The organism is Cryptosporangium sp. NPDC051539 (genome assembly GCF_044454545.1).
Lineage (GTDB): Bacteria > Actinomycetota > Actinomycetes > Mycobacteriales > Cryptosporangiaceae > Cryptosporangium.
The window spans coordinates 454714-507639 of sequence record NZ_JBITDV010000006.1; the positions used below are offsets into that span (position 1 = coordinate 454714).

A 52926-nucleotide genomic window follows, 5' to 3' on the forward strand; every position below is an offset into this window, starting at 1 on the left:
GGGACCGACAGCGTGCAGTCGGAGAGCGCGGCCCGGCGTCCGTAGCGTTTGCCGAGGCCGTCGGCGGAGAGGACGGGAGTGGGTTCCATGGTTTCGAGCCTCGGGCCGGGCGCCTCCGGGCCGCGCCGGTCGGAAGACGGGTTCGGCCAGTACTTCTGACCGGTTCGGGACGGCGTGCGGATTTCGTAGCCTGCTCGGGTGTGGACGCGACTTCTGTTCGGCGCGGTGTGCGGCGCCGGTGTGGTGCTCACCGCGGTGGCGATCCGGGTGAGCTGGGGCGGGGCCTACTGGGTGCCGGGGGCGGTGAGCGGCGTGCTGGTGACCGCCTGCGCACTGGCGCGGCATCGCCGGCTGGTGCCCGCGTCGGTGGCGGCCCTGGTCGTGGCGGGCGCGGCGACCGGTGCCGGAGCGGTGTTCGGGTGGCCCGACGAACCGAGCCCGGTGGCGGCCCTCGCCCTGGCCGTGTTGATCGCGACGTCCGTGCGCGGGAGCGGAGGCGGTGGCGGGCAGGCCGGAGCCGGCCGGTTCGTCGGCGTCCCGGTGGCGGCCGGGGGGATCGCGGTGGCGGTGGCGAGCATGGCGGTCAGTGGGCTGGCGCCGGTGCCGGTGGGGAACGCGGTGCTGGCCGTCGCGGCCGTCGCGGCCGGGCTGGGGGCCCGGGTGGTGGACGAACGGCGGCGGGCGGCCCGTGACCTGGTGCGGCGGGAGGAACGGCTGGAACTGGCCCGCGAGCTGCACGACGTCGTCGCGCACCACGTGACCGGGATCGTGGTGCAGGCGCAGGCGGCCCGGCTGGCGGCCCGCCGCGACACCGCGCTGGCACCGCTCGGTGCGCCGCTGGCCGGAATCGAATCGGCCGGGACCGAGGCGCTCGCGGCCATGCGGCGGGTGGTGGGGGTGCTGCGCGACACCGGCGACGCCGCACCCCGGACCGCCGAGGAACTACCCGCGCTCCTCGACCGCTTCGCCGGGCGCGGCGGCCCGGTGCTGCACCGGGACGTGACGCTCGGCGAGTGGCCGCCGGAGGTCACGAGCACCGTGTACCGGGTGGTCCAGGAGGCGCTCACGAACGTGTCGCGGCACGCGCCGTCCGCCGGGTCGGTGTCGGTGATCGTCGCCGAGGCCCGGGACGGACTCACGGTCGAGGTCACCGACGACGCGCCCCCGCCCGGGCGGGCCGGCCGCTCCGGCTACGGCCTGATCGGCATGCGCGAACGGGTGGAGTCCCTGGGCGGGACGCTGCGGGCCGGCCCGCGCGACGGCCGCGGCTGGTCCGTCCGCGCCGAGCTGCCCCGATGACGATCCGGGTACTGATCGCCGACGACCAGGCGATGGTGCGCAGCGGGCTGCGGATGATCCTGGAGGACCAGGACGATCTCGAGGTGGTCGCCGAGGCCGCCGACGGGGCCGAGGCGGTCGCGCTGGCCCGGCAGCACCGGCCGGACGTCTGCCTGGTCGACATCCGGATGCCCCGGCTCGACGGTCTCGAGGTCACCCGGGTGCTGGCCGGGCCGCACGTGCCCGACCCCCTCCGGGTCGTCGTCGTCACGACGTTCGACACCGACGAGTACGTCTACGGCGCGCTCCGTTCGGGCGCGGTCGGCTTCCTGCTCAAGGACGCCGGCCCGGCGCTGCTGGTCGAGGCGGTGCGGGCCGCGGACGCCGGTGACGCGCTGGTGTCCCCGAGCGTGACGGTCCGGCTGCTCCGGGCGTTCCGCGCGCCGTCAAAAATAACAAGCCCAGACCGGCCTCTCACCGACCGCGAACTCGACGTCGTCCGAGCCGTCGCCCGCGGCCGCACCAACCGCGAGATCGCCGCCGATCTGTTCATCTCGCTCAGCACGGTCAAAGGACACGTCTCCGGTATCCAGACCAAGCTCGATGTCCGCAACCGCGTCCAGATCGCCGCCTGGGCCTGGGAGAACCAGGTGGTCAGCTAGGGGAAGTGCCCACGGCGAAGCCGAACAGGTCGTGCACACCCTCGTCGGTGCCGATCGCCGGGCGGAGGCGCGGGTTGCTCCGATAGGTGCGCACGCTGCGGGCCAGGAACTCCGGATCGACGAGGACCGCACCCAGGCGCAGCCGGTACCAGGCCTGGCCGGGCGCCGGCGGCCGCCCGCGGACGTCGGTCGGCCACGAGCGGCCCAGCCCCTGGCTGCCGGCGCGGGCCTGCAGCCAGAGCGCATCCGGCCGGGTCTCCGGCCCGGCCGGCCCGCCCGGCGCGAACGCGTCCCAGGGAACGAGCCGGGTCCGGAGCCCGGTCACGACCACGCCGTCGGTGGTGAGCCGCAGCGGGGGAGGGGAGAGCGACACCACGAGCGCGGACGCCACCAGGAGCACGGCCAGCACGATCTGGACGACCGCGTCCGCGACCGGCGTCGCCCCGATCGGGACCACCGCTCCGGCGACCTCGAAGAGCACGACGACCAGCGGCCCGGCGATCCTCGGCGTCAGCGGTGCGGCGAACGCCGGCTGCTCGTCGTAGCGTCCGAGCGCGAAGCCGGGGCGGGGGCGGCGGCACGCCCGCCGGAACACTGCCGAGTGCACGGCGGGCAGCGCCAGCAGCGGCGCCACGAACACCACCAGGAACAGCGCGGTGTCGAGGACCGCGGACTGCTCGCCCCGCGGCCAGTCGTCGAACACGAACGGCACGAGTACGGCGTAGCCGAACCCGGCGAGGCCCAGGGCCACGGCGAGTACGCGGCTGCGCCGGACGAGCCGGGCCAGCACCTCCGGCGCCACGTCGGTCATGGCACGAACGGTAATTCCGGGCCGCAACCGGAGCACGGGATCCCCGCTGGTCGTGCCGCCGTTCCGGCTACGGTGTCAGCCAGTCGTCCCGGGAGGTCTTGGTGTCTGTTCTGTCCGATTTGGTGGCTGCACTGGGTTCGGCCGACGTCGAGGTGGTCGACCTGACCGCCCCGCTCAGCCCGTCGACGCCGGTCCTGCAGTTGCCGCCGCCGTTCGCCAACACGATCCCGCTCAGCCTGGAGACGGTGAGCGCGTTCGACGACGCCGGTCCGGCCTGGAAGTGGAACAACATCCACACCGGTGAGCACACCGGTACCCACCTGGACGCGCCCGCGCATTGGATCTCGGCGCGCGACGGCGAGACCGTCGACGTCATCCCGCCGTCGAAGCTGATCGGACCGGTCGTCGTCGTCGACGTCCGGGCGGGGGTGGCCGCCGACCCCGATTTCCTGCTCGAGCCCGAGCACCTGCTGGCCTGGGAGGCCGACCACGGCCGCATCCCGGACGGCGCCTGGCTGCTGCTGGCGACCGGCTGGAGCGTCCGGCAGGAGGACGCGGCCGCGTTCCTCAACGCCGACGAGAACGGTCCGCACACCCCGGGGCCGTCGGCGAAGGCCGCCCAGTGGCTGGCGTCCGAGCGGACGATCGCCGGGTTCGGCGTCGAGACCGTCGGCATCGACGCCGGCGCCGCCGGGGGCTTCGAACCGCCGTTCCCGGCGCACTACTTCTTGCTCGAGGCCGGTACGTACGGCCTGACCCAGCTGCGCAACCTGGAGCGGCTGCCCGCGACCGGTGCGGTGCTGGTCGTCAGCCCGTTGCCGATCGTCGGGGGGACCGGCAGCCCGAGCCGGGTGTTCGCGCTGGTCGAGCGGTGACGACCGTGGCCGGGGTCGTCGGCACCCTGGTCGGGCGCCTCGGCGCGCGCTACGCCTTCGGCGTCGTCGGCAGCGGCAACTTCCACGTCACGAACGCGCTGCGGGCGGCCGGGGTCGAGTTCGTCGCGACCCGCCACGAGGGTGGCGCGACCACGATGGCGGACGCCTACGCGCGCACCAGCGGCGGCGTCGGAGTGGTGTCGCTGCACCAGGGTTGCGGGCTGACGAACGCGATGACCGGCCTCACCGAGGCCGCGAAGTCGCGCACGCCGCTGCTCGTGCTCACCGCCGACACCGCGGCCTCGTCGGTGCGGTCGAACTTCCGCATCGACCAGGACGCGCTGGTGGCGAGCGTCGGCGCCGTGCCGGACCGCGTGTACGGCGCCTCGACCGTCGTCGACGACGTCCGGAGGGCCTGGCGCACGGCCCGCGACGGCCGGCGGGCCGTCGTCCTGAACCTGCCGTTGGACGTGCAGGCGCAGGAGGCGGCACCCGGCGACGTGGTGATCCCGGCACCGCCGGAGCCGGTGCGGCCCGGGGTTGCCGCCGTGGACGCGCTGGCCGCGGCGCTCGCCGCCGCGGAACGGCCGGTGTTCCTCGGCGGGCGCGGAGCCCGGGGCCACGGGCCGGTGCTGCGGGAGCTCGCCGGGCGGACGGGTGCGCTCGTCGCGACCTCCGCGGTGGCGAAGGGTCTGTTCGCGGGTGATCCGTTCGACCTGGGGATTTCCGGCGGGTTCTCGGCCCCGGTCACCGCGGACCTGATCCGGGGTGCTGACCTGCTGGTCGGCTGGGGTTGCTCGCTGACCATGTGGACGATGCGCCACGGCCGCCTCATCGGCGACGGCACGCGTCTGGTGCAGGTCGATTCCGAGTCGGACGCGCTGGGAGCGAACCGCCCGATCGACCTCGGCGTGCACGGCGACGTCGGGGCGACGGCGCGGGACGTGCTCCCGCTCGTGGAGTCGCAGCCGGGTTACCGCACCGCCGAGGTGGCGGCGCGGCTGGCCGGCGGGCCGGGCTGGGGACCGTTCGATCTGTCGACGGCCGACCGGATCGACCCGCGGGAGCTGTCGGTCGCACTGGACGGGCTGCTGCCGGCCGAGCGCACCGTCGCGGTGGACTCGGGCAACTTCATGGGCTACCCGGCGGCGTTCCTCTCGGTCCCGGACGAGGCCGGGTTCTGCTTCACGCAGGCGTTCCAGTCGATCGGGCTGGGGCTGGCGACCGCGGTGGGTGCGGCGCTGGCCCGGCCGGACCGGCTGACCGTGCTCGGGACCGGCGACGGCGGGCTGCTGATGTCGGCCGTGGAACTCGACACCGTGGCCCGGCTGGGGCTGCCGCTGCTGATCGTGGTCTACGACGACGCCGCGTACGGGGCCGAGATCCACCACTTCGGACCGTCGGCGGACCTGGCCACGGTGACGTTCCCGGACACCGACATCGCGGCGATCGCCCGCGGGTACGGCCTGCAGGGCGCGACCGTGCGCACGCGCGCCGACCTCGCGGTCCTGGACACCTGGGACCGGAGGTCGGCGCTGCTGCTGGACGCGAAGGTCGCGAACGACGGCGGTTCGTGGTGGCTCGCGGAGGCGTTCCGCGGGCACTAACGGAAGTCGGCTCCGGGGCGGATCGCCAGCAGGGTGCGGGCGGCGCGTTTCTCGGAGAGCGGGAACTTCTCCATGACGGAGAGTGCGATCGTCCGGTCCCGGCCGAACGACGTGGTCAGGACCCAGCGGCCCGGGTAGCCCTCCCCGTAGCGGCGCACTTCGTGGCCGTCGACCTGGAACGAGGTGAATGTCTTCGGGTTCGCCCCGAGGCCCGTGACGGCGTACTGGTCGGCGCCGACCAGCACGGCGATCGGCGCGCTGGTGAGGTCCCACTGCGTCGCGCCGTAAGGCCGGTTGACGGGCGCGGGCGCACTCACGGCGTAGACGAGCAGCGCCGAGGCGGTGCCGGCGACCTCGTGGTCCGGGGCGAGGGCGCCGATCGTCAGGTTCGCCGGGAGGGCCGGGAAGCGGAGCAGGTCGGTCACCGGCGACGGGCGGTCGGCCAGGCCGGTCGCGATCACTTGCAGGTCGTCCATGGTGATCTTCGGATCGAGGGTCTCGTGGTCGCGGTCGTAGGCCTCGATCCGGACCCACTGCCGAGGCTTGCGCTGATACGTGACCTCGAAGTAGGCGCCGAGGTAGGACTGGTGGGATGCGTCCGGCCAGCCCGGGTGGTAGGGGACCGTCGCGAGCGAGGCCTTCGTACCGGCGATCTCGATCGTGGAGAAATTCGCGTACTTCTGCCACGCGCCGTCCCGCGCCGTGAGCTCTTCGGTACTGACCTGGACCTCGATCGTGGCAGGGGGGCTGGGCCGGGTCGCGGTGAGCGTCCAGCTGAAGGGCGAGTCGAGCGTGACGGTCGGCGGGCCGAATCCGTCCGGGAGACGGCCGAGGCTGATCGGCGAGGCCGGCGCCGTGAGCCCGGTCACCGGGGTGGCGCTCGCGGTGACGGGCGAGGGCGGACGATCGGCCGGGACCAGGTGGTCGTCGGGGCCATGGACGCTCCAGGTGGCGGTGCCCGCGGCGAGCAGCGCGACCGCCAGTGCGGAGCCGGTCACGACCCGGCGGCGGGTGCGGCGGCGGCGAATCGTGCGCCGGACGCCGCTCAGGAGGTCGTACCTCTCCGGTACGGCGTCGGCGCGTTCGGTCAGCATCAGGCGGACGCTGTTCTCGATCTCGTTCATCGGGCCTCCCCTCGGACCAGCTGGGCCGACGTGCGGAGTGCGGCCAGGCCGCGGCTGGCGTGGCTGCGGACGGTGGCGACCGAACAGCCGACCAGACGCGCGATCTCGGTGTCGTCGAGATCCTCGTAGAAGCGCAGGACGAGGACGGCGCGCTGCTGGCGCGGGAGCGTGGAGAGCGCGTGCCAGAGCTCGGTGCGGTCGGCGTGCTGTTCGGCGTGGTCGACGGTCGGGCGCTCGGGCGCGGACGCGATCGGCGTCTCGCCGGAGGACCGCCGGCGTCGCCAGGACAGGTACTGGTGCAGGATCGCTTTCTGTACGTAGGCCGTCGGGCGCCCGGCGTCGTCGAGGTGTGACCAGCGCCGGTGCACCTTGGCCAGCGCTTCTTGCAGCATGTCTTCGGCGAGGTGGTAATCGCCGGTGAGTAGGTAGGCGAAGCGCAACAGCGCCGTGCCGCGGGCCGCGACGTAATCGTCGAAGCTCGCCGTGGTCGGTGTGGTCGGCACCCGTGGTCCTCTCGTCCGCCGTCGAAATGTAGACGCGGCGAGAGACGCTCGGTGTGGAGGTGCTCAGCGAACCAAGTCGTAGATCGTGATGTCGTTGTTGGCGGACGCGGCCAGGCGCTTGCCGTCGGGGCTGAACGCGAGCGCGAAGCGGGAGCCGTACTGCACGAAGCTGGGCAGCGTGCGGTCGGCGCCGGTGGCGACGTCCCAGAGGTGGATTCCGTCGAGCGCGGCGGCGGCGAGGACCTTGCCGTCCGGGCTGAACGTGACCGTGTTCACGTCGGGCAGGCCGGCGCGGATCAGGCCGCGGGTCCCGGCGTCGCGGAGCTGGACCTGCTTCTCGTCGGTGGCGGCGAACAGTTTGCCGTCGGGGCTGAACGCGACCGAGCGGACCGAGTCGCCGAATCCTCCGACCGGTGCGCCGACGCGCTTGCCGGAGACCGCGTCCCAGATCTGGACGGTGCGGCCGCCGTCGCCGGTGACCAGACGGCCGTCGCTGCCGAACGAGAGCGAGTAGACCGGCTTGCCGGGGGAGACGCTGAGCTGCCGGATCGGGTCGGCCGGACGGTTGGCGTTGACGAGCCGGACGTTGCCGCTCCCGGCGGCGGCCGCGAGCATCGAGCCGTCCGGGCTGAACGCGAGGTCGTAGACGCCGTAGGTGTCGGGGCCGGGTGAGGATTCGACCGGGCCTTCGGTCTGGGTGTCCCAGAACTGCTCGCCGGAGTCGCGCCCCTCGGTGACGAAGCGGGAGCCGTCGACCGTGAACGTGACGGCCTGGAGGTACTTGCTGCCGCCGGGGACGATCGGCGCGCCGATCGGGGCGCCGGACTCCGCGTCCCAGAGGCGGGCGGTGCCGTCGTGGCCGACCGAGGCCAGGCGCTTGCCGTCGGGGCTGAACGCGAGGTCGAAGACGACGTCGGCGTGGCCGGGGAGCGTGAGCAGGGTCTTGGCGTCGGTGGCGGGAGTGAGGGGCTGGCGGGGCGGCAGGGTGATCGTGGGGGTGGGAGAGGCGGACTCGGTCGCGGCGGCGGCCGTCCACTTGCCGGTGCCGTCGTCCTCGGGCCAGGCGAGCCAGACCAGATAGCCGACGCCGGCGAGGAGCACGACGGTGGCGGCCGAGAGCGCGGCGACGAGCCGGCCCCGGTTGCCCCGTGGCTGGCCCGGGGCGGGGCGCTGAGGGAGGTAGGGCGCGCCCGGACCGGCCGAGCCGGAACCGAAGGGGACGGGACCGACCGGGACGGGGCGGGGTGGGACGGGGCGGTAGCCCGGGGGTGGAACCGGCCGCACTGCTGGCATCGATGACGGCATCGACGGCGGCACCGGCGGCTGCGTCGGTGGTGGGGGCGCGGCCGGCGGGGGGACCACGGGGTAGGAGCCGGTGGCGTGACCGCGGGGTGGGACGTAGAGGCCGTACTCGCCAACGGACGAGATCGGCCGGCTCGCCCCCGGCGGTGTTCCCTCGCCGACCGGCGCGGGGCTGCCCGGGGCGGGCGTGCTCGGCGCGGGGCTGCTCGGCGCGGGCGTGTTCGGGGCGGGTCGGGTGGCAGCGCGGAGGAGGGTGGCGCTCACCCGGAGCGGGGCGTCGGACCGCTCCAGCCAATCCGGGCCGAAATCCGCGGTCGCCGCGCGGGCCAGCGCGACCGCGAACTCGTGCGCCGTCGGGTACCGGTCGTCCGGGGATTTCGCCAGCGTCCGCAGCACGACCCCCGCCACCTCCGGCGCCACCCCGTCCAGCGGCTCCGGCCGCACGTCCAGCTGGTGGTGGATCAGCGCAGGCGTCGACAGGTGCTCCGGAAACGGCGTCCGGCCCGCCAGCAGCCGGTACAGCGTGGTGCCGGTGGCGTACAGGTCGGTCGCCGGCACCGGCCGCTGCCCCGTGATCTGCTCCGGCGCCATGTACTGCGGCGTCCCCACCAGCCCGGACGTCGCCGACGCGGTCTCCTGGAACACCTTCGCGACCCCGAAGTCGCTCACCTTCAACAGCCCGTCGCCGGTGAACAGGATGTTGCTCGGCTTCACGTCCCGATGGATCACGCCCCGCTCGTGCACGGCGGTCAACGCGTCCGCGATCGCCAGCGCCCACGCGCACGCCCGCTCGGGCGCCGGATGCTCGCCGAGGCGGTCGGCCAGACTCCCGCCGGCCAGGTACTCCATCACGACGAGCTGCACCGACTCGTGCTCGGCGAACTCCAGCACCCGGACCAGATGCGGATGGTCCAGCTCGGTCATGATCTGGGCCTCGGCGAGGAACCGCCGGGCGACGTCCCCGGACGGGTCGTCGGTCAGCACGATCGCCTTCACCGCGCGCTGCGCGTTCAGCCGCCGATGCCGCGCCGAGTAGACCACGCCGTGCGCGCCCTGCCCGATCTGTTCCCCGATGTCGTAGCCGGGCAACGCGTCCGCGATCTGCGAGCGATCGATCATCACCAGCACGCACGTCCTTAGTAGAGACGCTCCACGACGCACGTCACTGTTTCAGGGCGCAGCACGATTCGTCACCCCTGAAGGGCAAGTCCCTCCACCGGTCCGGACAGCGCCGCCTTGTAGACGCGGCTCACCTCGTCGGCCAGCACCTCGGTCTCGCCCCGCTCGACCGCGGCGATCGTGTCCCTGGCGACGTCCAGCGGGTCGTTCTTGGGAACGTCGAGCGCGCGGGTCATGTCGGTGTCGGTGTACCCGAGGTGGACGCCGACCACCTGCGTGTTCTGCCTGGCCAGCTCCAGGCGCAGCGTGTTCGTCACGGACCAGAGCGCCGCCTTCGAGCCGCCGTACACGCCCGCGCCGGCGACCCACGACAGCACCGAGGCGACGTTCACCAGTGCCCCGCCGCCGTTCCGGGCCAGGATCGGCGCGACGGCCTGGGAGACCGCGACGACCCCGAACACGTTGGTCGCGAACACTTCTTCGAGATCGTTACGGGAGGCGCCGAGCAGCGGGCCCCGGACAGTCGTCCCGGCGTTGTTGATCACCAGGGTGACGTCGCCGACCTGTGCGGCCACCGCGGCTACCGAGGCCGGATCGGTCACGTCGAGGGGGAGCGGAACGATCCGCGGGTCCTCCGACTCGACCGGTTTGCGAGCGGTCGCGTAGACCTTCGCCGCTCCGGCCGCCAGCAATTCCTCGACGAAGGCCTTGCCCAGCCCGCGTTGCCCACCGGTCACCAGCGCCACGGCGCCCTTGATTGTCGTCATGACGTAAGCGTATGCACTTTGCTTCTGTCGACACCAGAGTGAGTTGGATCATCCAACTTACCGGAATAAACCTGGCCGCCCCCGGGCGCTCGTCCGGAGCGGTTCTGCGGGCCTCGGGTGGCCGTCAGCGGACGAACCCCTGGATCAGCGCGGCCAGCTCCTGCGGCCGGTCGCTCTGTACGGCGTGACCCGCTCCGTCGACGGTCTCCACCCGCATCGACGGCAACCGCCGCCGGGCCTCGGCCAGGTCGGGCCCGGACACGAACTCAGACTCCGCCCCCGTCACCAGCAGCACCCGCATCGTCAGCGAGGCCAGGTCTTCCCAGAGCAGCCCGACCGAGTCCGTGATGCCCGTGCGGGGCTGGTCGTAGCGCCAGGTCCAGCGTCCGTCGGGCAGCTGTCTGGTGTTGTGGACGACGCCCCGCCGCACGGCCGTGGCCGGGCGACGAGGGGAGGCGGCCACGGCGGCCGCCACCATGGCGTCCCGATCGGAGAACGTGCGGGGACCGTGGGTCAGGGCCACCGCTCCCTGCTGCCGGTCGTCCATCCGGGCCGCGACCTCGGGCGAGCCCGGGGTGACGTCGACCAGGACCGCACGCCGGACCAGGTCGGGCCGGGTCGCCGCGAGGCGGATCGTGGTCAGCCCGCCGAGAGACATCCCGACCACCGCGGCCGCGTCCGGTGCGAGCCGCTCGACGACCGTCGCGACCGCCTGCGCGTTGCGCACCGGGCCGTAGTCGTGATCGTCGCGCCAGTACGAGTGGCCGTGGCCGGGCAGGTCGACCGCGATGGCCGGGCGGTCGAGGCAGAGCGCGACCAGGTCCCAGGTGCGGGCGTTCTGGCCACCGCCGTGCAGGAACACCAGTTCCGGCGGGCCGGTGCCCCAGGTGACGACGCTCGTCATCCAGCCGGGTGACACTTCGACCGGACGGCGACGTATCGGGGGTATTCGATCGTGCGGGAGACCGAGTTCGTCGGCGACCTCGGTCAGAGACGCGAATTCGTCCACCCGTCGAGGATATTCACCCGGAGCACCGTCGGCGGGGGCTCCGGTCGGCGAGGGCTCGGGTCGGCGGGGGCTCGGGGCGGCGGGTGCCGAAGGTCGGCGGGGGGCCGAAGGTCGGCGTCTCCGGGGTGGCGGCTCAGGCCGACACGATCGAGAACTCGACGACGGCGAGCTCGTGCCGGGCGTCACCGTCGAGAAGGACCGCGGTGAGCCGGTGCAGGCCCCACTCGACGAACCGGAGGTCTTCCAGCTCGAGGACGCGCGGCTCGTGGATCGGCGTGCCGGGGATCTGGTGAATGGTGTTCGCGACGAAGTCGTGGTCGACGTTGCCGACCGGCTTCGTCGGGCCTTCGACCTCGATGCGCAGGACCCTGGTGCGGTCGACCTCGTCCGGCTCGACGCCGAGGATGATCGCGAACGTGACGTCGGCGGTCGCGGGCAGGGATGGCAATTTGGCCCACTCCCAGCCGGCGCCCTCCACGTACAGGAGCCCCGCCTTCACGTGGGCCGAATGCGCGACCATCGCCGCCACTGCTCGCATCGACTGTCCCTTCGATTCCTGAATCGTTGTTCACAGTTTCGCAGGTCAGCACCGGGCGGCAGTACGGTGGCCAGGTGAATCCGTACGGCCTGGTGGGTGAATGGACGCTCGCCCGCCGGGTGGCCGACCGCCGGAGCGGGGGGTACGGGAGGGTCTCCGGGGCCCTGATCGTCAGCGCGGAGGCCGAGGGCCTGGTGCTCGCGGAGAGCGGGACGCTGCTCTGGGACGGGAACCGGCTGCCGGTGAGCCGGGTCTCGCGGCTGCGTTCGATCGACGGCGAGTGGTGGATGCTGTTCGAGGACGGCCGGTTGTTCCATCGGTGGACGCCGGGGGTGCCGGTCGTGCACCCGTGCGGCGCCGATCTGTACGACGGGATCGTCGACGTCGACCGGGACGGCACCCGGATGCGGACGCTGTGGGACGTCCACGGACCGTCGAAAGAGCAGCGTCTGATCACCCGGTTCACCCGCGTCTGACGCCGCACGGGCCGGTCCGGACGGAGGCGAGGGCGGGCCGCCGTGGGGTCGCTGTGTGCGGCCCTTCCGGCAGTGCGCGGCCTGGGCATCGAATCCGCGACGACCTAGCGTCGCGACGGCGCCGTCGTCAGGTCGAGTCGCATGCGCAGGCCCGTGCCCAGTGCGGTGGAAATTCTGCCGGTCTCGAGGAACCCCACGGCTCGGTAGAAATCCAGGGCGTGGGGATTGCCGGTCACCGACAGGTACCGGTCGTCCGGGTCGCAGCCGGTCCGGATCAGATCCGCGACCAGGGCCCGGGCAATACCTTCCCGGCGCCGATCGGGGTCGACGAACAGGTCTTCCAGTTCCGGGCCGCCCTGTGCGTCGCGGGCGAGCGTGGCGAACCCGAGAACCCGGCCGTCGTCTCGCACCGCGGCGCGGGTGCGGCCCCGGGCGAGGTCGTCGCCGACGTAGTCGAGGAACTCCGGGCGGGCCAGCAGCAGCGGCGCGTCACCCTCGTTGGACAGGGAGGCGGCCCGGTAGACCCGCTTGAGTTCGGGCAGGTCAGCGGCGGTGGCGGTACGGATCGCCCAGCTCGTGTCGGATTGCTCTCGCACCGACGCAGTCCAGCAGTGCGACGACGGCGGGTCAACCGAAATCACCGCCCGATGCCCGGATCAGCCGCAGGGGATGCTGACCCGGAGGCGGGTTCCCGACCCCGGCGGGCTCTCCACGATCGTCGACCCGTGCAGTGCTCTCGCCCGGTCGCGAATGCCCGCCAGCCCGCCCCCCGCCACCACCCGGGCACCCCCGGGCCCGTCGTCGGAGACCAGTCCGTGCAGCCACCCGTCGGTCTCGGTCACCTCGACCCGGACCCGCGCGTCCGGCGCGTACTTGGCCACGTTCGTCAGCCCCTCGCACAAGGCGAAATACGCCGTCGCCTCCACCGGCGGCGGCTTGCGCGTGGCGTCCACCGCCACTACGACGACCAGGCCGAGCCGACCGGCGACCTCGTCCAACGCCGGACCCAGACCCGCGGTGCGCAGCACCGGAGGGTGCAGGCCGCGGGCCAGGTCCTCCAGATCGGAGATCGTGGCCAGCACCTCCTCGCGACAGGAGACCGTCACCTCGCGGGCCGGTTCCGGCAGATCCCGCAGGCGCGAGAGCTGATCCGCCAGCGCGGCGAGCTGACGCTGCGCGCCCAGCCGCAGGTCGCTCTCCAACCGCTGACGCTCGGCGGTCTCCCGCTCCTCGACCCGGGCCTGGGCGGCCATCACCTGGTCGAGCTGGGCGGTCGCTACGGCCTCGAGCTGGGCGGTCAGCAGCGCCTGGCTTCCGGCCCGCAGGACGGCGTCCACCATCGGCCGGCGCAGGCGCAGACCGTCGTCCAGCTGGACGAGGGCGAGCGGACGGCGCTCGTCGGTGCGCGCCTCGGCCCACCAGCGGCCGGTGACGGCCGGCCGGTCACGGACCAGGCGGCCGGACCGGTCGACGTAACCCTCCTCGGCCGGCACCCAGAACAGCAGCCGCAGCGACGGGTCGCGGAGCGCGGAGGCGAGCGCGTCGCGGACGGTGGCGACCGAGGTCGTCGCGGACGTCATGCGGACGACGCGGTGCGGGGCGTCGACCTCGCGCCAGCGTTCGCGGAGCGCGCCGGAGAGCACCGCCAGCGGCAGCACGACCGAGATCGTGTTCTGCACGACGTAGAGCGACAGCAACGCATCGACGTCCCGGAACGCCTCGGACGACGCGGTGGCCGCGACGGCGGCGGCGGTGATGCCGGTCGCGATCAGCACCGGGATCGCGGCCGGGCGCTCCGTGCGCGAGAGCAGGCGGCCGCGCCGCACGAGCAGCACCAGGTACCAGGCGGCGAGCACGAGCTGGGCGCCGACGATCGCGTTCACCACGGCGTCGAACAGCCCGCGGTGCGGCGCGACGCCGGGCCAGGCCACCTGAGCCGACAGTCCGTTCCACTCCGGACGCGAGACGAGTTCGGCGAACAGCTCACCCACGATCAGCACGGCGACCGCGGCGTAGACCCAGTAACGGTCGACCCGGTCGGTGAGTCTGCCGACCGGGTACGACAACACCGCCGCGCCGGAGACGATCAGGGCGATGCCCTCGCTGTAGAACGCGAACGAGGGCAGGAACCCGGTGTTCCAGGACGCGAGCCAGGCGAACGACCCGAACACCGCTCCGAGCAGCAGCAGCACGCCACTGCTCTGGCGCGTGTCACCGGTACCGAGCAGCAGCCCGCCGGCGGCCGCGAACACCGAGGCGGCGACCACCGAGATCAGCGCCGCGTACACGTGCTCATACCAGTAGGGCGCGCCGCAGACGAAGATCAGCGCGCCGGTACCGAACCCGGCCAGTCCCACGCGTCCGGGAACCGGCAGGACAGAGCGCGTGGCCACTGCGCCTCCGGGGGATGCCGTCGGCAGGCATGATACGGATCCGTGGGACGGCCCGCCGACCGATACCGTGCCGGAGTGCTCCGAGTCGCCACCCTGAACGTCTGCGGACTGCCGCCGCTGCTCTCCCGGATGCCGCCGCTGGCGCGGCGCGCGGCCGCCTTCGGCCGCGTGATCGAGGACACCGCCGTCGACGTGTTCAACGTCCAAGAGGCCTGGGGACGCCGAGCGCTAGGCGCGCTGCGGCCGGCCCTGCCCTCGTTCCCGCACGTGGCGTTCGTGCCGACGCGAACCGGCGGGCCGTCCGGCGGGCTCGTCACGTTCTCGCGGCACCCGCTCGGGCCGCCGGTGTTCCGTTCGTTCCGCGGTACCGCTCCCCGCACCGGCACGGCCGTGTTCCGGGCCCGTCGCGCGCTCACCGCGAGCCGTCAGGGCATGCTGACCGTGCCGCTGGACGGTCACACGATCGTCAACACCCACCTGACCTCGAACCGCGACGGCGACTGGTCGGAAACGAGCCGCTACTACCGGTTCCACTGCGACCAGCTCGACCTGCTGCACTCAGTGCTCGAGACCGCCACGATCGTCTCCGGCGACTTCAACATCGCGGCCGATTCGCCGTTGTACCCGCGGCTCGTCGGCGACTGGCACGACCCGTTCGCGGGGTCGGCCGCGGTCACCTACCACCCCGAGTTCCTGCCGCCCGGCGCGCGCGGCCACCGCATCGACTACCTGCTGACCCGCGGCGACGCGACCGGCCCGGAAGTGCTGTTCGCCGGGAAGCTCTCCGGGCTGTGGGCTTCCGACCACCTCGGGCTCGCGGCGACGGTACTCCCGCGGTGAGACCCCGGCCCGACCACGTCGGAGAACCTCGCCGCCGCCGGCGTGTGCCCTCCCGTCGACGGCGGCCGCGAACAGCGGTCCGGCCGGAACGGCGGGCGTCCGCAGGTCGTCGGCCAGGGTGAACGGCAGCGGGTGGGTCACCGGCGCGGACGTGGGCGTCACCAGTTCGGGGCCCACCCGAGGGCGGGCCCCAGCTTCGTCGCGATGTCGGTGAGGATCTGGACGTAGTCCTCGTGCTCGAAGCTGAACGGCAGCGCGAACGCGACCTCGTCGACCTCGCGGAACGCCGGGTTCGCGTACAGCTGCCCGGCGATCTCGTCCGACGTGCCGATGTGGTCGCGGGCGAACAGCATCTGCTGCGGCCCCTGCGGTGCGGAGGTGCGGGGCGTGCGCTTGGCCACGTACGCCTCGTACTTCGCGCGCTGCTCCGGCGTCGCCCCGTCGGTCGGGATCACCACCAGACCCTGCGACACCCGGCCGTCCGGGCGCGCGGCCCGGTACGCGGCCACGTGCGACGCCTGGATCGCCTCGAAGCTCTGCGAATCCTCCGACCGCACCACGTTGCTGGTCAGGAAATTCATGCCGTGCTCGGCGGCCCACCGCGCCGACCGCAGGCTCCCGCCGCCGTACCACATCCGGCCCGACAGCCCGGGGGAGTGCGGCTCGACCCGCTTCGAGAACACCTCGAAGCCCTGGGTGCCCTCGAAGTCGCTGATCTGCTCGCCGCGGATCGCGGCCAGCAGCCGGGCCACCCGCTCGTAGCTGAAGTCCTCCACGTCGGCCGTGTCCGGGTAGAGCGCGGATTTCACGTGCTCCCACTGCATCGGCGGCCCGACACTCAGGCCGGGGTTGAGCCGGCCGCCGGACAGGATGTCGACCGTCGCCAGGTCTTCGGCCAGCCGCAACGGGTTCTCCCAGCCCAGCGGGATCACCGCGGTGCCGAGGTCGATCCGCGAGGTGCGCTGGGACGCCGCCGCCAGGATCGCGACCGGCGACGAGATGCCGTACTGCAGGTGGCGGTGGCGCACCCAGGCGCTGTCGTACCCGAGCTCCTCGCCGAGCTGGATGATCTCGAGCGTCGACTCGTGCCCCGGCCGCGGGTTCGCCCCGTCGAACAGGCCGATCGTGAGAAAGCCCAGCCGGCGTAGCGGTTTAGTGGGAATAGGCACGCGCGTCTCCTTCGGTTCGGGCCCCATTCTGCCCGGTCCGCACGATCGGCAGCTTCTCGACGGCCGAGTCGTGCTCCTCACCCACCGGCCGTAGGGTCAGGGGGTGACTTCCGGACCGACCCGGCCTTCCCTCGGACTCCCGACACACCGCATCCGCGCGCCCCAGATCGATTTCGGCGCGATCCGGGCCGAGCTCGGCACCCCACCCGACTTCACCGCCGAGGCGCTGGCCGAGGCCGCCGAGCCGCCCGCGTCCTACGACCGGGCCGACCTCACCGACGTCCCGTTCGTCACCGTCGACCCGCCCGGTTCGCGCGACCTCGACCAGGCCGTCCACCTCGTCCGCGACGGTGACGGGTTCCTGCTCCGCTACGCGATCGCCGACGTCGCCGCGTTCGTCCACCCGGGCGGCGCGCTCGACCGCGAAACCCTGACCCGCGGCGTCACGCTCTACCTTCCGGACGGCCGGATCCCCCTGCACCCGACGGTCCTGTCGGAGGGCGCGGCCAGCCTCCTGCCGGGCCAGGTCCGGCCCGCGGTCGTCTGGTCGCTCAGACTCGATGCGGACGCCACACCGCTCGACGTCCGGGTCGAGCGCGCCACCGTACGGAGCACCGCGCAGCTCTCCTATCCCGAGGTCGACGCGGGCGTGTGCCCCGAGGCGCTCACCGGGCTGGCGGCGTTCGGCGCCGTCCGGGCCCGCAAGATGCTCGACCGCGGCGGCATCGACCTCGACGTCCCGGAGCAGGACGTCGAGCGCGACGACGACGGCGGCTGGCGGCTGGTGCTGCGGGCCCAGACCCCGTCGGAACACGCGAACGCGCAGGTCTCGTTGCTGACCGGCGAGTGCGCCGCGACGCTGATGCTCGACGCCGGAATCGGGCTCCTGCGCACGCTCCCGCCCGCCGCCCCCGAGGACGTCGCCCGGATCCGGGCCGTGGCGCCGGGGCTCGGCGTCGACTGGCCGGACGGGGCGACGCCGGGCCAGGTCGTCGCGAGCGTCGACGCGTCCGACCCGCGCGGGGCCGCGTTCCTGGACGTGGCGGCCACGCTGCTGCGGGGCGCCGGCTACACCGCGTTCCTCGACGGCCGGCCCGAGCTCGCGTTCCACGCCGGGGTCGGGGCGGCGTACGCGCACGTCACCGCGCCCCTGCGCCGGCTCGCCGACCGGTACGCGACCGAGGTGTGCCTGGCGGTGTTCGCCGGCGGGCCGGTGCCCGGCTGGGTGCGTTCGGCGCTGCCGGGCCTGCCCGCGACGATGGCCACCGCCACCCGGCGAGCCGGCGAGTTCGACCGGGCGGTCGTCGACCTGACCGAGGCCGTGCTCCTCGCCGACCGGGTCGGCGAGGAGTTCGACGCCGCCGTGATCGACGTCGCGGGCGAGGGCAAGGGCGGCACGATCGCGCTGGACGAGCCGCCCGTGCGGGCCCGCTGCGCCGGTCCCGGACTCACCCCCGGCGCGCGGCTCCGCGTCCGCCTGATCGAAGCGGAGCCGACGACGCGGCGGGTCAGGTTCACACCGGCGTAGCCGTTCCTACAGGCCCTGGGAGCGGAGCCAGGCCAGGCTGGATTCGGCGACCACACGCCAGCCGTGGTCGATCGTCAGCGAGTGACCGCGGTCGTCGAACTGGGTGTAGTCGGTGACGGCCGACGACTTCCGGTACAGCTTCGCCTCGCTCTTGACGACCGCCTCCGGCACCGTGTGGTCCTTGCCGCCGGCGATCAGCAGCAGCGGGCCCCGGCTCTCGTTCTTGGTGTCGACGGCAGCGGGGGAGTGCGGCACGAAGTTCGCGGTCGCGGCCTCGAACAGCGGACGGCCGGGCGAGGGGATCGCCCACCGCTCGTACAGCTCGTTCGACTCCTCTTCTCCGATCGCGTTGCCGAACCCGTAGTGCCACTCCTCCGCGGTGAGCGCGACCGACCGGTTCCGATTGGCCGGGTTCTTCAGCGCGACCGACGCCACCCGCAGCGCGGAGAACGGCAGCGAGAGGACGCCCTTGATCGGCGCGGCGTCGATCGCGATCGCGGCGTTGGCGAGGTTGCGTCCCAGCAGGTTCTGGACCAGCAGGCCACCGAACGAGTGCCCGATCAGGACCGGCTGGACCGGCAGCGCCTCGGCGATCGCCGCGTAGTGGTTCGCGACGTCCTCGATGCCGTGTGCGGCGACCGCGTCCGGGTTCGCGTTGGCCTCGGCGACCGTGTCGGGCTCACCCGGCCAGCCCGGAGCGATCGGGTCGTACCCGTTCTCGCGGAACAGCTCGACCCAGGGGGCCCAGCTCGTCGCGTGGACCCAGAGCCCGTGAACAAAAATGACCGGGGTTCCCGCCATGACGCCTTCTTTCACCGGTATTGGCGACCGCTAGCCGCGATCTGCCCCGGTGAAGTATCGGGTGAGAGCGATTACAGCGGGGTGCGTTCGAGGAACGTTCGCCACACTGATTCGTCGCCGAACACATCGGTGACCGTTTTGCGGCCAGTGATGCCCAACAGCAATGACGACGCCGGGCCGCGTACCGCCGCCGTGCTCTTGGCGTGCACCGATTCGCAGGCGACGCCGCCCGGCCCGCCGCGCAGCGTCCACTCGGCGTCGGTATCGGTGGCGTGCAGGTGCAGGCTGACGCCGGCCTCGAGCGAATCGTGGCCGCGCTGGCCGGGCCCGGTCTCGGCGACGAGGAGGTCGATCCATTCGGAGACGCCGTCGGCGGCGAGATCGGAGTCGATCTCGAACGGGAGGCCGAGCGCGATCGCCACGTCGGCGCGGTGGACGGTGGTCTCGTGGAGGCGGCGGCGGATCCACCAGCCGGCCGGGCGGGGGCCGAGGAACGTCCAGACCGGGGTGTCGGAGCCGGTGGTCTCCACGGCGTCGAGCAGGGTCCGTCCGCTCGCCCGGAGCCAGTCGAGAGCACCGGCCTCGTCGGCCGGGGGCTTGCCACCCTCGACCTGACGGGGGTCGAGCGCGGTGTCGCGCCGATCCCGGACGATCTGGGCTGCCCAGCGGTGCCCGCGGCCGAGGTGGCGGAGCAACTGGTTGAGAGTCCAGCCCGGGCAGGTGGGGACCGGCGCGGACCAGTCCCGGCCGGCCAGCTGGTCGGCGAACCGGCGGTCTTCGTCGACGAGCGCGGCCGCGTAGTCGATCACTTGTCCGGCCGGGTGGCGGCGACGAGTGCGTTCGCGTGGCCGTGGCCGAGACCGTGCTCGGCCTTGAGCCAGTTGACCAGCTCCATGTGCTTGGTCAGGGGCGACGCCCGGATGAGCGTTTGCCACTCGCTGATCGGTCGGCCGTACTTCTTCTCGATCGAGGGGAAGTACGACGCGGGGCCCTTCACTGGTTCCGGCATGGGAAAACCCTAGTTCTTCCGCCGCAGGCCGTGGCCGGGCGACGAGAAAACGGTGTCGTCGCCGCCTTTCCCGGCCGAGCGTACGGCTGCCGTCGCGGCCGGTTCCCGGCGGAGGCGTGCGTATCGACGCCTGGCCCGACCGGCGTACCGTCGATGGCTCAGCGCGAGCCGCTGGGAGGTCGGGATGAGCATGGTCGACGCGATGGTCGCGGGGGCACTCGTCGCGGTCGTCGGCGTGATCGTCTGGGTCGTGGCCGGACTCGGGGCACGGCGGAGACTTCCGCGGCAGGGGTTGGTCGGCATCCGGCTGCCGGTCACGATGAAGTCCGACGACGCGTGGACGGCCGCGCACGTCGCGGCCGCGCCGATGCTCCGGATCGGCGCCGCGGCCGGCGTCGTGGGCGGTCTCGGCGCGGTGGTCGCCGGTGCGTCCGGAGCGCGGGCGGTGGCGATCGGCCTGTTCTCGGTCGCGCTCGCCGGCCTGGTCGGTGGGGCTCTGGCCGCGATGCGTCCCGCCGTCGACGCCGCCCGCCGCGCACCGTAGGCGTGCGCGGAGTGGACGGATCAGCGACCGCGTCCGGACCGTTCGCGTCCGGGCGCGACGCGGACGTGTACGCGCTGGACGACCGGCGGGTGCTCCGGAGGTACCGGCGGGGCGGGGACGTCTCGGCCGAGGCCGCGTTGATGCGGCACCTCGGTGCGGCACGGTTTCCGGTGCCCGAGGTGTACGAGGCCGAGGGCCCCGACCTCGTCCTGGAGCGCATCGACGGTCCGACGATGTTGCGAGCCGTGGCGGAGGGGACGATCGCGCCGGGCGAGGCCGCCCAGATCCTGGCCGACCTGCACGCCCGGCTCCACGCGGTGCCACCACTCCCCGGGACGTCTCCCGGGGAGTGGATCCTGCACCTCGACCTGCACCCGGAGAACGTGCTGCTCGGCCCGGACGGGCCGGTGCTGATCGACTGGCGGAACGCCCGCAGCGGGCCGCCGGACCTCGACACCGCTCTGAGCGCGGTCATCCTGGCGCAGGCCGCGATCGACCCCGGCCGGGCGCTCGCCGAGCCCGCGGCCGCCTTGCTCGCCGCGTTCCTGCGCCGTGCCCCCGGAACTCCGCTCTCCCGCCTGGACGAGGCGCTGTCCCGCCGCCGCGACGACCGGGGCACCACCGCCGTGGAAAAGGCCCGTCTGCCGCGGGCCGAAGCCCTGATCCGCGGTCACGCGTAGGCCCGCGCCGGATCCCGGGCGGGCGGGTCCGGAGAGTTCTCAGATCTCCAGTGCCGCCGTGAGGCGCCCGGCCGCCCGGCCGAGCCCGCCGGCCAGTGCGCCGGCTCCGAGGGGTAGGCCGACCACCGCGAGCCGAGGCCGGACTCACGCGGAGAAGCCGCACGAGTTCCGCCGCGGTCAACGCACCGGAGTCGGTCACGTAGAGGCGCATCAGCACCCGCGCGACCATCCGCGGCACGCCGGTCTCGACCATCAGCGCCGAGAACCGTTCGACGAATACCGCCACCTCGGGACTGTCGTCCGCGGTGGCTCGGCTGCCGATCGCGGGCCGCCTGCTCGCGCGGTGCCTGCTCGCCCGGTGCGCGCGGTCGGAACGGTAGGCGGTCGGCCTGCCGTTGCGCCCGACCTCCCGGCTGACCGTCGAGGTCGGACGCCCGGGACCGCGAGCGATCACCGTGAAGTCGGCGTGTGCGGCCAGCCCGGCCGCGATGCGCTCGCGTTCCTGGTGCGTCAGCCTGGTACCCGGCATTGCGTCCTCCTCCAGGTCATTGCAACGACGTACGTCACCGCAGGTCAGGGCCGTCAACGGTGCCGGTTCGACCCGGAGGCCCGCCGGGAGTTCCACGACCTGGTCCGGACCCTGGCCGCCTCGACCACGATCCTGCTGACCACCCACGATCTCGGCGAGGCCGAGAAGCTGGCCGGACGGATCCTGATCCTCGACGGAGGCCGGCTCGTCGCCGACGGCACACCTGCCGAGCTCGCCGGCCGCGTCGGCGGGGAGTCGCTGGAGGACGCCTACCTGGCGCTCGTTCGGCGGGCCGAAGAGGGGCGGCGTCGTGAGGCGCGGGTGGGAGCGTGGGCTGATCGAACTACGGCAGGCGTTCGCGCCGCGGGAGTGGCCGGCGCAGCTGTTCTGGCCGGTGGTGACGCTGATCGTGATCGTGGTGCTGCGAAACCGGACCGTCGACGGGGTGAGCCTGGGCGCCCGGCTTCGCGGTGCTGGGGAACCTGGTCTGGGCCGAGGTGTTTCCGGTGTACTGGCTGGGAGTGGGCATGCGGGCCGCGTTGCTGCCGTCCGACGAGGGGTCCGTTCTCGGGGCGCTCGCGGTGCTGAGCGCGTGGGCGGCCGCCGGTGTGGTGGCCGCGCCGGTCGTGCTGCGGCGGACGGCGCGCGGGAGTCCGGCTCCCGGGTCAGCGCCCGCCGGGAAAGGCTGCTCCGGTGAGGTCGGCGCAGTAGGCCAGCAGGGCGTCCTCGGAGTCTTCGGTCGTGGCCAGGGCCGGATGCGGTGTCCGGTGGTAGAAGTACCGGCCGGTGGTCTCGTCGTCGGTGACGGCCAGACCGGCCTGGGTGGCCGCGCCTTCGGTCAGGTCGTCCGGAGCGCCGGGTCCGCCCATGCGGGTCGGGACCCAGCCGGGGTCGACCGCGTTCGACGGGACGCCCGGCCAGCGGCGGGCGACCGCGCGGGCGAGCATGAGGTCGTACAGCTTGCTCTCGGAGTACGCGCGCGAGCCGTTCCAGCGCCGTTCGGTCCACTGCGGATCGTGCAGGTCGGCGCGGCCGCCGCGGTGCATGCCCGAGCTCAGGTAGACCAGCCGGTCGGGGCGGGTGATCAGCGCGGTGAGCAGGTACGGTGCGAGGACGTTGACCGCGAAGAGGTGCGAGAGCCCGTCGACGGTCTCGATCCGGCGGGGCTCCTGGTAGCCGACCGCGACGTTGTGGATCACCGCGTCGTGGCGGCCGAGCGCGTTGACCTGGGCGGCGACGTCGCGGGTCGCGGCGATCGACGACACGTCCCCGACCACGACGGCGTCGGCCTCGGGGAGCGCCTTGCGGGCGTCGTCGGCCCGGGACTCGGTGCGGGCGTGCAGCGTGACCCGGTGGCCCTGCGCGGCCAGGGCCCGCGCCGCGAGCAGCCCGAGCCCGTCCGCCGACCCACTGACGAAGATGCGAGACATGCCCCTACTCTGCCTCGGCCGAGCGGCGACCGCCCTGCTCCGGCCGGCCGATCGCGCCGTGAAAGCTATCCCGGGGATTCGTCCGTGGACGCGGCGAGGTCTTTCTGGGCCCGCAGGGCGTCCAGGCGGTTCGACAGCGCACCGGTCATCGCGGCCCGGGCCGTCGGCGTAGGCCTCGAGAGGAGCGCCCCACTGCTTTCCCCCGGTCGCGAAGTTCGTCCTCGCCCCGCCCGGCTCCACGATCGTCACCCCGATGCCGAACGGGGCGACCTCGCCCGCGAGCGCGTCGCAGAACCCCTCGATGCCCCACTTCGTGGCGTGGTACATCGACGCACCCGGGTAGGCGGCCTGCCCGGCGACCGACGAGAGCTGGAGGATCCGTCCTCCGCCGTCGGCCCGCAGATGCGGCAGCAGGTCGTCCACCGCGGAAAGCCGCCGGACCGTACCCGCGACCCGGTCGCCGACGGCCAGGACCTCCGACGCCAGAGCCCGGCCGAAGCCGCTGCTGATGCCGGTGATGAGCCAGGTTCGTGTCATGCCGTCCACGCTCGGCCGCGCCGGCCCGCACCACCAGATCCCCGCCGAGAGAGGTGCCACCAGGGCGCGCCCGTCGGCTCAGGTTCTCGACGCGGTAGCCCGCGCGCTGGGGCTCGACCGCACGGCCACCTCCCACCTGCACGATCTCGCCGACCCGACCCGACCCGAACCGACCCGACCCGACCCGACCCGACCCGACCCGACCCGACCCGACCCGACCCGACCCGGCCCGGCCCCGCGCCGCCGCCGTGCACCCCGCCGGGCCGAGCGGCTGCGGCCCAGCGTCGCCCGGCTGATCGATTCCTGGGACAACCCGGCCTACGTGCACGGCCGCTACCTCGACGTCTTCGCCGCGAACCGGATGGCGGTCGCGCTGTCGCCGATCCTGAGGCCGGGCACGAACGTGCTGCGCGCCGCGTTCCTCGACCCCGCCGCGCAGGCGCTCGGCGCCCAGGACAGCCTCGCCGGCCTCGTCGGCATGATCCGCGCGGCGGCCGGCCCGGACGTCGACGACCCGCTGCTGACCGAGCTGGTCGGGGAGCTGTCGGTCAGGAGTGAGGACTTCCGCCGGCTCTGGGCCCGCCACGACGTGCGTCCGCACCCCGGCGCCGGCGCCCATCTCGTGCGGCACCCGCAGGTCGGCGAGCTCGAGCTACACCTCGACAAGTTCGCCGTCGCCGGCGACGAGGACCAGGTCCTGGTGGTCTACCAGGCCGAACCCGGTTCGCGGTCGGCGCAGGCCCTGTCCCTGCTCGCCACGCTCGCGGTCTGACCCGGGCGGAACGGGTAAGAAGTTCACTTCCCCACGCACCTGTCCCACTTGTCGCAGTGGGACCGGCTGGTTAGGTTCGAACTGTAACGATCTAGGGGAGGCGCGGATGAGCACCATCACGACCACGGACGGCACCGAGATCTTCTACAAGGACTGGGGAACCGGCCAGCCGATCGTCTTCAGCCACGGCTGGCCGCTGTCGTCCGACGACTGGGACGCCCAGCTCATGTTCTTCCTGCAGCACGGCTACCGGGTCGTCGCCCACGACCGGCGCGGTCACGGACGCTCGACGCAGACCAGCGACGGGCACGACATGGACCACTACGCCGACGACCTGGCCGCGCTGACCGCGCACCTGGACCTGCGCGAGGCGATCCACGTCGGGCACTCGACCGGCGGCGGCGAGGTCGTCCACTACATCGCCCGGCACGGCGAGGAGCGGGTGGCGCGCGCGGTGCTGATCAGCGCGGTGCCGCCGATCATGGTGCAGACCGAGTCGAACCCGGGCGGCCTGCCCAGGAGCGTGTTCGACGACATCCAGACCCAGGTCGCCACCCGGCGCTCGCAGTTCTACCGGGACCTGCCGTCGACCGCGTTCTACGGCTTCAACCGCGAGGGCGTCGAGCCGGTCGAGGCGATCATCCAGAACTGGTGGCGCCAGGGGATGATGGGCGGCGCGAAGGCCCACTACGACGGCGTCGTCGCGTTCTCCCAGACCGACTTCACCGAGGACCTGACGAAGATCACGGTTCCGGCGCTGGTCATGCACGGCGACGACGACCAGGTCGTGCCGTACGCCGACTCGGGCCCGCTCTCGGCCGAGCTGCTGCAGAACGGCACGCTCAAGACCTACGCGGGCTTCCCGCACGGCATGCCGACCACCCAGGCCGACACGATCAACGCGGATCTGCTGGAGTGGCTCCGGTCTTAGCGTGCGCCAGGATCTCGTCGACGCTCCACTGGTCGTAGGCGTGCTCGCCGTGCTTCTCGGCGACGACCGTGCCGTCGGGCGCGATGAGGAAATCCGCGGGTAGACCGAGACGCCCGCCGGGCTGCGACCGGCTCGGCGGGCGTTCGCGGTTGCGGGCCACCGCGATCGCGCTGCGGAAGACGCCCAGCGCGATCACCGGCCAAACCCGTGAGTTCATCAGCGCACCCCGGCCGGACGTGACGCCGAACTCCCGGTACAGCTCTTTGCCCGGGTCGGCCACGACCGCGAACGGAAGGCCCGCGGCGTGCTGCCGCAGTTCGTCGGCGGGCGAGTGGAAGACCACCACCTCGTCGACGCCGGCCCGCTCGAGCTCGTCGTGGCGCTGGACGATCGTCCGCAGATGAAGGTTGCAGACGGGGCAGCCGGCGAACCGCCGGAACTGTAAATGGACGAGCCGATCGGGGAGCGGCACGCGGATCGGCTCGCGGTTGACCGGCCGGAGTTCGCGAACGGGTACGTGCAGCATTGCCGCCTCCTCATGAGCGTACGGCCTACGCTTACCACCGTAGGCGTAAGCCGTACGCTGTCAAGCGTCATGCCGAGACCACGTTCGCTCTCCACCGACCAGCTCGCCGCCGCCGCGCTCACCGTCGTCGACCGGGGCGGGCTGTCGGGGCTGTCCATGCGGACGGTCGCGGGCGAGCTCGGGATGAGCACGATGGGCCTGTACCGGTACGTCGCTGACCGGGACGAGCTCGAGCGTCTCGTCGTCGACCGGGTGTTCGACGCGGTCGACGCCGGACCCCCGGCCGGAGGGCCGTGGGAGCGCCAGGTCGAGGACCTGGTCGAACGGGTGCGGAAAGCGTTCGCCGAACACCCGGCGGTGGTCGCGCTGACGCTCGTCCACCGGCACCGCTCCCGGGGCGCGCTGCGCTGGGCCGAGGCGCTCCTCGCGGTCCTCGGCGACGCGGGTTTCGCCGACCGCGAGCGGCTGGTCGCGCTGCGGGCGCTGTTCAGTTACCTGGTCGGCGCACTGCAGCTCGAGCACCTCGGGCCGCTCGCCGGCGCCGGCACCCAGCGGCTGGCCGGCCTGCCGCCGGACGAGTTCCCGCACACCACGGCCAACGCCCGGTACGCACAGCACGTCACCGCGGACGAGGAGTTCACGGAGGGCCTCCGTATGCTCCTGCGGGGCTTGTCACCGACCGCCGGGCGCCCATGACCAGAGCTGCCGGCCGGGGGAATCCCGCACTTCGGCTACGCCGAGCGCTACGCCGAGTGCTGCGCCGCGACCAGCTGACAACCGGGCGCGGTGCGGGACGGGAGCGTGGGGGCGCGGTCGCTGCAGACGCCCCTGGCGCAACCGACTAGTGGGGCATGACCCAGGTATCCACCCTCACGACGGCGACGATGTCGCCGGCGGGGCCGCAGCCGGTAGCGGCTCCGCTGGCCTCGCTGGCCGACAAACCGTTCGCGTACGTGCTGCGTGGACTGGTCGAGTCCCAGCTGCCCCGCCCCGCGGCGACGGCCCCGTCCGATCGGCCCGAGCCCGTCGTCGGCCCCGGCGCCCCTTCGGCCGTCGTGACCAAGAACGGGCCGGTCACGCTGGGCGCGTTCGCCCTCTGGCACCGCTTCGCGAACGCGGCACCCTTCGCCGCCTCAGCCGGCTGACGGTGTGATGATCTCGTCCGCCACCCAGCGGGCGACGCCCTCGGGGTAGGGCGGGGACACGCTCAGCACCACGTGCCGGAAACCGGCGTCCAGCGCCGCGCCGATCGCGCGCCGCGTCGCGTCCGGATGGTCGTACGAGACGCCGAGGTGGATCGACCGGACGATCGACGCGGGGTCGCGGCCGATCTCGGCGCAGCAGGCGTCGAGCATCGCGCTGCGTTCGACGACGTCGGCGAGGTCGCCACCGGGGATGTTCCACACGTCGGCGTGCTCGGCGACAACGCGCAGCGTGGCCTTGGCGCGGCCGCCGATCAGGATCGGCGGGTGGGGACGCTGAACCGGCCGGGGCCGCTGGAACGCGCCCTTCAATGCCTCGGCGTCGAACGGCTCCGCCGAGGTCCAGATCCGTTTGATCGTGGTCAGCGCCTCCGAGAGGTTCGCGGTCGCGGTCGTGGCGTCGTCGTACGGCAGGCCCAGGCCGTCGTACTCCCGGCGCGCGATCGGCATGCTCGGACGGGACCCGACGCCGATCCCGAAGTCCAGCCGTCCGTTCGAAACGACGTCGACGGTCGTGGCGATCTTGGCCAGCACCGCTGGGGGCCGGAACCGGTTGCTGGTGACGAGCAGGCCGAGCCGGAGCCGCTCGGTGCGGGCGGCGAGTGCCGAGAGCAGCGTCCAGCCCTCGAGGACCGGGCCGTCCGGGGGGCCGCCGATCGGCATGAAATGGTCGAACAGCCAGGCGTGCCCGATCACCGGCAGCGCGTCCGCCTCCTCCCAGACCCGCAGGATGTCGCCGTAGCCGACCTGCATGGGCGCGGTCATCAGCCCGATGCTGGGGTTCACGGGCGCCGCCGCAGGGACGGGTCGAGGAGCGCGGGCGGGGTCGCGAACTTCTCGTGGGGAGCCAGGTCGAGGCCGGGGGCGACGATCGCGTCGATCGCGTCGAGGACGTCGGCCCCGAGCACCGTGTCAGCCGCTTCCAGCTGACCCCGCAGGTGGTCGAGCGTGCGCGGGCCGACGATCGCCGAGGTGACGCCGGGGTGCGCGGTGACGAACCCGAGCGCGAGCTGGATCATCGTGAGGCCGGCCTGATCGGCGACCTTCGCGAGCTGTTCGACGGCGTCCATCCGGCGCTGGTTGGCCGGGATGCTGGTGTCGAACCTCTGCGGCATCAGGGAGGCCCGGTGGGAGGTGGCGGGTTGCCCGGCGCGGACCGCGCCGCTCAGCCAGCCCGACGCGAGCGGGCTCCAGGCCAGCACGCCCATGCCGTACTCCTGGGTGACCGGCAGGACGTCGGCTTCGATTCCGCGCTGCAGGATCGAGTAGCTCGGCTGCTCGGTGGCGTACTTCCGCAGGCTGTTCTCTGCGGCGGCGTGGTGGGCCTGGACGATCCGGTAGGCCGGGAACGTCGAGGAGCCGAAGGAGCGGATCTTGCCCGCGCGCTGCAGGTCGGTCAGCGCCGAGAGGGTCTCCTCGTCGCTGGTCCTGGGGTCCCAGCGGTGGATCTGGTACAGGTCGACGTGGTCGGTGCCGAGCCGCCGCAGGCTGTCGTCGAGCGCCGTGTGGAGCCAGCGGCGGGAGCTGCCGCGGTGGTTGCGCTCGTCGCCCATCGGCTCGTTCGCCTTGGTCGCGAGGACGACGTCGTCGCGACGGCCCTTGATCGCCCGGCCGACGAGCTCTTCGGACTCGCCCTGGCTGTACATGTCCGCGGTGTCGATCAGGTTGATGCCGGCCTCCAGGGCGGCGTCGACGATCGCGGTGGCGTCGTCCTGGGTGGTGCGGCCGATCGCGCCGAAGTTCATCGCGCCCAGGACGAGCGTGCTGACCTGCACTCCGGTGCGGCCCAACGTGCGGTACTGCATGAGGGTCTCCGTCGGTAAGTGGAACCTTGTTCCGACTAACGTAGCGGAACAATGTTCCGGTTGCCAGGGGTAGGGCAGAATGGGGGCATGACGGCACCGACCAGGCGGGCAGACGCTCAGCGCAACGCGAAGGCGCTGCTGGAGGCCGCGGCGGCGGAGTTCGTCACGTCGGGTGTCGAGGCGCCGGTGCGAGACATCGCGGCCCGGGCCGGCGTGGGGGTCGGCACGGTCTACCGGCACTTCCCGAGCCGCGCGGACCTGATCGTCGCGGTCTACCGGCACCAGGTCGAGGAGTGCGCCGAGGCCGGCCCGGCGTTACTGGCCGCCGAGGCCTCGCCCTATGCGGCGCTCGACCGGTGGATCGGCCTGTTCGTCGACTTCCTGGTCACCAAGCACGGGCTCGCCGCGGTCCTGCGCTCGGACGACTCGCAGTTCGAGGCGCTGCACACGTACTTCCTGGATCGGCTCGTGCCGGTGCTGACGGGCTTGTTCGAGGCGGCCGTGGCGTCCGGCGAGATCCGGTCCGATGTGGAGCCGTTCGCGTTCATGTACGCGGTGGGCAACCTGTGTGTCGGCAACGACCCGCGCTACGACGCCAGGCAGCTCGTCGGGCTGCTGATCGCGGGGCTGCACCGGTAGGAGCGGCGGGACGCCGGCCGGGGCGGGGCGCGCTGCCGTGCGGCCGCGGGCGGGGGAAGATGGGCCGGTGGGGGAGCAACCGGCGACGACCGAAGACGGGCATTTCGTCGTCATCGACGGGCGACGGTGGCGGGCCACCGATCCGGCGATCCCCGAGGACGTCGCCGCCGAGCTGCGGCGGGCGCTGATGGCCGCACGCCGGGACGTCGGGGCCGCGCTGCGCGCCGGGGACGATCCGGCGCCGGCCCGGGCGCGGGTGCAGGCCGCGAAGGTCGCGCTCGGCGAGCGCGGCACGCCGTGGTGGGAGCAGACCCTCGACGAACGCCGCCGCCGCTGGGAGCGACGCCCGGACCGAGACGCCCGGACGGAGACGCCGGGCTAACCGGTGCGGACCGGCAGGCTGAGGAAGCCCTTGATGCTCAGGCTGTCGCGGTGCTCCGCACGCCCCGACCGGGAAAGCTCCGGGAAACGCCGCAACAGCGCCGGGAACGCGATCTGGGCCTCCAGACGCGCCAGCGGAGCGCCCAGGCAGTAGTGGATACCGCCGCCGAACGACAGCGGCGCGTTGTCGGCGCGATCCAGCCGCAACTGATCGGGGTCGGCGAACCGGGCCGGATCGTGATTGCCCGCACCCAGGTACGCCACCACCCGTTCGCCCGCGCCGACGGTCAGCCCGGCCAGCTCCACCGGCTCGGCGGTCACCCGCGAGCTCAGGTGCACCGGGCTGTCGAACCGCAGCAACTCCTCGACCCCGGACGGCGCCAGTTCCGGCTGCGCGGCCAGCGCCGCGGCCTGCTCCGGGTGGTCCAGCAACGCGACCAGGCCGTTCGCCAGCAGGCCGGTCGTCGTCTCGAAGCCGGCCGCGAACAGCAGCGCCGCGTTGGCCAGGATCTCGTCGTCGGTGAGGCGTTCGTCGGTGGTCTGGGCCTGCGCCAGCGCCGACAGCAGGTCGTCGGCCGGGAATCGGCGTCGTTCGTCGAGGAGCTCGGCGAGGTAGTCGCGGATCATCGCGGCGGCCGGGTCCGCCCGGGCGAGCACCGCGGGCGTGATCACCTCGAGCACCTGCGTCCAATCGCGCACGAGCGTCCGGAACTGCGCCCGATCGGCCTCGGGCACGCCCAGCAGCTCCCCGATCACCTCTACCGGCAGCGGAAACGCGAACGACTCCACAAAATCCACGTCGCCGCTCATCGCGTCCAGCAGATCGTCGACCAGCGTCTCGATCACCGGACGGAGGGTCTGGACCCGCCGGGGAGTGAACGCGGAGCTGACCAACCGGCGCAGACGGGTGTGGTCCGGCGGGTTGAGCAGCAGCATGGTGGTGAACATCTGCCGGAGCGCGGGGTGGTCCTCCCAGTCGGCGAAGCCGAGGAACGCCAGCATCTCTGCCGGCGGGTGCACGAAACGGCCGTCGCGGACCACCGTGGTGCACTCGTCGTAGCCGGTCACCACCAGCGCACCGTCGTCCGCGCGGACGATCGGCGAGATCTCGCGCAGACGGGCGTACCGCGGGTAGGGGTTCTCCCGCCCGACCATCCGCGTCAGCTCGTCCAGCAGGAGGGACACTTCCGGACTTTGCACGATCTGCGGCACCCGCCCACCCTAGTGGACGGTGCTCGCCTCCCAGGGAGAAACGATCCGCCGGTGGCGGCGTCGTCCCAGGTCAGTCGTGTTCGCGGACGATGGCCTCGGCCAGCGCGCGGAGCTGCTGCCGGTCGGGGTTGAAGCCGGCCGCGATGTCGGGGTGCAGGCCCGCCTTCGCCTCGGTGGTCAGCGCGGCCATGACCTGGTCGATGCCCTCGCCGGAGTAGGCGGCGCCGACCTTGTCGGCCGCGGCCTTCAACGCCGAGGTGAGCTGGTCCTCGAGTGGTCCGCGCAGCTTGCGCGCGGCCGGGCTCAGCGTGTCTTCGTCCAGGCTGACGTGCGGCTCGACCATGGGTTCCTCCGGGAGATCGTGGCGTCGTATGCGCTATGACCCCGAACGGCCGTTTTCATGCGCGAGTTTCCGCGCGAGGACCAGGAGGTATCGGTTGCTGCCGTCCCGGTACCGGCCCGCACCGTCCAATTCGGCCGACGTCACGGTGAAACCGGCGGCGGTCAGGTCGGCGCTCACCGCGGGCAGCCGGCAGTCGCGGTAGTACATGACGAACGGCGGACGCCATACCGCGTTCCGGATCCGCATCCCCGCGTCGAAGCCCAGCGTCGCCCAGTACCAGGCATCCGAGCGCGGCGGCGGTGCCTCCATCGCGAACGTGAACAGCCCGCCGGGCCGCAGGGTCCGGTGGACACCCGCGAAGACCGCGGGCCGTTCGGACGGCAGGAAATGCCCGAGCGCTCCGAACGTGACCGCGAGATCGACGCGGTGGCGGGCGAACGGTAGCGCGCGGGCGTCGGCGCGAACCCAGGTGGCGTCGGGGTGGGCGGTGCGGGCCTGGGCGAGCATGCCGGCGCTGAAGTCGACGCCGGTGACGCTCCCGCGGCACACCGATTCGAGCACTCCGACGCCCGCGCCGGTGCCGCAGCAGACGTCGAGGCCGTCGCCGAACGGGCCGAGCCCGGTCAGTACCTCGAGCATCGCGTCGAGGACGTCGGCCGCGGTGCGGAACGGGGTGTGGTCGAACTTCGGCGCGAGCAGGTCGTAGCCGTGTTCGACCGAGGAGAACGCTTGCACGGACAGTTCGCGCAGCGACGGACCCCGGGGCGAGAACACGGTCCGAGCCTAGGGGAGAGAACCGGCGCGGGCCCGCAAAAGCCCGTCCACCCCGTGCCGGAACGTCTCGCCGACGGTGGTCGGGTCGGTCAGGCACCCGGCGGCCATCGCGCCGTCCCGCAGCATGACGAAGTGCCGGGCCGCGGGCTCCGGGGGCGTGTCGGCGGTCTGGGCCAGCAGGCCGGTGATCGTGTCGAGGAACCACTGCCGGTGAGCCAGCACCACCCGGTGCACGGGGTGCTCGGGGTCGGGGTACTCGGCGACCGCGTTGAGGAACGCGCAGCCGCGGAAACCCGGCGTGCGGAGGTCGTGGGCGATGCCCGCAGCGATGGCGCGGATCACCTCTTCGGGCTTCAGGCCGCTCGCGATCACGGCGTCGACCTGGGCGCGGATCGCGCGGTCGACGTCGTCCAGGTAGGCCACGACCAGGTCTTCCTTGCCGGGGAAGTGGCGGTAGAGGGTGGCCCGGGTGATCTGGGCCTCCGCGATGATGCGGTCGATCCCGACCGAGTGGATGCCCTCGGTGTAGAAGATCCGGGTCGCGGTGGCGAGCAGGCGGCTGCGTGCTTCGGAAGGCTTCCGGTCGCTCATGGTTGCCCAGCGTAGCGGATAGAACGTTCGGTCTTGACAAGTAGCCAGGGCGACCGGGATCGTGTCGGTAGACCGAACGTTCTGTCACTTGGAGGTCCTGTGATCACCGCTCTTCGGCGGCTGTACTTCGTCCGGTTCGGGTTCGCGGTCGTCTGGGCAGCCCTGGTGGTTGCGACCGGGTCCGAACTGGGCGCACTCGGCACGACGTTGCTCGTGGTGTACCCGCTGTTCGACGTGGGGGCCGCGGTCGTTGATGCCCGGTCGTCCCGGCCGGTCGCGGGGCTGCCGGTCGGGGGGCTGCCAGTCGCGGGGCTGTACGTGAACATCGTGATCAGCCTGCTCGCCGCGGCCGGGCTGGCGTTCGCGGGCGCGTCCGGGGTGCCGGCCGTGCTCCGGGTGTGGGGCGCCTGGGCGGTCGCGGCCGGGCTCGTGCAACTCGTGGTCGCGGTGGGACGGCGCCGGCTCGGCGGGCAGTGGCCGATGATCCTCAGCGGCGGTCTCTCCACGATCGCCGGAACGACGTTCGTCCTGCAGGCGGGCTCGTCCGACCCGACCCTGAATTCGCTGGCCGGGTACGCGACCCTCGGGGGGATCTTCTTCCTGGTCTCGGCGATCCGGCTGCGCCGCGCCGCTCCGGAGCGAGTGCCCGCCGGCTAGCGACCGGCGTCGATGACCGGTTTGACGTCGACGATCGGGGTGCCGTCGACGGCCTCCAGGTCGGCTACCCGGATCCGCAGGCCGGCGATCGCCAGCACCCGGACCCGGTGCAGTCCGATCGGGTTCGGGCGGTCGGCCGACCGGGTGCTGAACACCCCGGTCATCGGGTTCCGCGGATCGTCACGCGGATGCACGGCCACGACCGACCGATCGGCCCGGTGCAGCCAGGTGAACACGAACACCTCGTCACCGATCGACAGGTTCCGCAGGCCGACCGCGACCGCCGGATCGAACACCAGCCACGCGTCGGGGCTGCCTTCCACCCCTTGCTTGGGCGCGCTCTGGGTCTCGTCCAGCGGCGATTCCACGACACCGATCGGCCGAAGGTCGTAGGTCATGGGTCCTCCGTTGCGGCGGGACGGTGGGGTGCTGCCCTCTCAGCCCTGGCGTAGCGCGTCGACGTCCAGAAGGGACCAGACCTCGGCGATCCGGTTCTCCCGGAATCGGTAGAACACGTGCTCGCCGAACGTGACCCGGGTCCCGGTCGGTTCCCGCCCTTGGAACGGCTCCACCGGCGTGCAGTCGAAACGCAGCCGGCAGGCGACCTGGTCCCCGTCCACGACCAGGTTCTGGACGTCGTAGAGGAGGTCGGGAATCCGGCGGGCGTCGTCCTCGAGGAGCGAGCGGTACTCGGCCAGCGTCATCGGGCCGTCGTTGTAGACGAGTTCATCGGCGACGTACCCGGCCAGGTCGTCGAACCGGCGACTGTTCAAGGTCGCGAGATACTCGAGATAGTGGCTTCGCAGATCGACCATGGGGCCACGCTAACCGTTCGCTTTCGGCACCTGTCGTGGCCGTATCGTTCGTTTCCGGGCTGTCGGGCCGGCGAGCGCGGTTGGCAGGCTCGTACTCATGCCTGACGACAAGGTCAACAGGGTGCTGCGGCTGTGTGTCGGCGGCGCGCTCGATTCCGCGACCGACGAAAACCTGGGCGCCGCACTGCGTGCCGCGGTGACCAGCGGACACGCCGCGGTCCACGTCGACGTCAGCGCGGTCACGTTTCTCGCGTCCTCGACGGTCGACGAGCTCGAACGGACCGCGCGGACGGCGGCCGAGTACGGGTGCGAATTCCGGCTGGTCAACCCGGGCGAACTGACCGCGATTATCCTCGACGTCACCGGGGCCTGGCCCACCCTCTGCGGCCCGGACGCCCGGCCGCCGCAGCCCCGACGTCGCCGGGCCGGTCGATACGCCGCCCGAGCCGAGGCCCCCGCGGCCGAGGTTGTCGCGGCCGAGGCCGTCCGGGCCGAGGCCGGCTGCACCGGGCGGGCGGCCGGGGTCCCGCCGGTACGAGGGCGGCCGGCGGGGCCCCTGGCGCGAGGGCGGTCGGCGGGACCTCTGGTACACGCGCCGCACCTCCGGGCGGACGCCGAACTCGCGATCGCCCGCGCCGACCGCATCCGCCGGGAGGCCCGCGAACTCCTGCGCCGGGTCAACCCTCGCGAAGAGTCTGACTCGGAGTGACGCGGTAGGCCCGGCGGTACAGGGCGGCGAACCGGCCCGGGCTGGGGAATCCCCACCGGCACGCGACGGCGGTCACGGTCGTCGTGGCCGGATCGGCCGCACGCAGGGCCTCGTGCGCCCGGCTGAGCCGGACGCGTCGCAGATACTCCATCGGGGTCAGGTTCAGGTGCCGCCGGAACGCGAGCTGAACCGCCCGGATGCTGACGTGGGCCGCCCCGGCGATGTCGGCCACGGCCACGTCGTCGTGGGCGCGGTCCTCGATGAACGCGATCGCGCGCCGCAGAGCGTCCGGATGGGCGTCGTGCCGGTCGGCCGCGGCGGGATCAGTGAACGCCGTATTCGGGAAAGCGGTCAGTGTCGCGGCCGCGAGCATGCGCGCGGCGCTACCGATGATCAGCGGCGCAGCCGCGGCCTCCGGGTTGGCGAGCAGATCGGCGACGTAGCGGCGGGTGGCCCACCAGTGTGCGGCGGAGGCCGCGTTCACCGGTTCGTATCCGGTGAAGCGGATCGGTGCCGGCTGCCGGTCGGGAGCGCCGGCCGCGATCTGCGCGAGCAGCACCGGGTCGATGAGGCAGTTCTGGATCTCGCCGCTCATCCAGTGCGAGGAGTGGGGGCGGTCGGGGTCGTTCATGAGGAAGATCGCGCCGGCGTCGTAGTGCCGATCGGCGCCGTGGGTGGCCCGGGCCAGCTGGGAGGTCACCGTCCTGGTCACGAGCAGCTTGTTCAGGGGCTCGACCTCGAACTGGAGGTCGGCCGACTGGTAGACGGTCTCGAGCGCGAACACCCCCGCGTCGATGCGCTTGTGCCGCAACACCTGCTGCTCGGCCGCCCCGCGCATGCGCATCGACGTGCCGTAGACCTCGATGAGGAACTGCTCGACCCCGTCAGCGCTGGAGAAATCGAATTCTGAGATGCGTGGGGGCGCTGGTTGCACGGACGCTCCTCACTTGCGCAGCGTGTGGCTGGGGAGCACGCCGAACCGTCGTCGGTAGGCCGCGGCGAACTGTCTCGCGCTGGCCCAGCCCCAGCGACGCGCGACCGTGGCGACCGTGACCCCGTTCGCCGGATCGGCGTCGCGGAGTTCCTGGGCGGCGCGCTCCAAGCGGATCCGCCGCAGGTAGCCGATCGGCGTCGCGTCGACGTGACGCCGGAACGCGTACTGCAACGCTCGCCCGCCGATGCCCGCGGCGACCGCGATCTGCTCCAGCGTGAGCGGCTGGTCGGCGTGCGCCTGGATGAACGCGGCGGCCCGGCGGACCGGTGCGGCGCCGACCCAGCCCGGACCGGGCCGGTAGGCGCCGGTCAGCGCGCTGTTCGGGAACACGTGCAGCGCGGTGATCGCGGCCGTGCGGGTCAGCTCCTCCGACAGCAGGGCGTCGGGGGCCGGTGCGTCGTCGGACAGCAGGATCGCGCTGGTCAGGTTCACCAGCGCGGTCCACTGGCGGGCGAGCGCCGTCGAGATCGGCCGGGTCGAGTCGAACCGGAGGTCGGCCGGGCGGATCCCGGCCGTCTGCTCGGCCGTCTGGGCCATCCGCGTCGCGGGGAGCTGGAGGGTCCGTACGCCCATGTCGAACAGCTCGACGTCGAGGGGGCTGCCGAGCGGGTAGAAGTAGTTGTCGCCGGCGTGCAGCAGCGTTTCCTCGCAGCCGTTCACGACCCGGAGGCGGCCGTAGCGGATCGACAGGAAGACGTAGTGGTCGAACGGATCGGTCAGCGCGTTGTAGTCGACGTTGGAGCGGACCTCGCCGGCGGCGATGCCGGTGTGTTCGGCGACCGTCGCGGTGAACCGGGCGCTCCGGTCCGAGCCGAGGAAGCGCATGCGGTTGCCGACGTAGATCTGACGGATGAACTCCTCGGTCTCCGCCTCGTCGCGCGTCGAGATGCGGAACCGGTGCACGGGGTCTACTGCGTCGTCCATGGCCAGGGTCACCTCCGGAGGGGAGCGGGACCCGGTCGCCGCTGCCGCGGAGATCCTACGGACGAAAACCCCGTTAACGCCGCCCCGCTCTCCGGGCTAGGCGGACGTCAGTTCGTGCCATCCGTGCGTCGCCAGCGCCTCGGCGATCTCCGCGTGACCGGCGGCGTCCGGATGGTCACCGTCCGCCGCCAGGTACTTCGTCGGATCAGCCGTGAACGGCCCCACCAGATCGACGCAGGTCGCGGCCTCCGACGCGGCTCCCGCGCAGATCGCGGCGTTGGCCAGCGCCGTCACCTGGCGGCTGATCGTGCGGTAGGCGGTTCCGAGCGACGCGGCCTGATCACCGTCGCGGAACACGTTCCAGTAGTCGGTCACCAGCACTTCCGTGGGCTGACCGGCCCGGAGCTCGCGGATCCGCTCCACGATCGCGGTGACGTCCGCCTGGATCCCCGGCATCTCCCGCCGGAAACAGCCGAGATCACACCCGCCGTCCTGCCAGTCGGCCAGCGATCCGGCGAGATCGTTCGCGCCGATCGTCACCAGGACGATGTCGCTGTCGGCCACCTGCCAGGCGGTTTCGCTGTCGCCGTTGAGCGTCGCGAGGACGCCGTCGCTGGTCTGGCCGGGCACGCCGAGATTCCGGCTGGTCACCGGCACCCCCGTGCGTTCCCGGGTGAGGTCGGCGTACAGGTCGGTGAACGGACGGCAGTCGCACGCGCTGCCCGCCGTCACCGAGTCGCCCAGCGCGGTGATCGTCCACGGCCCGGTCGGCCGGGTGGCCGACGCGACCGGCGCCGGCATGTAGTCCACCACGAGCAGGGTAGCGAGAAGCATCACCAGGAGCCGAAACGTTGCCATCAGGGCGGACGGTAACCCGCCAACCTGTGTACAGCGAGTTTTCAGGTTCCGGCGCCCACACTACGGGCCGTGACTCTGACCGGCGTGCCCCTCCTCGTTCTGTTCGCGGCCGGCCTGCTCGCCGCGCTCGCCGGAATGACGGCGCTGTGGGCCCGGCCTCCGAAAGCAGCCGTCGCCTGGCCCCTCCGGATCGCCTGCCTGCTGCTCGTGATCGCACTCCCGATCGGCCTGACCGCCGACGTCGTGAACCGCAGCCTCGGCTTCTACAGCTCCTGGTCCGACCTGCTCAACAGCCCCGGGGACGCCCGGCTGGCCGCCGCCGCCCAGTTGCGTCACCAGCAGTTGCCCACCGCCGACCTCAACCGGGCGGCGCAGCAGGCCGCGCACGGGCACGGCTCGATCGTGCCGTGGACGATGCCGGGCCCGAAGGCCGGCCTCACCCGGGACGGCCTGGTCTACCTGCCCGCCGCCTACTTCGACCGGGCGCGGCCCACCCAGCGGTTCCCGGTGATCGAGCTGCTGCACGGCTACTCCGGCAGCCCGGGCAATTGGGCGCACGCGCTGCACATCGCCGCGGTGCTCGACCGGGAGATCTCGGCCGGTCGAATCCCGCCGGTGATCGCCGTCGCCCCGAAGCTCTACGACACCCACGACGGCGAGTGCGTGGACGCCGTGCACGGCGAACGCAACGAGACCTACCTGGCCGTCGACGTACCGGCCGACATCGGGGCCGCGTTCCGGGCCTCGACCGCCCCGGGCTCCTGGTCGACGCTCGGCTTCTCCACCGGCGGGTTCTGCGCCGTCAACCTCGCGCTGCACTACCCCTACACGTACCGGGCCGCGGTGTCGCTGAGCGGCTACTTCACCGCGCTCACCGACCGCACGACCGGCAACCTCTACCAGGGCGACGCCGCCGTGCGCCGCGCCAACTCGCCGCAGTGGTGGGTGCGCCATCACCCGGTGCGTCCCTCGCTCTACGTGTTCGCGAGCGGCGGGGACCGGAGCGCGATGCGCGAAGCCCGGTCGTTCCGGAGGGCCGTGCGCAGGAACGCGGACCTCACCACGGTCACGGTCCCGTCCGGCGGGCACAACATCGGCGTCTGGAAGGCCGCGCTCCCACCGGCACTGGACTGGCTCGGGCAGCGGATGCCGTCCCCGACCACCCCGGCCGTCGTCGAGAACAACCCCCGGTCGGACGTGCAGGTTACCCTGCGACGATGAGCCGAGCCGGCACCGTCCGGGCCCGCTGGCGCGTCACCGGGATCCGGACCCGGTCGGCGGTGGCAGCGGCTCTCGTCGTGGCGGTCGCACTCACGGTCGCGACCGGGGCGTTCCTGGTCCTCTACCGGCATTCGCTGCTGCAGCGGGTCGACGACACGGTGACCGAGCGCGCGACGACGGTCGCGGCCGACATCCGGGGGTCGGGCCGGCCGGTCGAACCCCGCCGGCGTGCCGGAGACCCGGCGAGCGTCGTCGTCCTGGATCCGTCCGGGCGCCCGGTCGGCCGGGGCCGGGCGGCCGGGGCGGCCTGGCCGGCGGCGGTCGCCGGTGCTCGCGCCGGGGAGATCGTCCGCAAAGACGTAGTTCTGCCGGAGGCCGGGAACGCGCGCGTGCACCTCGTGGCGGTCGGGGTCTCGACCGGCCGCGGGACGTACCGCGTGGTGGCCTTCCGGGCGTTGAGCCCGGTGGACGAGAGCGTGGGCGACGCGGCCGGTCTCCTGCTGCTGGTCAACTCGGTGCTGCTGGCGATCGTCGCGGCCGCGACCTGGTGGTTCACCGGGCGGTCGCTGCTGCCGGTCGAGCGGATCCGGGCGAAAGTCGCGGGTATCACCGCGGAGGACCTCGGCGCCCGGGTACCGGTGCCCGGAACCCGCGACGAGATCGCCCAGCTCGCCGGGACGATGAACCGCATGCTCGACCGGCTGGAGGGCGCGGTCGCCGCTCAGCGCCGGTTCGTCGCGGACGCCAGCCACGAGCTGCGCAGCCCGCTGGCGACCGTGCTCACCGCGCTGGACCTGCTCGACGACGACGTGTTCCCGGCGGGTTCCCGGCCGACGCTGCGCCTGGCGCGGCAGGAGTCCGAGCGGCTCGGCCTGATCATCGACGACCTGCTGTTGCTGGCCAAGGCCGACGAGCACGGCCTGCGTCGCCGCGACGAGGACGTCGACCTGGACGACCTGGTGGTCGCCGAACGCGGACGGCTGGCGACCGCCGGGAAGGTCGTGGTGACGACCTCGGTCGAGGCCGTGCGGGTGCGTGGCGACCGGTTCCAGCTGGCCCGCGCGATCCGCAACCTGGCCGACAACGCGGCCCGGCACGCGGCGTCCCGGGTCGCGCTCTCGGTCCGCCGCGAGGAGGTGTCGGCCGTCGTCGAGGTCACCGACGACGGGCCGGGCGTCGCCGCGACCGACCGCGTGCGCATCTTCGACCGCTTCGTCCGGCTGGACGGCAGCCGGGAACGCGGGTCCGGCGGCAGCGGGCTGGGGCTCGCGATCGTCTGGGAGATCGTGCTGGTCCACGGCGGAGAAGTCACCGTCGGTGACGCCGAGGGCGGCGGAGCCCGCTTCCGGATCACCCTTCCGATCCATCCGGACGACGCGGCCGACGCTCCTGACGCTCAACCGCCGTCGGAGGCGAGCAGGTAGCCGGCCCCGCGCACGGTCCGCAGCGACGACCGGCCGAACGGGAGGTCGATCTTGCGCCGCAGGTAGCCGACGTAGACCTCGACGATGTTCGAGTCACCGTCGTAGTTCTCGTCCCAGACGCTCTCCAGCACCTCGGTCTTCGTGACGACGCTCCCGGCGTGGCGCATCAGGTGCTCGAGCACGCTGAACTCGCGGGGCGTGACCGCGATCTCCGAGCCCGCGCGGGCCACCACCCGGCGGGCCGGGTCGAGCGTGAGGTCGCCCGCGCTCAGCACCGCGGGACGCTCCGGCGCGCCCCTGCGCACCAGCGCGCGCAGCCGGGCGGTGAGCACCACCAGGCTGAACGGTTTGACCAGGTAGTCGTCGGCTCCGGTGTCGAACGCCTCGGCCTGGTCGTAGTCGCCGTCCTTGGCGGTGAGGATCAGGATCGGCGTCCAGACCTTGTCGGCGCGCAGCTGTTCGCACACCTGATATCCGTTGAGGCCCGGCAGCATCAGATCGAGCACGATCACGTCGTAGTGACGCTCGGTGGCCGCCCACACGCCGTCGATGCCGTTGTCGGCGACGTCGACGGCCCAGCCCTCGCGGGCGAGGCCCAGCTTGAGCGTGGCCGCGAGCCCGGCTTCGTCTTCGACCAGCAGCACACGCACGGTGACCTCCCTCTGCGATAGTAGGGTCATCTCACGGCTGCGCGCCCACGCAGCAGCACGTGCGGGGAGACCAGGAACGCCTCGGCCCGCAGTGCCGCCATCGCGATCCGGGGCACGTCCCGGGCCGACGCGTAGCACAGGAATCGCGGCTCCCACCGGGGCCGGAACTTCTCGTTCGCGCGGTAGAGCGACTCGAGCTGCCAGAACCGGGACGCGAACAGGAGCAGCCCGCGCCACACCCGCAGCACCGGACCGGCGCCGATCCGCTCACCGCGCGCGAACACCGAGCGGAACACCGCGAAGTTCAGCGAGATCCGGTCGACGCCCAGCGCGGCGGCCTCCCGGGCGGCCGCGACGACGAGGAACTCGACCATCCCGTTGACGCTCTCGCGCTCGCGGCGCATCAGGTCGAGCGACAGCCCGTTCGGCCCCCAGGGCACGAAGTGCAGCAACCCCTGCACCTGACCGTCGCGGCGCGCCACCACCACGACGCAGTCCGGGTCGGAGGGATCGCCGAGACGCGAGAGCGCCATCGAGAACCCGCGCTCGACCGGGCCGTCACGGAACGCGTCGGCGGCGGCGATGAGTTCCGCGACCTCGGCCGCGTCGAGGTCGCCCACACGGTGCACGGTCGCGGTGACGCCCGATCGCTCGACCCGGTTCACCGCCTGCCGCACCACCCGCATCGTCCGGCCCTCGAGGCTGAACGACGTGGTGTCGAGGATCGCCTCGTCGCCGAGTTCCAGCGCGCCCAGCCCGAAGCGGGCGTAGATCTCCCCGGCCCGCTCGCCACAGCCGAGGACGGCCGGGGCCCATCCGTGCGCGCGGGCCTCGGACAGCCAGGCCTCGATCGCGCCCGGCCACGCCTCCGGGTCGCCGATCGGGTCCCCGGCGGCCAGGCTGACGCCGTTGAGCACGCGGTAGCCGATCGCCGACTTGCCGCTGGCCGAGAACATCACCGACTTGTCCTGGCGCAGCGTGAAGTATCCGAGTGAGTCGTTCGAGCCGTAGCGGTCGAGCAGGCCGCGCAGCGCACTCTCGTCGGCGGGGTCGAGCCCGGGTTCGCGGCGGCCGCTCCGGAGCGCGGTCCAGCCCGCCAGCACGACCGTGAGCAGGCCGAACGTACCGGTGATGGTCTCGAACTGCCACTGGGTCGCGGTGTCGGTGAAGCGCAGCGCCGACTGTCCGGCCAGCCCGCAGAACGCCTGCCAGGCCAGGTCGGCCGTGCCCCGCAGGTGGTCGCGCCGCAGCAGCAGGAACGCCACGCCGTAGCCGGTGCCCACCACCGGGGCGCCCACGGTGACCAGCGGGAGCCACCACCTGGTGCTCGGCGGCGTCGCCCGGAACTCGTCGCGCAGTACGACGAGCAGCACCGCCAGGAGGCCCGCGAGCAGTGACTCCTCGACGTCCAGACCTTTGACGACGTTCAGCACGACGGCGGCCGCGCAGAGCGCCAGAACCGCGCGCCAGGCGGCGCGCTTGCGGCGGCGCAGCCCACCGGCGAGCAGGACGATCAGCACGCCGGTCGCCGCGACCGCGGCGTTGGCCGTCGCCGACAGCTCGACCGGGAGGAACTCGGCCAGCAGGTGCTCACGCCGCGGCAACGCGGGCAGCAGTGCGGAGACCAGCATGACCACGCCGGTCGCGAACGTCAGGCGGGTGGCCCAGCGTGCGGCGGCAGCCCGGGGGAGAGTCATGGGAGCAGATCACCGCAGTGGAGCTGAACGCACGCTGAAGACGACCGCCGGCGGCTCAGCGCGGCAACGCGTCCACGAAGGCCTGGTAGGTAGGGGTGCCGGGCGCGCGGTCGAGGACCGCGAACACGACCTCGTCGAAAGCGGGACCCTCGCGCAGCGCGGTCGCGAAGATCTCCGCGACGGTGGCCGGGTCGTTGCCGAAGACACCGCAGCCCCAGGCGCCGAGTACCAGGCGGCGGTGGCCGTGCGCGGCCGCGATCGCGAGGACGCGGCCGGCGCGGCGGGCGATCACGGCCGGGATCTCCGGCTGGTGCTCGGGGGCGATCGCGGTGCGGTTGGGGGCGGCCGAGGTCAGGAACGAGACCGGGTAGGGCTCGGCGAGCAGGGTTCCGTCGTCGTCGCGGAAGACCGGGACGCCGGGGGAGTAGATCACCCGGTCGGAGTACATCGGGTCGGGGTTCGCGCGGTGGTAGGCGTAGAACTCGTCGGCCGCGCGCAGGCTGGGGTAGAGCGCGGAGGCGCGCGCCAGGCTCTCCTCCTGCGCTTCCGCGCCGTTGAGGAAGCCCCCGCCGGGGCTGCGCGCCGAGGCGAAATTCAGACAGGCGCTGCGGACGCCGAGCCGCCGCGCCGCCGCCAGCGAGGTCTCGTTGGTCACCGCTATCGACGCGACGCCGCGCGCGCCGGTCGGGGCCGGGACGGGGTCGCCCGGCCGGTACAGCCGGGTTCCGGCCACGGCCGCGGTGATGGCGTCGGGGAACGCCACCTCGCCGTAGCCGCCGCGTTCGATGATTTCCACCGTTTCCTGGGCTATCGCGCGGCGCGCTTCTCGAATCATGAGGTCTCCATCGTCCCATCTGGAGTACTCGGCGTGCCCGCCGGGCGGAGGCGTACGGGCTCGCGACTGCCGATCCTCGCAGAAGGAGCCCGAGCTACTACTAGACCGGCCGGCCGGCGGCGCGGTTCGGCCGGGCCGCCGGCTACCCGACCTCGGCGAGCACGCGGCCGGTCTCGAGCAGCGTCTTGAGGTCCGAGAGCAGGCGCGACCAGCCGCCACGCAGCATGTCGTGGAGGAGGCCGTCCGGGTCGAGGTCGCCGTGGATCACGGTCAGCTTCACCACGCCGTCCTCGGCCGGTTCGAGGTCGAACGTGACGGTCGAGCGGGGCTCGGCGGCGATCGTCGCGCGGGTCTGCTCGTCGACGCCCGCGGCCTCGGCCCACTGCGGCGTGAACGTGTGCCAGGTGTACGAGAGGCGCCGGTACGGGTCGGCGACGAGCACGCGCTGTGCGGGATCGTCGGTCGTGTTGCCCTTCTCCTCCCAGGCCATCGGTGCGTTCTCGGTCCAGTCGGAGCGGAACGTCACGCCCCAGTAGGCGCGGGTGAACTCGGGATCCCGCAGCGCGTTCCACAGTTGTTGCGGCGTCGTGCGGATGTAGGTCGTGTAGACGAACTCGGCGCGGCTCATGGGGGCCTCCAGGGTGTGCTTGAGGTCGGCGAGAACACGGGTGCGATCGCGGTGGTACCGGTTGATCCAGCGGTCGGCGATCGCGGTGATCGGCCCCGCGTCCAGATAGTGCAGTTTTTCGCGGCCCTGGCGCGCGGCGCGGATCAGGCCGGCGGCCTCGAGCACCGCGAGGTGCTTGCTGACCGCCTGGCGGGTCAGGTCGAGATCGGTGCAGAGTTCCCGCAGGCTCTGGCCGTTGTGTTCGTTCAGCCGGTCGAGGAGCAGCCGGCGGTACGGGTCGGCGAGCGCTTTGAAGATCGGATCATCCATCGGCAACCTCCCGGTTGCCTAAGATAGGGAACCGAAAAGTTGCGTGTCAAGGCCGTTCGAACGCGGACGAGCGCCGGTCCGCGCCCCGGGTCCGGTGGTGGCAACCGATAAGCTCGGGTCGTCGATCACGCATCTGACTGGAGCACTCTGTGCGGGAGATCGCTGTCTTCAGCGGTAGTGCCCACCGCGACCTGGCCGCCGCCATCTGCGAGTACCTCGAGACCCCCCTGCTGCCGGTTCGCGTCGACCGGTTCGCCAACGACTGCCTCGAAGTACAACTGCAGGGCAACTGCCGGGAGCGCGACGTGTTCCTCGTCCAGCCGCTCGTGCGGCCCGTGCAGGAGCACCTCGTCGAACTACTGATGATGCTGGACGCCGCGCGCGGCGCGTCGGCGGCGCGAACCACAGTCGTCCTGCCGCACTACGCCTACGCGCGATCGGACAAGAAGGACACTCCGCGGATCTCGATCGGCGGCCGCCTGGTCGCCGACCTGCTGGTCGCCGCAGGTGCGAGCCGCATCCTGACGATGACGCTGCACTCGCCGCAGGTGCACGGGTTCTTCAGCGTGCCGGTGGATCACCTCCACGCGCTGCGCGAGCTGGCGGAGCACTTCTCGCAGTACGACCTGTCGAACACCACGGTGGTCTCGCCCGACCTCGGCAACGCCAAGGAAGCGGCCCGCTTCGCGCGGCGGCTCGGCGTGCCGGTGGCGGCCGGGGCCAAGCAGCGCTTCGCCGACGACCGGGTGTCGATCAGTTCGGTGATCGGCGACGTCGCCGGGCGGGACATCATCGTGCTGGACGACGAGATCGCGAAGGGCAGCACGGTACTCGAACTGCTGGAACGCCTTCGCGAGCTGGGCGCGCGGTCGGTGCGGCTCGCGTGCACCCACGGCCTGTTCGCCGCGGGCGCGTTGAAGCGGCTCGGCGATCAGCCCGACGTCACCGAGATCGTGTGCACCGACACGGTGCCGATCCCGGCCGGAGACCGGATCGACAAGCTGAAGGTGCTGTCGATCGCTCCGGCGCTCGCCGAGGCGATGCGCCGGATCCACGACGGCGAGTCGGTGAGCGCGCTGTTCGATTCGGTCAACTGACGCAGAGACAGAACGGATGGCCCGCCGGGTCGAGGAAGACCCGGAACGTCGTGCCGGGCTGGTGTTCGTGCTTGGTCGCGCCGAGTTCCAGGACCGCGGCCTCGGCGGTGTCGAGATCGTCGACCACCACGTCGACGTGGAGCTGCTGCGGCACGTCTTGACCCGGCCAGACCGGCGGGCGGTAATTCTCCACCTGCTGGAACGAGATGCACTGGCCGTAGTCGGCCTTCACGTCGGCCCAGCCGGGGGACGTGCGCACCTTCCAGTCGAGCATCGTGCCGTAGAACGCCGCGAGCTCGCCGGGATCGGCGCAGTCGATGACCAGGCTGGGGAAACGGGCGATTGCCACGGGGCCTCCGGCGAAATTGAGTATCGGCACGGTTCGCTACGTTGGTATCACTCGCCTATGACAGAACAGCGGTTGGCGGGCGGCAACATGGGCGGCGCCGTCCGGATCGACGACGTCGTCCACAAGCCGGCGAAGCCGTGGACCGCGACCGTGCACGCGTTGCTGCAGTATCTGGCCTCGGTGGGTTTCGAGGGCGCTCCGACGGCGCTCGGATTCGATCCGGACGGCCGGGAGATGCTCTCGTACCTGCCGGGTGACGTGATCGGGGCACGGGTTCCGTGGCCGGGCTGGGCGTTCGAGGACTCGACGCTGGTGCAGGTCGGCGCCTGGCTGCGGCGTCTGCACGACGCGACCGAGTCGTTCGTGCCGCCGGAGGGCGAACGGTGGTTCTCGGGCCGGGAGCTGAAGCCCGGGCTGGTCGTGGGCCACCAGGACGCGGCGCCGTACAACGCGGTGTACTCCGGCGCCACGCTGCTCGGGTTCTTCGACTGGGATACGGCGGGTCCGTCCACCCGGGAGCTCGACCTGGCGTTCTCGGCGCTCTCGTGGGTACCGCTCTACACGCCCGAGGCCGCCCGGATGTTCGGGTTCACCGCACCCGACGACCGCTCGCGCCGGTTGCACCTGCTGCTGGACTCCTACGGGTACTCCGGTGACCGCGGCGCGTTCGGCGCGGTCGTCGTGCAGCGGGCGCGGGTGCAGGCCCAGGTGATCCGCCAGTTGGCGGGCACCGGCGACCCGGCCGGCACCGCCCTGATCCCGGTGGCCGAGAACCTCGAACGGTCGGCCGGCGAGATCGAGGCGTTCCCGGCGGAGTTCTGGGAGCTACCGCCCCGGTAGTGGCGGACGCGCCGGCCCGGCCGTGGTGCCGGCGCGCTCCACGTCGTCGACCCGGCCCGGGCGACCTAGCGGACCGGCGTGGTGGTCCAGGTCGAGTCGTCGGCGAGCGAGCCGACCGGCCGCAGACTCCCGCCCACCCGTTCGCACTCGGCCCGCACCTCGGCGACCGAGTGGCCCTTCCGGACCTGGCAGGTCACCGTGTAGACGTCCGGCCCGGACTGGCGCTGGATCGTCACCTCGAGCGACGTCTCCTCGATCCTGACCGGGACGCCGTTCAGCGTGGCGTTCACGTCCAGAGGCGGCGAGGGCGGGCCAGGGGCGAGAGCGACGGTCACGGCGTGGGCGGCACCGCCGTCGCCGTTGAACGAGATCTGCGCCTCGGGGGAACCCAGCACCCGCGCGACGCTGGTGTGGACCAGCGTCAGCCCGGTCGGCCGCCGCACGGTGAACGGCATCGTGACCGGTTTTCCGGCGCCGGCCCGCGTCGACGACGCCACCCGCACCGCGACCGTGCGGGCGTCCTCGAAGCCGAGCACCCGGACGACCGCCTGGGCTCCCGGTGCCCATTCCCAGGTGAGCCACCCGCCCCCCGATTTGCCCTTCGGCCCGGCGGTCCACGTCGACGGCACACCGTTGACCTTCGGCGCCGGCACCGGCGCTGCCGTCTGGCCACCATAAAAAGGACCCTTGGTTCCGGGCACCACGAGGTCGATCGTGATGTCTCCCCAGGTGTACCCCCACACCTCGTAGGTTTCGCGAGTGGGGCTCACGGTGTGGGTCACCTGCTTCAGCTCCTCCGGCAACCACCCGGGCTCGATGAGCGTCCGCAGCGGATCGAAGCTGGTGGGGGCAGCGGTGACCGGCGGCGGGGCCGGTGCGGTCACCGCCGGAGCGGGCCGGACCGGGTCCGGGCGGAGCAGCGCGACGGTCGTGCCGGCGACCACCAGGACCACCACCGCGGCGGCGGCCGCGACCCACCGCCCGGTCCTGCGCCGCTGACGGCGGCCGAGCACCACGACCCGGTCGAGGTCGACCTCGGTCGGCGGCGACGGATCGGCGGAGATCTCGGCCAGCAAGGCGCGGGTGCGGGTCTCATCCATGGTCAGCTCCTCCGCCCGGTCGTGTGTTCGTTGTCGGGTAGTACGCGGCGCAGGGACGCGAGCGCTTTGGACGTCTGGCTCTTGACGGTGCCGGGCGAGCAGCTGAGCGCGGAGGCGGTCTGCTCGACCGAGAGGTCGGACCAGAACCGCAGCACGAGCACCGCACGCTGCCGCGGCGGGAGCCCGGCGAGCGCCGACCGCAGCGTCAGCGACTCCGAGGAGTCGGGCTCGGGGCGCGCCGCCACGTCCGGCGGCTCGTCGACGAGCACCACCCGGCGCGCCCAGGACGTCCGGCGCTCGTTCAGGAACACCCGCACCAGCGTGGTGCGGGCGTAGGCGGCGCGGTCGGTGGCCGCGGACACCTTGTCCCAGTGCACGTAGATCTGGACGAGCGCGCCCTGCACCAGATCGTCGGCGCGGTGCCAGTCCTGGCTGAGCACGTACGCCAACCGGCGCAGGCTCGGCAGGCGTTCCTGAGCGAACTCGCGATACGCCTGTTCCCGTGGATCGACCACGCCATCCCCTTCGCTCCCGGACGTCCCTCCTTTCGACAGAGGCGCCCGGCGGCGGATTCGGTTGTCCGCGAGTTCAGGCCCGGGTCATTCGAGGATCACCAGCTGCTGGGTCGCCCTGGTCATGGCCACGTAGCGGTCGACCGCGCCTTCGATGCCCTGGCCGAACGACGACGGCCTCACGAGGACGACCAGGTCGAACTCGAGGCCCTTCGACAGCACCGGGGTCAGCGACCGCACCCGGGGCCGCGCCTCGAACCCGGGCGCACCGATCACGCAGGCCACGCCCTCGGCGTGCGCGGCCAGCCACTCGTCGAGGATCCCCTCGAGCGCGGCGACCGGGCCGTGCACCACCGGCATCCCGTTGCTGCGGATCGACGTCGGCACGTTCGCGTCCGGCAGCGCGGCCCGGATGACCGGTTCGGCCTCGGCCATGACCTCCTCCGGCGTCCGGTAGTTGATCGTCAGCGACGCCAGCTCGACGCGGTCGAGCCCGATGCGCCGGAGCCGCTCCTCCCAGGACTCGGTGAACCCGTGGCGGGCCTGCGCGCGATCGCCCACGATCGTGAAACTCCGGGACGGGCAGCGCTGCAGCAGCATCTGCCACTCCGCGTCGGTCAGTTCCTGCGCCTCGTCGACCACGATGTGCGCGAACGGACCGGCCAGCGCGTCCGGGTCGGCGACCGGCAGGCCGCTGTCGTCGACCAGCACGTCCTGGAAGTCCTCGACCCGCAGCATCGTGACCAGACCCATGCCGTACTCGTCGTCGGCGGCCTCGATCAGGTTGTCGACGACCTGGTCCATCTGTTCGCGCCGGCGCGCCAGCAGCGCCTTGCGCCGCCGGTCACGCAGGCCCGCGGAGGCGTCGCCGAGCCGCTGCCGGGCGGCGTCCAGGATCGGCAGGTCCTCGACCGTCCAGGCCTTCGCGTCCGTCCGCTGCAGGGCCCGAACCTCGTCCGGGACGAGCCAGGGCGCGCACTTGCGCAGGTAGGCCGGCACCGACCAGAGATCGCTGACGACGTCGGCCGGGTCCAGCAGCGGCCAGGCCCGGTTGAGCATCGCCCGCAGGTCCTGGTGGTGCTCCAGCGCCTTGCGCAGGTCGTCCTGTTTCGCCGCGTCGGACTGTTTGGCGACCAGGATCTCGACGAGTTCCTCCCAGATTGCCTCCCGGGCCTCGTTGTGCGGGGTGCCGTGTCCGGGTGCGTCGAACGCCTCGGCCCAGTCGCCGGCCGAGAGCCACAGGCCGGCGATCCGCGCCGCCTTCGTGGGTGGTTCCTCGTAGAAGCGCACGGCCGCGTCCACGGCCTTCACCCACTCGGCGGACGCTTTGAGGCGCGCCGCTTCGTCGTCGGTCTCCGGTACGGCTCCGGCGCCCTCGGGCAGGAGATCGCCCAGCGTGCAGGTCTGGACGTCCTCCTCGCCCAGACTCGGGAGCACGTCGGCCACGTACGCCAGGTAGGGCTGGTGCGGTCCGACGAACAGGACGCCGCCCCGCCGGTAGCCGAGCCGCGGATCGGAGTAGAGCAGGTACGCGGTGCGGTGCAGGGCGACGACGGTCTTGCCGGTGCCGGGGCCGCCGTCGACGACCAGCGCACCCCGGGAACCGGCGCGGATGATCGCGTCCTGGTCGGCCTGGATCGTGCCCAGTACGTCGCGCATCTGCGCCGACCGGTTGGTGCCGAGGCTGGCGATGAACGCCGACTGGTCGTCGAGCGCGGCGTGGCCCTCGAGCCCGTCGGGCGTGAAGACCTCGTCCCAGTAGTCGGTGATCCGGCCGCGGGTCCAGCGGTAACGACGCCGGCTGACCAGGCCCATCGGGTTGGCGTGGGTCGCACCGAAGAACGGTTCGGCGGCGGCGGTCCGCCAGTCGACGAGCAGGCGGTGGCCGTCGCTGTCGGTGAGGCCGAGCCGCCCGATGTACAGCGGCTCGGGCTCGCCGGCGCGGACGATCCGGCCCAGGGTGAGGTCGAGACCGTACCTCCGGATCGTCCGGAGACGGGCGGTCAGCCGGTGGACCTCCAGGTCACGGTCGAGCGCCTCCTGACCGAGGCCGCCCGGGGCCCGGCGCGCGGCGTCGAGGCGGTCGGACAGGTCGGCGATCGTCTGCGTGAGGGTGTCAGCGATCGCCGCGAAGTGCTTCTCGTCGTCGGCGATCAGCGCTGGGCCGGCCTTGGCGGCGAGGTTCGCGGGGAGATCGAATGCGTTCACGAAGGGCAATTCTGGGCCCTGACCCGGGGCTTGCCGCAACAACCCCCCGCTGCTATACGTTCAAACGGGAACAGGTACGGCATCTGGGCCACCTCGCCCGCCGCGGCGGTTGATGTGTCACCGACCGAACAGTCGCGGCGTCGCCGCTGGAAACGAGTTCCCCCGCCCGGTGATTGACCCTTGTGGACATCGTCGTCCACACCTCCGGGGGTCACTCCATGGAACAGATGTCCGAGCTCCTACCCAAGCCGCTCATCGGCAAGGTCACGGTCGTCCTGATGGAGCTGGCGCTGATCCAGCTCGTCTGGGTGACCATCGACGGCATCCTCGCGGCCGACCTGCTGGTGCTGATCCCGGCCATGCTGTTCGTTCTCACCAGCGCCCTCGTCGCCGGGCAGTTCCTGGGCAACCGGTTCGTGTACGTCGCGACCATCCTGCTCGCGCTGGCCTACATTTTCACCGCCTACCCCTCGCTGACCAGGGCCGACAAGTGGTACGAGTGGATCGGCCCGGGCCTGATCATGGCCACCGGGTTCGTCATCGACGTGCTGATCTCGTCGTCGACGACCCGGCCGTGGATCGTCCGGCCCAAGCGGGCTCGGCGCGGGCAGGTGGCCCGGTGAACCCCGCCGTGTCCCCGGGGCCGGGGCCGCGGCCGGTTGCGCCCCGGCTCACGCTCGTCGTGATGGAGTTCGTGCTGGCCCAGGTCATCTGGGTCACGGCCTTCGGCCTGTCCGACGGTGACGTGCGGGCGCTCGTCCCGCTTCTGGTCCTCGTGGTCTGCACCGCGCTGATCTACGGGTTCTGGGAGGGCAACCCGTTCGTCTACCACCTGGTGAGCTGCCTCGCGTTCGCCTACGCGATCACGGCCTACCCGGGCCTGACGCGAGCGGTCGAGTGGCACGAGTGGATCCAGCCGTGCTCGACGATGATCGCCGCGATTGCGCTCAGCGCCGTGGTCGAGTCGGCGACCACCCGGGTGCACATCGCCCGGAAGCACCGGTCAGCGCGGGGCCGGGTGGGCTCCTAAAGCGGTGGTGAGCCAGCGGGCGACGGGCTGGAGCGTCGGCATCTCCGGCGCTCCGGCCAGCCGTGCGACGAGCTGGAAATACCGCTCGGCGTACGGATCGGCGCCGATCTCGATCCGGGTGCGCAGCGCGGCCCGGTAGGCGGGATCGTCGGCCCGGTCGAACTCGGCGGTGTACGCGGCGACGAGCTCGTCGACGATCGGGCCGGCTTCGGGCGAGGCCGGGTCGACGCCATCGGCGAGGGCCACCTCGACCCGCGCGCGGACGTGCTCGGTGAGCGCGCCGTGCAGGCCGGCCTCGTCGTTCGCGGCCTGGTGCTCGGCGGCGCGGCGGGCGGCGGCGCGGAAGTCCGGGTCGTTGATCAGCTCGGCGAGCGTGACCCAGTCGTCGAGCTGCTGCGGGGTCGGGTCGGCGGGCAGCTCCGGCAGCGACGCGCGCAGCAGCGCGACGAAGTCGGGGTTGGCGTCGAGATCACCGAACGTCTCGTCGATGAACGTGGCGACGAGACGCTCCCGCTCGGCGGCGGACAGGCGGGCGAGACGGTTCAAGAGAGACACCTCCGAGGGCTGGGTGCCGCGTGCGGCGATCAGTCCGAGCACCGCGCGACGGGCCTGGAGCAGCTGGACCTGGGCCTTCAGCGCGTCCGCGTGGGCGGCCGCGACGTCGGCGAGAGCGACCTGCCGCTCCAGGACGCGCCGGATCGTGCCCAGGTCGAGCCCGAGGTCCCGCAGCGCGCGGACGAGTTCGAGCCGGGCCGGCGCGCCGGTGTCGTAGCGCCGGTAGCCCGCCGCGGTCCGGGCCGTGGGCGGCACGATTCCTTCGTCCGCATAAAAACGGATCGTGCGGACCGGGAGGCCGGTGCGGGCGGACAGCTCGCCGATGGAGTAGAGGTCGTTCACGACCTCAGGGTGCAGCCTCCAGTGGCTGGAAACTCAAGCGGGAACGCGGCGGAGTTTGGTGAGGCGCTCCGGGGTGGGCCAGCGGACGTCGTACACCCAGCCGAGACGCTCGAAGATCCAGATCACCCGGGCCGAGACGTCGATCTCGCCGCGGCGGACGCCGTGACGGGCGTTGGTCGGGTCGGCGTGGTGCAGGTTGTGCCAGGCCTCACCCATGCTCAGGATCGCCAGCGGCCAGAAGTTCGTCGCCTTGTCGCGGGCCGCGAACGGACGCTCGCCGACCATGTGGCAGACCGAATTCACCGACCAGGTGACGTGGTGCAACAGCGTGATCCGGACCAGCCCGGCCCAGAAGAACGCGGTCAGCGCCCCGAACCACGACATCGTGATCACGCCGCCCAGCACGGCGGGCAGGGCCAGCGTCACGACCGTCAGCGGGCCGAACAACCGGTGCACGATCCGCAT

At 72.6% G+C, this 52926-nt stretch carries 60 protein-coding genes and 4 pseudogenes (2 of these 64 cut by a window edge); 25 read left to right on the forward strand and 39 right to left on the reverse strand.

Features of this window, described 5'->3' with window-relative positions:
• Window positions 1-89, reverse strand: the 5' end (the start) of a protein-coding gene (locus ACIBZJ_RS21230; RefSeq protein ID WP_395932047.1) for an ABC transporter ATP-binding protein. It extends 637 nt beyond the left edge of the window; the window shows 89 of its 726 coding nt (coding positions 1-89); its start codon is at window positions 87-89; its stop codon lies off the left edge, out of view.
• A gap of 109 nt (window positions 90-198) precedes the next feature.
• On the opposite strand from ACIBZJ_RS21230, the gene ACIBZJ_RS21235 reads away from it, so the two are divergent.
• Together ACIBZJ_RS21235 and ACIBZJ_RS21240 are read left to right on the forward strand one after the other, a co-directional pair.
• A complete protein-coding gene (locus ACIBZJ_RS21235; RefSeq protein ID WP_395932049.1) occupies window positions 199-1299 on the forward strand; it encodes a sensor histidine kinase in 1101 nt (366 codons plus the stop codon).
• Entirely contained in the window at window positions 1296-1940 is a 645-nt protein-coding gene (locus tag ACIBZJ_RS21240; protein ID WP_395932051.1) for a response regulator, read from the forward strand. Before ACIBZJ_RS21235 ends, ACIBZJ_RS21240 begins: the two co-directional genes overlap by 4 nt.
• On the opposite strand, the gene ACIBZJ_RS21245 is transcribed toward ACIBZJ_RS21240, so the two are convergent.
• The gene (locus tag ACIBZJ_RS21245) at window positions 1933-2751 is read right to left on the reverse strand and encodes a hypothetical protein (RefSeq protein WP_395932053.1); all 819 of its coding nucleotides are present in this window, start codon (window positions 2749-2751) and stop codon (window positions 1933-1935) included. The two genes, ACIBZJ_RS21240 and ACIBZJ_RS21245, sit on opposite strands and share 8 nt — an antisense overlap.
• Window positions 2752-2852: 101 nt before the next feature.
• Between ACIBZJ_RS21245 and ACIBZJ_RS21250 the strand changes: the two genes are divergently transcribed.
• Entirely contained in the window at window positions 2853-3626 is a 774-nt protein-coding gene (locus ACIBZJ_RS21250) for a cyclase family protein (protein ID WP_395932055.1), read from the forward strand.
• Window positions 3623-5233 carry a thiamine pyrophosphate-binding protein gene (locus ACIBZJ_RS21255; protein ID WP_395932057.1) on the forward strand — a complete coding sequence of 537 codons (1611 nt, stop codon included), beginning with the start codon at window positions 3623-3625 and terminating at the stop codon, window positions 5231-5233. Before ACIBZJ_RS21250 ends, ACIBZJ_RS21255 begins: the two co-directional genes overlap by 4 nt.
• Here the strand turns inward: ACIBZJ_RS21255 and ACIBZJ_RS21260 are convergent.
• From ACIBZJ_RS21260 to ACIBZJ_RS21285, 6 genes are all read right to left on the reverse strand, one after another.
• Window positions 5230-6357 carry a hypothetical protein gene (locus ACIBZJ_RS21260; protein ID WP_395932059.1) on the reverse strand — a complete coding sequence of 376 codons (1128 nt, stop codon included), beginning with the start codon at window positions 6355-6357 and terminating at the stop codon, window positions 5230-5232. The two genes, ACIBZJ_RS21255 and ACIBZJ_RS21260, sit on opposite strands and share 4 nt — an antisense overlap.
• The gene (locus ACIBZJ_RS21265; RefSeq protein WP_395932061.1) at window positions 6354-6860 is read right to left on the reverse strand and encodes a SigE family RNA polymerase sigma factor; all 507 of its coding nucleotides are present in this window, start codon (window positions 6858-6860) and stop codon (window positions 6354-6356) included. The genes ACIBZJ_RS21260 and ACIBZJ_RS21265 overlap by 4 nt, the downstream gene beginning before the upstream one ends.
• Window positions 6861-6923: 63 nt before the next feature.
• On the reverse strand, window positions 6924-9281 hold the full coding sequence (locus tag ACIBZJ_RS21270; protein WP_395932306.1) for a WD40 repeat domain-containing serine/threonine protein kinase: 2358 nt from the start codon (window positions 9279-9281) through the stop codon (window positions 6924-6926).
• Between the two features lie 71 nt (window positions 9282-9352).
• Window positions 9353-10048, reverse strand: a complete 696-nt coding sequence (locus ACIBZJ_RS21275; RefSeq protein WP_395932063.1) for an SDR family oxidoreductase — start codon at window positions 10046-10048, stop codon at window positions 9353-9355.
• A 124-nt stretch (window positions 10049-10172) separates the two neighbouring features.
• Entirely contained in the window at window positions 10173-11057 is an 885-nt protein-coding gene (locus ACIBZJ_RS21280) for an alpha/beta fold hydrolase (RefSeq protein WP_395932065.1), read from the reverse strand.
• Between the two features lie 133 nt (window positions 11058-11190).
• Window positions 11191-11595: a hypothetical protein gene (locus tag ACIBZJ_RS21285; RefSeq protein ID WP_395932067.1), complete on the reverse strand. Its 405-nt coding sequence runs from the start codon at window positions 11593-11595 to the stop codon at window positions 11191-11193.
• Window positions 11596-11669: 74 nt separating this feature from the next.
• Here ACIBZJ_RS21285 and ACIBZJ_RS21290 point away from each other — a divergent pair, with 74 nt between their 5' ends.
• Window positions 11670-12071: a DUF6314 family protein gene (locus ACIBZJ_RS21290; protein ID WP_395932069.1), complete on the forward strand. Its 402-nt coding sequence runs from the start codon at window positions 11670-11672 to the stop codon at window positions 12069-12071.
• 104 nt (window positions 12072-12175) lie between these two features.
• Here ACIBZJ_RS21290 and ACIBZJ_RS21295 read toward each other — a convergent pair whose 3' ends face one another.
• Window positions 12176-12667 carry a GNAT family N-acetyltransferase gene (locus ACIBZJ_RS21295; RefSeq protein ID WP_395932071.1) on the reverse strand — a complete coding sequence of 164 codons (492 nt, stop codon included), beginning with the start codon at window positions 12665-12667 and terminating at the stop codon, window positions 12176-12178.
• Between the two features lie 60 nt (window positions 12668-12727).
• Window positions 12728-14464 (reverse strand): sensor histidine kinase, encoded by a 1737-nt coding sequence (locus tag ACIBZJ_RS21300; protein WP_395932073.1) that lies wholly within the window; start codon window positions 14462-14464, stop codon window positions 12728-12730.
• 75 nt (window positions 14465-14539) lie between these two features.
• Between ACIBZJ_RS21300 and ACIBZJ_RS21305 the strand changes: the two genes are divergently transcribed.
• Window positions 14540-15304, forward strand: a complete 765-nt coding sequence (locus tag ACIBZJ_RS21305; protein ID WP_395932075.1) for an endonuclease/exonuclease/phosphatase family protein — start codon at window positions 14540-14542, stop codon at window positions 15302-15304.
• A 158-nt stretch (window positions 15305-15462) separates the two neighbouring features.
• Here ACIBZJ_RS21305 and ACIBZJ_RS21310 read toward each other — a convergent pair whose 3' ends face one another.
• A complete protein-coding gene (locus ACIBZJ_RS21310; RefSeq protein WP_395932077.1) occupies window positions 15463-16500 on the reverse strand; it encodes an LLM class flavin-dependent oxidoreductase in 1038 nt (345 codons plus the stop codon).
• Between the two features lie 76 nt (window positions 16501-16576).
• Between ACIBZJ_RS21310 and ACIBZJ_RS21315 the strand changes: the two genes are divergently transcribed.
• Window positions 16577-18001, forward strand: a complete 1425-nt coding sequence (locus tag ACIBZJ_RS21315; RefSeq protein WP_395932079.1) for an RNB domain-containing ribonuclease — start codon at window positions 16577-16579, stop codon at window positions 17999-18001.
• Between the two features lie 6 nt (window positions 18002-18007).
• Here ACIBZJ_RS21315 and ACIBZJ_RS21320 read toward each other — a convergent pair whose 3' ends face one another.
• The 3 genes from ACIBZJ_RS21320 to ACIBZJ_RS21330 form a co-directional block, all read right to left on the reverse strand.
• Window positions 18008-18802 (reverse strand): alpha/beta hydrolase, encoded by a 795-nt coding sequence (locus ACIBZJ_RS21320; protein WP_395932081.1) that lies wholly within the window; start codon window positions 18800-18802, stop codon window positions 18008-18010.
• Between the two features lie 71 nt (window positions 18803-18873).
• On the reverse strand, window positions 18874-19608 hold the full coding sequence (locus ACIBZJ_RS21325) for a maleylpyruvate isomerase family mycothiol-dependent enzyme (protein WP_395932307.1): 735 nt from the start codon (window positions 19606-19608) through the stop codon (window positions 18874-18876).
• A complete protein-coding gene (locus tag ACIBZJ_RS21330) occupies window positions 19608-19811 on the reverse strand; it encodes a DUF4287 domain-containing protein (protein WP_395932083.1) in 204 nt (67 codons plus the stop codon). Before ACIBZJ_RS21330 ends, ACIBZJ_RS21325 begins: the two co-directional genes overlap by 1 nt.
• A gap of 184 nt (window positions 19812-19995) precedes the next feature.
• Here ACIBZJ_RS21330 and ACIBZJ_RS21335 point away from each other — a divergent pair, with 184 nt between their 5' ends.
• Window positions 19996-20355: an SdpI family protein gene (locus tag ACIBZJ_RS21335; protein ID WP_395932085.1), complete on the forward strand. Its 360-nt coding sequence runs from the start codon at window positions 19996-19998 to the stop codon at window positions 20353-20355.
• Between the two features lie 11 nt (window positions 20356-20366).
• Window positions 20367-21035, forward strand: a complete 669-nt coding sequence (locus ACIBZJ_RS21340; RefSeq protein WP_395932087.1) for a phosphotransferase — start codon at window positions 20367-20369, stop codon at window positions 21033-21035.
• Window positions 21036-21441: 406 nt separating this feature from the next.
• On the opposite strand, the pseudogene ACIBZJ_RS21345 reads toward ACIBZJ_RS21340, so the two are convergent.
• Window positions 21442-21564 (reverse strand): annotated as a pseudogene (locus ACIBZJ_RS21345) (helix-turn-helix domain-containing protein); the annotation flags it as partial.
• A 66-nt stretch (window positions 21565-21630) separates the two neighbouring features.
• Here ACIBZJ_RS21345 and ACIBZJ_RS21350 point away from each other — a divergent pair.
• Window positions 21631-21819: pseudogene (locus tag ACIBZJ_RS21350) on the forward strand (ABC transporter ATP-binding protein); the annotation flags it as partial.
• A gap of 236 nt (window positions 21820-22055) precedes the next feature.
• Window positions 22056-22261, forward strand: a pseudogene (locus ACIBZJ_RS21355) (ABC transporter permease); the annotation flags it as partial.
• On the opposite strand, the gene ACIBZJ_RS21360 reads toward ACIBZJ_RS21355, so the two are convergent.
• Both ACIBZJ_RS21360 and ACIBZJ_RS21365 read right to left on the reverse strand, forming a co-directional pair.
• Window positions 22230-22994, reverse strand: coding sequence for an SDR family NAD(P)-dependent oxidoreductase (locus ACIBZJ_RS21360; RefSeq protein ID WP_395932308.1), 765 nt, complete (start codon window positions 22992-22994; stop codon window positions 22230-22232). The pseudogene ACIBZJ_RS21355 and the gene ACIBZJ_RS21360 overlap by 32 nt on opposite strands.
• Before the next feature lie 207 nt (window positions 22995-23201).
• Window positions 23202-23531: pseudogene (locus ACIBZJ_RS21365) on the reverse strand (SDR family NAD(P)-dependent oxidoreductase); the annotation flags it as partial.
• Between ACIBZJ_RS21365 and ACIBZJ_RS21370 the strand changes: the two are divergent.
• The gene (locus ACIBZJ_RS21370) at window positions 23530-24303 is read left to right on the forward strand and encodes a transcriptional regulator (RefSeq protein WP_395932089.1); all 774 of its coding nucleotides are present in this window, start codon (window positions 23530-23532) and stop codon (window positions 24301-24303) included. The pseudogene ACIBZJ_RS21365 and the gene ACIBZJ_RS21370 overlap by 2 nt on opposite strands.
• Window positions 24304-24409: 106 nt before the next feature.
• On the forward strand, window positions 24410-25234 hold the full coding sequence (locus ACIBZJ_RS21375) for an alpha/beta fold hydrolase (RefSeq protein ID WP_395932091.1): 825 nt from the start codon (window positions 24410-24412) through the stop codon (window positions 25232-25234).
• Here the strand turns inward: ACIBZJ_RS21375 and ACIBZJ_RS21380 are convergent.
• On the reverse strand, window positions 25200-25760 hold the full coding sequence (locus ACIBZJ_RS21380; RefSeq protein ID WP_395932093.1) for a peroxiredoxin-like family protein: 561 nt from the start codon (window positions 25758-25760) through the stop codon (window positions 25200-25202). The two genes, ACIBZJ_RS21375 and ACIBZJ_RS21380, sit on opposite strands and share 35 nt — an antisense overlap.
• Window positions 25761-25829: 69 nt before the next feature.
• Here ACIBZJ_RS21380 and ACIBZJ_RS21385 point away from each other — a divergent pair, with 69 nt between their 5' ends.
• Together ACIBZJ_RS21385 and ACIBZJ_RS21390 are read left to right on the forward strand one after the other, a co-directional pair.
• A complete protein-coding gene (locus ACIBZJ_RS21385) occupies window positions 25830-26456 on the forward strand; it encodes a TetR/AcrR family transcriptional regulator (RefSeq protein WP_395932095.1) in 627 nt (208 codons plus the stop codon).
• Window positions 26457-26611: 155 nt separating this feature from the next.
• Complete coding sequence (locus tag ACIBZJ_RS21390) at window positions 26612-26905, forward strand: hypothetical protein (RefSeq protein WP_395932097.1); 294 nt, start codon at window positions 26612-26614, stop codon at window positions 26903-26905.
• Here ACIBZJ_RS21390 and ACIBZJ_RS21395 read toward each other — a convergent pair.
• Window positions 26894-27727 carry an LLM class flavin-dependent oxidoreductase gene (locus ACIBZJ_RS21395; RefSeq protein WP_395932099.1) on the reverse strand — a complete coding sequence of 278 codons (834 nt, stop codon included), beginning with the start codon at window positions 27725-27727 and terminating at the stop codon, window positions 26894-26896. The genes ACIBZJ_RS21390 and ACIBZJ_RS21395 overlap by 12 nt on opposite strands.
• Window positions 27728-27744: 17 nt before the next feature.
• Window positions 27745-28767, reverse strand: a complete 1023-nt coding sequence (locus tag ACIBZJ_RS21400; RefSeq protein WP_395932101.1) for an aldo/keto reductase — start codon at window positions 28765-28767, stop codon at window positions 27745-27747.
• A gap of 87 nt (window positions 28768-28854) precedes the next feature.
• On the opposite strand from ACIBZJ_RS21400, the gene ACIBZJ_RS21405 reads away from it, so the two are divergent.
• Window positions 28855-29406 carry a TetR/AcrR family transcriptional regulator gene (locus ACIBZJ_RS21405; protein WP_395932103.1) on the forward strand — a complete coding sequence of 184 codons (552 nt, stop codon included), beginning with the start codon at window positions 28855-28857 and terminating at the stop codon, window positions 29404-29406.
• 67 nt (window positions 29407-29473) lie between these two features.
• Window positions 29474-29788, forward strand: coding sequence for a hypothetical protein (locus ACIBZJ_RS21410; protein ID WP_395932105.1), 315 nt, complete (start codon window positions 29474-29476; stop codon window positions 29786-29788).
• On the opposite strand, the gene ACIBZJ_RS21415 is transcribed toward ACIBZJ_RS21410, so the two are convergent.
• The 4 genes from ACIBZJ_RS21415 to ACIBZJ_RS21430 all read right to left on the reverse strand — a co-directional run bounded on the left by ACIBZJ_RS21415 (window position 29785) and on the right by ACIBZJ_RS21430 (window position 32707).
• Complete coding sequence (locus tag ACIBZJ_RS21415) at window positions 29785-30942, reverse strand: cytochrome P450 (protein WP_395932309.1); 1158 nt, start codon at window positions 30940-30942, stop codon at window positions 29785-29787. The two genes, ACIBZJ_RS21410 and ACIBZJ_RS21415, sit on opposite strands and share 4 nt — an antisense overlap.
• A 127-nt stretch (window positions 30943-31069) precedes the next feature.
• Window positions 31070-31342 (reverse strand): hypothetical protein, encoded by a 273-nt coding sequence (locus tag ACIBZJ_RS21420; RefSeq protein WP_395932107.1) that lies wholly within the window; start codon window positions 31340-31342, stop codon window positions 31070-31072.
• 33 nt (window positions 31343-31375) lie between these two features.
• A complete protein-coding gene (locus ACIBZJ_RS21425) occupies window positions 31376-32116 on the reverse strand; it encodes a class I SAM-dependent methyltransferase (RefSeq protein ID WP_395932109.1) in 741 nt (246 codons plus the stop codon).
• A 9-nt stretch (window positions 32117-32125) separates the two neighbouring features.
• On the reverse strand, window positions 32126-32707 hold the full coding sequence (locus tag ACIBZJ_RS21430; protein WP_395932111.1) for a TetR/AcrR family transcriptional regulator: 582 nt from the start codon (window positions 32705-32707) through the stop codon (window positions 32126-32128).
• Between the two features lie 99 nt (window positions 32708-32806).
• Here ACIBZJ_RS21430 and ACIBZJ_RS21435 point away from each other — a divergent pair, with 99 nt between their 5' ends.
• Entirely contained in the window at window positions 32807-33364 is a 558-nt protein-coding gene (locus ACIBZJ_RS21435) for a hypothetical protein (RefSeq protein ID WP_395932113.1), read from the forward strand.
• Here ACIBZJ_RS21435 and tsaA read toward each other — a convergent pair.
• Both tsaA and ACIBZJ_RS21445 read right to left on the reverse strand, forming a co-directional pair.
• On the reverse strand, window positions 33361-33762 hold the full coding sequence (gene tsaA / locus ACIBZJ_RS21440) for a tRNA (N6-threonylcarbamoyladenosine(37)-N6)-methyltransferase TrmO (RefSeq protein WP_395932114.1): 402 nt from the start codon (window positions 33760-33762) through the stop codon (window positions 33361-33363). The two genes, ACIBZJ_RS21435 and tsaA, sit on opposite strands and share 4 nt — an antisense overlap.
• Window positions 33763-33801: 39 nt before the next feature.
• Window positions 33802-34179 (reverse strand): ester cyclase, encoded by a 378-nt coding sequence (locus ACIBZJ_RS21445; protein ID WP_395932116.1) that lies wholly within the window; start codon window positions 34177-34179, stop codon window positions 33802-33804.
• Between the two features lie 97 nt (window positions 34180-34276).
• Here ACIBZJ_RS21445 and ACIBZJ_RS21450 point away from each other — a divergent pair, with 97 nt between their 5' ends.
• The gene (locus ACIBZJ_RS21450) at window positions 34277-34888 is read left to right on the forward strand and encodes an STAS domain-containing protein (protein WP_395932118.1); all 612 of its coding nucleotides are present in this window, start codon (window positions 34277-34279) and stop codon (window positions 34886-34888) included.
• Here ACIBZJ_RS21450 and ACIBZJ_RS21455 read toward each other — a convergent pair.
• From ACIBZJ_RS21455 to ACIBZJ_RS21465, 3 genes are all read right to left on the reverse strand, one after another.
• The gene (locus ACIBZJ_RS21455; protein WP_395932120.1) at window positions 34857-35822 is read right to left on the reverse strand and encodes a helix-turn-helix transcriptional regulator; all 966 of its coding nucleotides are present in this window, start codon (window positions 35820-35822) and stop codon (window positions 34857-34859) included. The two genes, ACIBZJ_RS21450 and ACIBZJ_RS21455, sit on opposite strands and share 32 nt — an antisense overlap.
• A gap of 9 nt (window positions 35823-35831) precedes the next feature.
• Window positions 35832-36806 carry an AraC family transcriptional regulator gene (locus ACIBZJ_RS21460; protein ID WP_395932122.1) on the reverse strand — a complete coding sequence of 325 codons (975 nt, stop codon included), beginning with the start codon at window positions 36804-36806 and terminating at the stop codon, window positions 35832-35834.
• Between the two features lie 96 nt (window positions 36807-36902).
• Window positions 36903-37664 carry an SGNH/GDSL hydrolase family protein gene (locus ACIBZJ_RS21465; protein ID WP_395932124.1) on the reverse strand — a complete coding sequence of 254 codons (762 nt, stop codon included), beginning with the start codon at window positions 37662-37664 and terminating at the stop codon, window positions 36903-36905.
• An 84-nt stretch (window positions 37665-37748) separates the two neighbouring features.
• Here ACIBZJ_RS21465 and ACIBZJ_RS21470 point away from each other — a divergent pair, with 84 nt between their 5' ends.
• A complete protein-coding gene (locus ACIBZJ_RS21470) occupies window positions 37749-38885 on the forward strand; it encodes an alpha/beta hydrolase (RefSeq protein WP_395932126.1) in 1137 nt (378 codons plus the stop codon).
• Window positions 38882-40309, forward strand: a complete 1428-nt coding sequence (locus ACIBZJ_RS21475) for an ATP-binding protein (protein WP_395932128.1) — start codon at window positions 38882-38884, stop codon at window positions 40307-40309. The genes ACIBZJ_RS21470 and ACIBZJ_RS21475 overlap by 4 nt, the downstream gene beginning before the upstream one ends.
• Here ACIBZJ_RS21475 and ACIBZJ_RS21480 read toward each other — a convergent pair.
• The 4 genes from ACIBZJ_RS21480 to ACIBZJ_RS21495 all read right to left on the reverse strand — a co-directional run bounded on the left by ACIBZJ_RS21480 (window position 40282) and on the right by ACIBZJ_RS21495 (window position 44428).
• Complete coding sequence (locus ACIBZJ_RS21480; RefSeq protein ID WP_395932130.1) at window positions 40282-40959, reverse strand: response regulator transcription factor; 678 nt, start codon at window positions 40957-40959, stop codon at window positions 40282-40284. The two genes, ACIBZJ_RS21475 and ACIBZJ_RS21480, sit on opposite strands and share 28 nt — an antisense overlap.
• Window positions 40960-40985: 26 nt before the next feature.
• Window positions 40986-42656: a phosphatidylglycerol lysyltransferase domain-containing protein gene (locus ACIBZJ_RS21485; RefSeq protein ID WP_395932132.1), complete on the reverse strand. Its 1671-nt coding sequence runs from the start codon at window positions 42654-42656 to the stop codon at window positions 40986-40988.
• A 55-nt stretch (window positions 42657-42711) separates the two neighbouring features.
• Complete coding sequence (locus ACIBZJ_RS21490; RefSeq protein WP_395932134.1) at window positions 42712-43491, reverse strand: TIGR02452 family protein; 780 nt, start codon at window positions 43489-43491, stop codon at window positions 42712-42714.
• A 142-nt stretch (window positions 43492-43633) separates the two neighbouring features.
• Entirely contained in the window at window positions 43634-44428 is a 795-nt protein-coding gene (locus tag ACIBZJ_RS21495) for an ArsR/SmtB family transcription factor (RefSeq protein WP_395932136.1), read from the reverse strand.
• Window positions 44429-44577: 149 nt separating this feature from the next.
• Between ACIBZJ_RS21495 and ACIBZJ_RS21500 the strand changes: the two genes are divergently transcribed.
• Window positions 44578-45525: a ribose-phosphate diphosphokinase gene (locus ACIBZJ_RS21500; protein ID WP_395932138.1), complete on the forward strand. Its 948-nt coding sequence runs from the start codon at window positions 44578-44580 to the stop codon at window positions 45523-45525.
• Here the strand turns inward: ACIBZJ_RS21500 and ACIBZJ_RS21505 are convergent.
• Window positions 45518-45874 carry a VOC family protein gene (locus tag ACIBZJ_RS21505; protein WP_395932140.1) on the reverse strand — a complete coding sequence of 119 codons (357 nt, stop codon included), beginning with the start codon at window positions 45872-45874 and terminating at the stop codon, window positions 45518-45520. The genes ACIBZJ_RS21500 and ACIBZJ_RS21505 overlap by 8 nt on opposite strands.
• A 57-nt stretch (window positions 45875-45931) precedes the next feature.
• On the opposite strand from ACIBZJ_RS21505, the gene ACIBZJ_RS21510 reads away from it, so the two are divergent.
• A complete protein-coding gene (locus ACIBZJ_RS21510; protein ID WP_395932142.1) occupies window positions 45932-46714 on the forward strand; it encodes an aminoglycoside phosphotransferase family protein in 783 nt (260 codons plus the stop codon).
• A 65-nt stretch (window positions 46715-46779) separates the two neighbouring features.
• On the opposite strand, the gene ACIBZJ_RS21515 is transcribed toward ACIBZJ_RS21510, so the two are convergent.
• From ACIBZJ_RS21515 to helR, 3 genes are all read right to left on the reverse strand, one after another.
• On the reverse strand, window positions 46780-47814 hold the full coding sequence (locus ACIBZJ_RS21515; protein ID WP_395932144.1) for a hypothetical protein: 1035 nt from the start codon (window positions 47812-47814) through the stop codon (window positions 46780-46782).
• Window positions 47815-47816: 2 nt separating this feature from the next.
• On the reverse strand, window positions 47817-48329 hold the full coding sequence (locus ACIBZJ_RS21520; protein ID WP_395932146.1) for a SigE family RNA polymerase sigma factor: 513 nt from the start codon (window positions 48327-48329) through the stop codon (window positions 47817-47819).
• Between the two features lie 84 nt (window positions 48330-48413).
• Window positions 48414-50534, reverse strand: a complete 2121-nt coding sequence (gene helR / locus ACIBZJ_RS21525; protein ID WP_395932148.1) for an RNA polymerase recycling motor ATPase HelR — start codon at window positions 50532-50534, stop codon at window positions 48414-48416.
• A gap of 227 nt (window positions 50535-50761) precedes the next feature.
• Here helR and ACIBZJ_RS21530 point away from each other — a divergent pair, with 227 nt between their 5' ends.
• Both ACIBZJ_RS21530 and ACIBZJ_RS21535 read left to right on the forward strand, forming a co-directional pair.
• Window positions 50762-51157, forward strand: coding sequence for a hypothetical protein (locus ACIBZJ_RS21530; protein WP_395932150.1), 396 nt, complete (start codon window positions 50762-50764; stop codon window positions 51155-51157).
• The gene (locus tag ACIBZJ_RS21535) at window positions 51154-51564 is read left to right on the forward strand and encodes a hypothetical protein (protein WP_395932152.1); all 411 of its coding nucleotides are present in this window, start codon (window positions 51154-51156) and stop codon (window positions 51562-51564) included. Before ACIBZJ_RS21530 ends, ACIBZJ_RS21535 begins: the two co-directional genes overlap by 4 nt.
• Here ACIBZJ_RS21535 and ACIBZJ_RS21540 read toward each other — a convergent pair.
• Window positions 51538-52461, reverse strand: a complete 924-nt coding sequence (locus ACIBZJ_RS21540; RefSeq protein WP_395932154.1) for a MerR family transcriptional regulator — start codon at window positions 52459-52461, stop codon at window positions 51538-51540. The genes ACIBZJ_RS21535 and ACIBZJ_RS21540 overlap by 27 nt on opposite strands.
• Window positions 52462-52494: 33 nt before the next feature.
• A protein-coding gene (locus ACIBZJ_RS21545) for an acyl-CoA desaturase (RefSeq protein ID WP_395932156.1) crosses the window boundary here: on the reverse strand, window positions 52495-52926 show its 3' end. The gene runs 480 nt beyond the window's last position; only the last 432 of its 912 coding nucleotides appear in the window; its start codon lies off the right edge, out of view; its stop codon occupies window positions 52495-52497.

Coding starts and splice junctions, on each gene's coding strand:
- ACIBZJ_RS21400 (WP_395932101.1), bottom strand. CDS start 28,767: ATGCAGTACCGCACGTTGGGCCGCACCGGAGTGCAGGTCAGCACGCTC.
- tsaA (WP_395932114.1), bottom strand. CDS start 33,762: ATGACCTACGACCTTCGGCCGATCGGTGTCGTGGAATCGCCGCTGGAC.
- ACIBZJ_RS21485 (WP_395932132.1), bottom strand. CDS start 42,656: ATGACTCTCCCCCGGGCTGCCGCCGCACGCTGGGCCACCCGCCTGACG.
- ACIBZJ_RS21330 (WP_395932083.1), bottom strand. CDS start 19,811: ATGCCGGAACCAGTGAAGGGCCCCGCGTCGTACTTCCCCTCGATCGAG.
- ACIBZJ_RS21310 (WP_395932077.1), bottom strand. CDS start 16,500: ATGGGGCCCGAACCGAAGGAGACGCGCGTGCCTATTCCCACTAAACCG.
- ACIBZJ_RS21420 (WP_395932107.1), bottom strand. CDS start 31,342: ATGGTCGAGCCGCACGTCAGCCTGGACGAAGACACGCTGAGCCCGGCC.
- ACIBZJ_RS21465 (WP_395932124.1), bottom strand. CDS start 37,664: ATGGCAACGTTTCGGCTCCTGGTGATGCTTCTCGCTACCCTGCTCGTG.
- ACIBZJ_RS21245 (WP_395932053.1), bottom strand. CDS start 2,751: ATGACCGACGTGGCGCCGGAGGTGCTGGCCCGGCTCGTCCGGCGCAGC.
- ACIBZJ_RS21445 (WP_395932116.1), bottom strand. CDS start 34,179: ATGGTCGATCTGCGAAGCCACTATCTCGAGTATCTCGCGACCTTGAAC.
- ACIBZJ_RS21390 (WP_395932097.1), top strand. CDS start 26,612: ATGACCCAGGTATCCACCCTCACGACGGCGACGATGTCGCCGGCGGGG.
- ACIBZJ_RS21515 (WP_395932144.1), bottom strand. CDS start 47,814: ATGGATGAGACCCGCACCCGCGCCTTGCTGGCCGAGATCTCCGCCGAT.
- ACIBZJ_RS21460 (WP_395932122.1), bottom strand. CDS start 36,806: ATGGACGACGCAGTAGACCCCGTGCACCGGTTCCGCATCTCGACGCGC.
- ACIBZJ_RS21380 (WP_395932093.1), bottom strand. CDS start 25,760: ATGCTGCACGTACCCGTTCGCGAACTCCGGCCGGTCAACCGCGAGCCG.
- ACIBZJ_RS21335 (WP_395932085.1), top strand. CDS start 19,996: ATGAGCATGGTCGACGCGATGGTCGCGGGGGCACTCGTCGCGGTCGTC.
- ACIBZJ_RS21320 (WP_395932081.1), bottom strand. CDS start 18,802: ATGGCGGGAACCCCGGTCATTTTTGTTCACGGGCTCTGGGTCCACGCG.
- ACIBZJ_RS21430 (WP_395932111.1), bottom strand. CDS start 32,707: ATGAGCGACCGGAAGCCTTCCGAAGCACGCAGCCGCCTGCTCGCCACC.
- ACIBZJ_RS21530 (WP_395932150.1), top strand. CDS start 50,762: ATGTCCGAGCTCCTACCCAAGCCGCTCATCGGCAAGGTCACGGTCGTC.
- ACIBZJ_RS21270 (WP_395932306.1), bottom strand. CDS start 9,281: ATGATCGATCGCTCGCAGATCGCGGACGCGTTGCCCGGCTACGACATC.
- ACIBZJ_RS21450 (WP_395932118.1), top strand. CDS start 34,277: ATGCCTGACGACAAGGTCAACAGGGTGCTGCGGCTGTGTGTCGGCGGC.
- ACIBZJ_RS21275 (WP_395932063.1), bottom strand. CDS start 10,048: ATGACGACAATCAAGGGCGCCGTGGCGCTGGTGACCGGTGGGCAACGC.
- ACIBZJ_RS21240 (WP_395932051.1), top strand. CDS start 1,296: ATGACGATCCGGGTACTGATCGCCGACGACCAGGCGATGGTGCGCAGC.
- ACIBZJ_RS21510 (WP_395932142.1), top strand. CDS start 45,932: ATGACAGAACAGCGGTTGGCGGGCGGCAACATGGGCGGCGCCGTCCGG.
- ACIBZJ_RS21360 (WP_395932308.1), bottom strand. CDS start 22,994: ATGTCTCGCATCTTCGTCAGTGGGTCGGCGGACGGGCTCGGGCTGCTC.
- ACIBZJ_RS21405 (WP_395932103.1), top strand. CDS start 28,855: ATGACGGCACCGACCAGGCGGGCAGACGCTCAGCGCAACGCGAAGGCG.
- ACIBZJ_RS21375 (WP_395932091.1), top strand. CDS start 24,410: ATGAGCACCATCACGACCACGGACGGCACCGAGATCTTCTACAAGGAC.
- ACIBZJ_RS21285 (WP_395932067.1), bottom strand. CDS start 11,595: ATGCGAGCAGTGGCGGCGATGGTCGCGCATTCGGCCCACGTGAAGGCG.
- ACIBZJ_RS21490 (WP_395932134.1), bottom strand. CDS start 43,491: ATGATTCGAGAAGCGCGCCGCGCGATAGCCCAGGAAACGGTGGAAATC.
- ACIBZJ_RS21260 (WP_395932059.1), bottom strand. CDS start 6,357: ATGAACGAGATCGAGAACAGCGTCCGCCTGATGCTGACCGAACGCGCC.
- ACIBZJ_RS21495 (WP_395932136.1), bottom strand. CDS start 44,428: ATGGATGATCCGATCTTCAAAGCGCTCGCCGACCCGTACCGCCGGCTG.
- ACIBZJ_RS21415 (WP_395932309.1), bottom strand. CDS start 30,942: ATGGTCGGGCGGGAGAACCCCTACCCGCGGTACGCCCGTCTGCGCGAG.
- ACIBZJ_RS21395 (WP_395932099.1), bottom strand. CDS start 27,727: ATGACCGCGCCCATGCAGGTCGGCTACGGCGACATCCTGCGGGTCTGG.
- ACIBZJ_RS21385 (WP_395932095.1), top strand. CDS start 25,830: ATGCCGAGACCACGTTCGCTCTCCACCGACCAGCTCGCCGCCGCCGCG.
- ACIBZJ_RS21370 (WP_395932089.1), top strand. CDS start 23,530: ATGCCGTCCACGCTCGGCCGCGCCGGCCCGCACCACCAGATCCCCGCC.
- ACIBZJ_RS21475 (WP_395932128.1), top strand. CDS start 38,882: ATGAGCCGAGCCGGCACCGTCCGGGCCCGCTGGCGCGTCACCGGGATC.